The following is a 57,671-nucleotide window of genomic DNA, read 5'->3' as shown; positions in this document are numbered from 1 at the left end:
CAAGATGGTCTCCACCCAGTCTTCCACCCATGTCACACCATACGCTTCGGATTGCTGTCTACCGCGCGCTCGAAGGGTCGCGCCACTGACGCCTTCGGGCCAGCCAAGCAGGTTATGATAAGCCCGACAAAGTGTGCTTCGGCCGTAGCCACCGTCGATTACGGCGACTTGCCGGCAGTAGCGGCCGAGTTGGATGGCCGCTTGCGTGCCAGCAATGCCCCCGCCCACAATGATGCAATCGTATTTCACCTGCTAGGCACCTCCATACGCGCGTGTGTACTCTTACATCGAGATATGCTCCGCGCGCATACTGTGCCCAAGCGTGGGCCCTGTTAGACCTCCTTCATCACATTTCAATTTCAATCCACTGCTTGTGTTTCTTCAAGAGCGCAATGGGACCACCCAGATGCATCAAGTACTTCATCTTCGATCCGTCCTTTAAGACGAGTGCGGCGGTGCCTGTCGCGTGGTGGTGACCAACCTCGGCCACGCCATACGTAGGCCCCAGTGACGCGACCATGCCGTGATCGTGATACACAAATTCGCGCATGGTATCGCTGTGCCAGAGTTGCACGAGGTTTTCCGCAGCATGTTTTCCCATTTGCTCGGCGACTTGACCAGTAGGCGGGAGGACATCGTCGTCACTTGTCGTGAAGTGGGCGCTGTCGCCAATAGCGAAGACGTCTGGATGCCCTTTGACTTGCAAATACGTGTTGACTTCAACGCGGTTGCGGCTATCGACAGGAAGCCCCGATTCGCGCAATAAAGACGGAGCCTCGACGCCACCGGTCCAAATGAACGTGTGTGCGTGCAGGCTCTTGCCGCTTGCCAAAAGAATCTCAGCTTCGTTGGCACCGGTGACGCGTTCGCCCAGGAGCAGTTTGACGCCCCGTTCCTGCAGTTTATGCATGGCCACTTGCCGCAGATCGCGATGCACGTTCGGCAATATTTCGTCATGCCCGTGAACGAGGGTCAATTCGAAGTCATCCGCAGATAGTTGGTGTTGACGCAGCAACTTCGGTGCGAAATCCGCCAATTCGCCCATGAGCTCGACGCCGGTTAAACCGCCGCCGGCGACGACGATCTTGAGGTCTTTTGGTTCTCCTGTGCGCGCGTAGCGTGCAAACGAGTATTCAATGTGTTCGCGGATGGCCTTCGCGGTCGCCAAGGAGTCAAGGACAAAGGCGTGCTGTGCGAGACCGGGGATGCCAAACGTGGCTGTTTGACTGCCCAGGGCAATGACGAGTTTGTCGTACTCGTAGCAGCCGGCTTCTGTCCAAACTGTCTTCGTGCGGATATCGAGTTCTCGCACGGTATCTTTGACCATGACGCTCGTTTTGCGGTGCAGGATATCGCGAAGGTCGATCGCGTACGTTTGGGCGTCATGACGCCCGCCTGCTGCCTCGTGCAACAATGTTTTGAAGTAGTGATAGCTATGTTTGTTGATGAGGGTGAACGGGATATGGTGTTTCTCTAGGTGGATGGCCGCGGCGAGACCGCCGTAACCCGCTCCTAAGATCACGATTTTCGGCTGCAAAGCTCTCGCTCCTCTCTGCCCTCATCATATACGAAAGATGATGTGGTGCGGAGATATCGACGAGATTGAAAACGGGTTGGAAGGTATGCCAAAAAGGCCACACCCCAGTGGGTGTGGCCTGGTTGAGGTACGCCGTTCATCAATATGCGCCAGCGCCATAGGGCACGAGCAGAATGAACAACACGAAGATGATGAGAAACACGACAGCCCAGCGAGTGTAACCTCCAAATACGCCGTACATATCAGCACCCCCTCGTCGTTCGATGGTCCATTGTACGCAGGAGCCTCGATTGCCGGGTGGACGAATGTCCCGGGCAGCGTTGCCACGAGCGGTGTTGAGGGAGAGAACACGAAGCGGCTTACACAACAAAGGCCCGGTGTTCCCGGGCCAAGAACGCATCCAAATCAATATGTATCAGGATCTGGACCGAAGCGGTGATTCTGATTCAACCCGCGAATTTTGTCCATGTCTTCAGGGGTCAATGCAAAGTCAAAAATGTCGGCGTTTTGAACGATGCGATCCCGATGGACAGACTTCGGGATGGTCACGACTTCCTCTTGCAAATCCCAGCGGAGCACGATCTGCGCCGGCGTCTTACCATATTTCTGCGCGAGTTCCTGCAACACCGGTAGATCAAGTTTGCCGCGCATGATTGGGCTCCAGGCTTCCAATTGAATCTGGTGCTCGCGGCAAAATGCGTGCAGCGGCTGTTGGGTCAATAGTGGATGGTATTCGACCTGGTTGACCGTCGGTTTCACGTTGCAGTCGGCAAGAATGTCTTCAAGGTGCCGGATTTGGAAATTGCTGACGCCGATGGCTCGCGCCCGGCCCTGCTCATAAATCGTCTCCAGGGCGCGCCAAGTATCCTTGTACTTTCCGGAGATCGGCCAGTGGATTAAATAAAGATCGACATAGTCCATGCCAAGCCGCTTGAGGCTGGCATCAAACGCGCGCAGGGTCGAGTCGTAACCTTGATCGTCGTTCCAAACCTTTGTGGTGACGAAGATGGAGGCGCGATCGATCCCGGATTCGCGGATGGCCTTGCCGACGCTTTCTTCGTTGGCGTACAAGGTTGCGGTATCGATATGGCGGTATCCGGCTTCCAGTGCGTAGCGAATGGCGTTTTCTACCTCTTCGCCAGCTTGTGCTTTGTACACGCCTAGGCCAAACCAAGGCATCTGTACTCCATTGTTTAACGTCACCGTATCCGCGAGGTGTTTTGCGGTCATGACAGCATCCTCCTTTGTCTGAATCCACCAATGAAGATTATAGACCAAGTTGCGGCAAGGTTTCATGGACTTCATAACATATGCGGCAACTCCAAGTCCAACCGCGAGCGCGGATGTCAACTAGCTGGTTGTGCTTCAGGCTGGACATTTTGCGAAATTCCGTTCATAGTTTAACTGAGTTCTGAATTGTTAGACGACATATGGGGGATGAGCGCATGGCATACGTCTATCTGCTGGATACCACATTGCGCGATGGCACCCAAGGAGAAGGCGTCAGCTTGACAGTGGCAGATAAGCTAAGAATCGCGCAAAAGCTGGACGATCTCGGCGTCGCCTACATCGAAGGCGGTTTTCCTGGTGCAAATCCGAAAGATCAGGACTTCTTCCGGACCGCAAATGACCGCTTGCAATTAAAACACGCCAAATTGACTGCTTTCGGTTCAACCAGACGGCCCTCGATCAAGGCTGAGGACGACGCGGGGCTGCAGACTTTGCTTGCGGCCAATACACCGGCTGTCGCCATCGTCGGCAAGGCTTGGGACTTCCATGTCACGGAAGCCTTGCGCATTGATCTTCTGCAGAACCTAGACATGATTCGCGATACGGTGCGCTATATCAAGCAACATGGGCGCGAGGTCATCTTCGACGCAGAGCACTTTTTTGACGGCTTCAAACATAACCGGGCGTACGCCCTGGCCACATTGCGTGTAGCGGAGGAAGCAGGGGTCGATTGGGTGGCGCTATGCGACACCAACGGCGGTAGTTTACCCGATGAAATTCGCGAGATCGTCGCTGCCGTGGTGAGCGAAGTTCGCGTGCAAGTGGGCATTCATGCGCACAATGACGGAGAACTGGCCGTGGCGAATACACTTGCCGCCGTCCAGGCTGGGGCGCGCATGGTGCACGGGACCATCAATGGGATAGGGGAGCGCTGTGGCAACGCGAATTTGGCTTCCATCATCCCGAACCTCGAGCTGAAGCTTGGCTACTCATGCTTGCCCAGTCGCCAGCATCTGCGTCAATTGACTTCGACCGCGCGTTTTGTGGGTGAGGTGGCGAACCTCGTCTCGCATAGTTATCAGCCGTTTGTTGGGCACAGCGCGTTTGCCCATAAAGGGGGCATACACGCCAGTGCGATTGCCCGGAATTCTGAAACTTACGAACATATACAACCGGAACTTGTAGGGAATGAACGGCGCGTATTGGTTTCCGAATTGTCCGGACTATCGAATGTCCAAAGCCAGGCGGAGGCGTTTGGCATTTCGGTCGCCGGGCGATCCGACGATTTGCGCATTCTGCTTGAGAAAATCAAGGAACTCGAATACCTTGGCTATCAATTTGAGGGGGCCGAGGCGTCGCAGGAACTCTTGTTCAGGCGCACCCTCGGCGAATTGCAACAGCCTTTTGAGGTGTTCTCGGTTCGTGTCGATACGGATGTGCAAAGCGAGGCGCCCGTCACTTCCCAGGCCATTGTAAAGCTTGGCGTCGGGGACAAAATGGTGCATACGGTATGTGAAGGCAATGGCCCGGTCAACGCCTTGGATGCGGTCTTGCGCAAAGCGCTGGCTTCACACAGGCCGGAAATCGCACACATGCATTTGACCGATTACAAGGTGCGCGTGCTTGATGAAAAAGACGCGACGGCGGCAAAAGTACGCGTGCTCATCGAGTCGACGGACGGTCAACGCGTATGGCGCACCATTGGCGTTTCGGAGAACGTTGTGGAGGCGAGTTGGGAGGCCCTTGTCGACAGCATGAACTATTACTTGGCCATCGTTGTACCGCAGCGTGAATGGGTACGCTCAACTTGAATTTACCTGCTCGGGGCGTCACAATCAGGTGGACGAACCGAGGGGAGATGAATGTATGGGGACAATGAGAGCTGTTCAAATTGCTCATCGCGGCGGGCCCTTGCAACTTGTTGAACTGCCGATTCCGGAACCCGGCCCGAACCAGGTCCGCATTCGTGTGGAAGCCTGCGGCGTGTGCCACGGGGAAATGGTCGCCATCGAGGGACATCACCCGCACATGGTGTATCCGCGGGTACCGGGACACGAAGTCATCGGCGTGATCGATAAGCTGGGGGACGGCGTCGCGGATTGGCGGGTAGGCGAGCGCGTCGGCGTGGGCTGGATGGGTGGCCACGGCGAAGTGACGGGCCTGACGCAGGACGGCGGCTATGCGGAATATATGGTGGCGTACATCGATGGTTTGGCACGCGTACCAGACGCGCTTGCGGCAAAGGCAGCGGCGCCGCTCATGTGCGCTGGCAATACGGTGTTTACTGCGCTGCGCAGCAGCATTGCGCGCCCGGGTGATCTCGTCGCCATTGGCGGCATTGGCGGGCTGGGTCACCTGGCCGTCCAGTATGCCAAAAAGGCGGGGTATCGCGTCGCAGCCGTATCGCGGGGGCGTGACAAGGAAGAACTTGCGAAATCGCTCGGAGCCGATGTTTATATCGACGCGAAGGTGGAGGAACCTGGCGTTGTCTTGCGCGAGCTTGGGGGTGCCCGCGTCGCTTTGGCGACGGCGCCAAACCCAGCGTCCATTCGGCAATTGTTTGACGGCCTGGCGCCGGGCGGCGAATTGGTGATTGTCGCCGGATCAGGAGAGCCAATCGGCATCAGCGCCGCAGAAATGCTCGGCGGCAAGCGCACCATGCGAGGTTGGACGGCTGGCCCGGCTGCGGATTCTGAGGCCACCATCCGCTTCAGCCTGCTCACAAATATCCAGCCGATGATCGAAACATTTCCACTCGAACGTGCGCAAGAAGCGTTGGACAAGATGCTCAACGCCGACGTTCGCTTTCGCGCCGTCTTGACGATGGCGTAGGAGATGACGTCATGCGGACGGAAACACCCATCTCCTGGCAGCGGACACTGTGGACGATGGCCGCTGTCCAGGCCATCATGATGATGGCATTTTCCAGCATGGGGCCATTCCTCGCCCTGTTTATCGGCCAACTCGGCGTTAAGAACCAGCACGCGGTCGAGGTATGGGCGGGTGTCGTGGCAAGTTCCAATTTCTTGATGTCGGCTATCATGTCCCCCATCTGGGGCGGCGTCGCGGACAAACACGGCAAGAAGATGATGGTGATGCGGACGACGTTAGCCATCGCGATCGCGACCTGTCTCATGGGATTTTCTCGCAATGTGTATGAACTTCTGATCATTCGTATGCTGCAGGGGGCGTTCAGCGGCTTTTCCGCCTCGGCAAATGCGTTGGTTGCCAGTGTCATCCCAGAGGAGCGGCTTGGCTACGCGCTGGGTTGGTTGTCGACGTTTGCGATGGTGGGAAGCTTGCTCGGGCCACTGCTTGGCGGTGTTCTTGTCGATACATTTCACCACAATTATCGTATTGTCTTCTTTTTAACGGCTCTCTTCGCGTCGACCGCGTTTATTTTGACATGGCTTCTGGTGCGCGAGCCCAGAGTCAACGCGGAACATGCTGCTTCGCCGCGCAAACGGCTCTCTCTCATCGGGCAGTTTAAGCTCCTTGGTGAGATGAAGTCGATACAGGTCATGTTTTTCGTCCTGTTTGTCGCGCAGTTCTCGGTCATGAGCGTCCAGCCCGTGCTACCGCTTTACATTCGCGAGTTGGCCGACAAGTCGACACAGCTTGTCGGCATTCTGGGTACGCTATCCGGGATTTGCTTCGCCGTCACGGGGCTGGCGGACCTCATATTTTCCCCGTTCCTCGGCAAGCGCAGCGACCGGATTGGCTACAAGCGCGTCTTGTCGATCTCGCTGTTGGGTGCAGCCCTCTGCTACGTACCACAGGCTTTGGCACCAAACATCTGGGTCTTTATTCTCGGCCGCTTTGGCCTTGGCATCTTTGTCGGCGGCGTTTTACCGACGGCAAATGCGCTCGTGGGCCGTTTCACGCCGCGCGAGCAGCGGGGGCGAATGTACGGGTTCACGTCGAGTTCGACGTTCCTCGGTAGTTTTGCTGGCCCGCTTGTGGGGGGTGCGGTGTCTGCCGCTTTTGGCATCCGTACGATGCTGTTGGCCGTGATCGGACTCTATCTCATCAATCTCATTTGGGTGAGGTTGCGGGTTCGTGAGTTTTCTGATGAGCAAACTGCAGACGGCGTCTAACTGAGTGGCACGCCGCACTTCGTCGAGCGGCCGGGCAGTTTTTCATAGGCTTGCTGCGATGTGCAAAGGTCTATGGCTGTCCGGCTGCTTTTTGATCACTTCGCAATTGATCATACAGGTTTCACCACTGCAGGCTTCATCAATGTGACTCGCATAGAAATTTCCTATCTACGCAGGCTATGGGTCATCCGCAGTTTGTTTTCCACTCCAAGCTTTGTGCATGGATCCTATTCCACATGGGAGGTAGATACGCTATGCAGGATATGGATGTGAAGTCCATGTCTACGGCTTCGCAGCGGAATGGCGATGTAGAGTCCCGCCGCAAAATGGAGCGCAGCTTTGAAGCCATCAGCCCGTTTGAGTTTCGGCATGAGTTGATCAAACTTGCCCGCGGCCATCAACGCAAGAGCGCCAAAGCGATGCTGGATGCAGGGCGAGGCAACCCGAACTGGGTTGCGGCCGCGCCGCGCGAAGCGTTCTTTGCACTGGGGCAGTTCGCTATGCAGGAGTGTCGGCGCGTTTGGGATGATGGCGATCTCGCCGGCATGCCTCGCAGGCCTGGCATCGGCGAACGGTTTCAGGCGTTCGTCGCGGCGAACCCAGAATTGCCGGGTATCGATGTGTTGGCGGAGTTGGTGAAAGAGGGAGAACGCAAATACGGTTTTGTACGGGACGAATGGTTGCACGAGCTGGTTGACGGCATTGTCGGGGACAATTATCCGACTCCGGATCGGATGCTGACGCGGACGGAGCGCGTTGTGGCAAACTTTTTAGCGCAGAAGATTTGCGGGGGCGGGGTTCATCCCGATGACTTACGGCTATTCGCGGTTGAGGGTGCAACGGCGGCTATGTGCTACATTTTTGACTCGTTGTTGGCCAACGGTCTGCTTGAACGAGGCGCAAAGGTGGCCATCATGGTCCCTATCTTTCCACCTTATGTAGAAATTCCCGAGTTGGATCGTTATGCATTTGATGTGATTGAGATTCGGGCGACGGGACGGGATGCACAAGGGCGACATACGTGGCAGTACCCTCATGAGGAGATTGCAAAATTAGGCGATCCTTCTGTTCAAGCGTTGTTCCTCGTCAATCCCAGCAATCCGCCATCGGTTGCGATCGACCGCGATACTGTGGCACAACTCGTGCGCACAGTGCGCGAGCAGAATCCGAATCTGATGATCATCAGCGACGATGTATATGGCACGTTCGTGGACGGCTATCGATCGCTGATGGCGGAACTCCCCTACAACACGATGCTCGTGTACTCACTTTCCAAGTTTTTTGGTGTCACCGGCTGGAGACTGGGTGCTATCGCTCTTCATCGTGACAACGTATTTGACGCACGTCTGGGGCGGCTGCCGAAATCCGAGCAGGAGAAACTCCGCAAGCGGTATGGCACGGTTTCACGGAATCCGGAAGCGCTGTCGTTCATCGACCGAATGGTGGCTGACAGCCGCCAGGTTGCGCTCAACCACACGGCCGGCTTATCGACGCCGCAACAAGTTCAGATGGCCCTCATGTGCGCGTTCGCCATGACCGGCCGCGGCGAACGTTACAAGCAGTTGACGAAAGAGATTTGTCACCGCCGCATGTGTCTCCTGTACGACGGTCTTGAGTTGCCGCTGCCGCAATTGCCGCACGACGCAGATTACTACACCGAGATCGATATTGAACACTGGTCTGCCAACACGTTTGGCGAAACGTTCACCCAATATATGATGGAGCGCTATGAACCCATCGACATTCTGTTCCGATTGGCCGAGCAATCGGGCATCGTCCTCATGAATGGCGGAGGATTTCACGGGCCAAAGTGGTCCATTCGGATTTCGCTCGCCAACCTCGACGACGAGGCGTACGCCGAGATCGGTCATCATCTAAGGGCCGCGCTGCAAGAGTATGTGGATGCTTGGCGAAAAGGGACACAGGATACGCCGTCCAAACACGAAGGCCAATAGAGCACACGTTTTATAGATCTAACGCTTGAAGTTAGTATAGACTAACTGTAGAATGGGTTTCGGAAAGTTGACTACATGAGTCGAGTTTCTTGGTCAACCGATCATCCTACAGTTAGGAGGACTTCCGTGTGGTTGGGCGTCGTTTTGGTGTCAAGCAAATTGTGCTAGGTTTGCTGGCGGTTGCGGTCATCGCCGTATTGGTGTGGCAGGGATTGTCTGCTGGTGGCAATCCCAATCCCACGAGTCCAAACATTGGGCGTGGTGCGGCGATTGTTGATACAGGTATTCTCGTCTTTCGCGAGGGGCTCGAGACCATTCTCGTTCTGTCCGCCATCACAGCGAGCCTCGTTCGGACCGGCAAGGGCTACTGGAAGCCAATTTCTGGAGGGGCCGGACTGGCGTTTGCAGCAACCCTTGTCACATGGTTTATCGTGGTGGGCATCATCTCTTTGGTTGGTCAGACAGCGCCGGAGCTTTCCATTCAAGCGGGCACAGGCCTGCTTGCCATCGTCGTCTTGCTCATTGTGATGAACTGGTTCTTTCACAGGATTTATTGGACCGGATGGATCAGCATGCATAATAGAAAAAAGAAAGAAATCATTGAACATCTCGAATCGTCTTCCGACGCTGGAACTGTCCAGGTCGCGAAAACCCTGGCCTATCGCGGTCTGGTGATTCTCGGTTTTACGTCGGTATATCGCGAGGGGTTCGAGGTTGTTCTGTTCTTGCAAAACACGCGGATGCAGGTTGGTTCACAAGTCGTCGTCATCGGAGCGACCATTGGTTTGGTGCTGACCATGATGGTTGCTGTGCTTACGTTCTTTGCTCACCGCAAGCTCCCATATAAGCGGATGCTCGTGTTGACGGGTGTGATGCTGGGGGCGGTGCTCTTGGTCATGGTTGGGGAGCAAGTACAAGAAATGCAACAGGCCGGTTGGATGCCATCGACGCCACTCAACTTGCATCTGCCGGCGTGGACGGGGTTATGGTTCTCCTTGTTCAATAATCTGCAGAGTATCGCCGCGCAGTTGATCGCAGCGGTCGTCGTCCTCGGCTCGTATTTCGGTGCACAGTATGTTCGCGTATGGAAACCTCGCCGCGAGGCGGCGAAAAGCATGGCCGTCTAATGGCAACTTTATCGTAAACGCAATGGCGTCTCCCGCCCTTTCCGGCATGTTACAATGGTGCTGTAAGAGAACATGGCACCGCGCAGAGATATGGATAGGAGTGGAAGGCGCATGGGGTATCAGATGGTCTTTTTCGATATCGACGGCACGTTGATCGACGAGCATAAACGGATTCCAGCGGACACGCTGACGGCGGTGAAACGCCTGCAAGAGACTGATGTCACTGTCGCGATTGCAACAGGGAGAGCGCCGGATCAGTTTTTGCACATCGCGAGACAGTTCGGTATCAATTCTTACGTTTGCTGCAATGGAGGATACGCACAGTTCAACGGTAAGCCTGTATTTCGTCGACCTATTGATCCGCAGTTGCTGGCGGCTTTCGAGGACATGGCGGACAAATATCATTACCCGCTTGTATTCGCGGGCAGCGAGGCCTGCTACGCCAATCAAGAGGATCATCCTTATGTTAAGGAAGCGTTCGCCTATCTGGACATCCCAACACTACCCGTATACGATCCAGCTGGATGGCGAGATCATGAGATTTATCAAGTGTACTTGTACTGTGCAGAAGGTGAAGAGCAACCGTTTGTGGAGCAGTTTGCTAACGACTTTCGCTTGATTCGGCCGCATCGCTATTACCTGGATGTGTTTCCGAAGGACGTATCAAAAGCTGGTGGAATTGAAGCCATGCTGCGAGAGCTTGGGATTCCACAGGGAGCCTCCATCGCGTTCGGCGACGGTGAGAACGACGTCGAGATGCTTTCCTTTGCAGGGCTTGGCATTGCGATGGGCAACGCGAGTCCGTCTGTGCAAAAGCATGCAGACTATGTAACGAAACGCGTGGATGAAGGTGGCATTGCGGACGCACTCGCTCGTTTTGGACTCATTGAGCCGGTTGTCATCGTATCGCGTTGAGTTTGTTCGTAAACGACAGAGCCTGCTTGGCTGGCAAGGCTGCCCCCTCATCCAGTGAACTGGGGAGATGGCAGCCTTGTTCGCGTATGGTGACCTATGTCAAATCGTGTACGGCGTCGGCGCAATCGATTCCGCCTTGCGAATCGCGTCTTCAAGAGACATGTCCGTAAAAGCCTGTGCCGGGAAGAAACGGCCACTTTTCCCGTCGTCGACAAAAGCTCCGACGGTAATTCCGGGGATGACACTTTCGACGGAATTCGGGGCGTTTGGCCCGCCGAGGTCCGTTCGGCACCAACCGGGATCGGCCAAGTTGATCAACACATTGGTGCCTTCGAGGCGCGACGCCAAGTCCTTTGTAAACTTGTCGAGGGCAGCCTTGCTCGCCGCGTATGCGGATTGCTCCGGTTCGTTGCGAATACCGCTGGTCGTGTTGATGACGCGGCCGAACCCGCGTTCAATCATCTTTGGCATCAGTCTGTTACAGATCATAACAGGCGCAATGAAATTGATACGAAAACTGGATTCAAAGTCCTCAATTGGCGTTTTCCAATAATCGGTGCGATATGCGATTTGGACAGCCGCATTGTTGAACACGATGTCGACAGGGGTACCGCGTCTCTCGATGTCATCGAGCATACGGGCTACCTCGTCGAGGTTTCCGAGTTCCGCCGCAACGGAGTAGGCTTCAACACCCAGCGATCGTATGTCCTGTTCCAGCTGTTCGGTGTGTGCAAGAGACCGGCTGTGCAGAATCAAGTTGCACCCTTGTTTCGCCATGAAGACAGCCGTTTGGTAGCCGACGCCTCTGCTGGCACCCGTGATCAAAGCCCAACGACCTTGTACATTCACCATCTTTTCAACGCCCCTTGGAATCGGTTTCACGGATGGCCATTGTCCGCATACGAATTCTATCACACTTTTCAGGGAAGACGTCTTACGCTTCACTTTCGTGTGGAGTGTGGATTGAGCTAGGGACTGCAGACCAACGGATGACGGCACCCGCATAGACAAATCCGCTTCCAAACCCAGCCAAGAGCAACGTATGACCTGGCTGTAGCCGTCCATCGTCGATCGCGATTTGGATGGCCAACGGAATGCTTGCGCTCGAGGTGTTGCCATACCACTCGCCGCTGAACAACGTCTTTTCCATCGGCCAACCCATTCGCTCGCACACCGATTCGATCAGGCGCAGGTTGGCACTATGCGGCACAAACCAGTCGAGTTCGGCCGTCGACAGACCAGCATCGGTCAGCAACCGCGGGACTTCGGCTTCTAATGTTTGAACGGCTAACTTAAATACCTCACGGCCGCTTTGAACAATACAGCCGTTACCCGCTACCGGTGTCCCTTGCACGTCCGGGCGCAGACCAGAGCGATATAAGAGGTGCGCTGCGTGGCCGACCGTGTGATTGCCGAAGGCCAGCACGCCTGGTTCGGCGGCGGGTTCGAGGAGACATACACCCGCGCCGTCGCCAAACAGAATACAGGTGGAACGGTCCTCGTAGTCTGTCACTTTCGACAGCGTTTCACCGCCTACCACCAATACTTTACGTGCCATTCCACTGGCGACGAAGGCCGTCGCCACTTGCAGGCCATAGACAAAGCCGGCACAGGCGGCCGCAAGGTCGATTGCACCAGCGCGCTCGATACCAAGACGGGCCTGTAGCTGCGCGGCCACGCTCGGCATCGGGTGATCTGGTGTGATGGTAGCGACTACGATCATGTCGACGTCCGTCAACGACACACCGAAACGGCGAATCATGTCTTCGACGGCGCGGTAGCAAAGGTCACTTGTAAACTCCGATGTGTCAGCGATTCGCCGCTCGCGTATACCGGTGCGTTGGACAATCCACTCGTCCGACGTCTCGACTGTCTCCGAGAGTTCCTTGTTGTTCAAAATGCGCTGCGGTACATATGCACCAAAAGCGGTGATGGCGGCGTGGTACGGTCGTTGGTAGGCAGCGGGCATGCCGTCACGTCCTCTCGAAGTTTGTCGAATCTAGCTATATGTCAGATTAACGGCTGTATGAAGCCAAAAGGCAATGTAGTCCCTCAGGACTCAGTGACTACAATCGCGGTTGCCAAATTTCTCCCTGGCGTTACAATGTAGTGGCCATTCAACCAAAGGCCAGAAGACGAGCCGCCATCCAAGTTCATGGATTGGACCAAACCAAGCGTGTGTGCGATTTGCGCTTCCAGAGACAGATTGGCGGCGTGGATGGTGGCAAATACCAACCGGCCTGCCGCGTCAATTCCGACGAGGGAGCGCATCGTATCCGAATTGATTTCGGCGTTTGTGAAGCCTTCGAGCGCCGGATTCAGTGCGATTTTGCCCCCATCGGTCAGCATGGGGCCAGCAGCGATAGCATTTGGGTAGTGCGTGAAGGGAATCGGCTGCGCAGCGGGCAGTGATTCGACCGTATCACTCAGGGTTGCTGGATCGCCAACATGTATGCGATGAATGACATCGGACATGGCTCCGCTCGAGCCCAGTTCGATCGCGTAGCCAGTGCGTGGGATGGGTGTGATACCCTGATGCATGGCAGACACCCGCCCGTTTTCCACGATTGCAACCATGGCTGACTTGTCCTTCGTGAATGCACCGAAGTACGGGGTGAGGACGTCAATGCGCAATGGATTGTCACTTGGTATATTGATGTACCAAGGCCACAACTGCGAGATTGGGTTCGATGCATCATGAACCATTAGTGACAAGTTCTCCGTAGCGCGTCCCATCCACAAATCCCCGTTGTCTGCAAAGCCCAACAGCGTACCCTTTTCATCGGTCTGGAATTGGCCATTGATCTCCAAGGCTCCGGCTGGGAACTGATTGGACCAAGAATTGAAAAAGGTTCCGTTTATCGCAGCAATGGCATGGTTCGCATTGGCGATGGAGGCAAGGGACGCGGTCGTTCCCAAGCGATTGTTCGCAATGACCGGAAAGGCGTGCACGTGTGGCGCATGTGTATTGATATAGACGGCATTTACCTGTTCGCCTGCAATCGTCAATTGCCGATAGACGATGGGGGATGCAGCGACGTCCTGGTGTATGGGTATGGCGCGGCCAACTCTCTGTAGTCCATGGCTTTCAGGTGTATGATGGATCAACATAGCACTGGCCGCATACGCGGTTGTTGCGGCAAATAAACGGGTGAACATGGTGAACATGTGTACGGCACCGCCAGCTTGGACAAAGTTCTGTCGACTTTTGATACGTTACGAGCACACGAAATTCCTGCTAGATTTGCGGTGGAGGGAATGCTATGGAGAAACGCGGACCGTGGAGCATTCTCCGATCAGAGGTGAAGTATCGTAATCCTTGGATTTCCGTTGTGGAGCATCAGGTCTTGCGTCCAGACGGCAAGCCTGGCATCTATGGCGTCATCGACGCTGGGCATAATGCGGCGACGGTTGCGATTGACAGTGGGTTCAATGCCATCTTGCTCGACGAATTTGTGTTTCCGTTTGGTGTTGTGCAGCCACAAATTCCAAGTGGGCAATTTCGAGACGATGAAGATCCGCAGGTTGCAGCAGCTCGAGAACTGTTGGAAGAGACCGGGATCGCCGCGACATCGTGGGTCAGCCTCGGTACGTTTCAACTGAGTGGCGGGATCTCAACACAGGTAAGCCACCTGTTTCTCGCACAAGAGTTGTCGTTTGGCGAACGGAGGCTGGAAGGTACAGAACAGATAGAGATGCGCAAAGTCCCGGTTGTGGACGCGATTGCGATGTGCCTCGATGGTCGCATTCAGGATTCGGTTTCCTTGGTTGGGCTCTTGCGGGCTGCCGAATGGCTGCGGCAAAGAGGGATATGGCAAGAGCAGGCCTGACGCAGTGAATCTAATTGGCGCATAAGGAGCGTGTGCGATGGATCTGGGACAACAAGTGTATCCAGCAGATATGGCAACTAACGTGGAAATACCTACGACGTCTGTGCCGGCCATGCTCTTCCAGTCCGTTATGCGGCAGCCCAAGCGGACTGCGATTGTCGCCGGCGAGCGGCGAATCTCGTATGGCCAACTCGGTGCCGATATACAGGCTTTTGCGGCGGCGCTGCAGGCTGTGGGCATCGGTATTGGCGATCGCGTTGCCCTCATGTTGCCCAATTGCCCGGAGTACGTGATCGCGTACTATGGGACGCTGGCTGCAGGAGCTGTCGTCGCGCAGATCAACCCGATGTCGGTTGCTAGAGAATTGGAAACGTTGCTACTGGATAGTGGAGCTGTTGTGCTCGTTGGCATGGCAAGTGCCAGGGCAAGGCTGAAAACGTGCCGCGATCGAACCAAGGTCCATACGTTGATCTTGGTCGAGGCGGACGTGGTCGCACCAGTGACAAAATCTGAGTGTGACGAGCAACCAGGTGACACCTATGGCTACGACGCGTTTGTGGCAGGTGGGCGTGCCCTGAACCTGACACCGGTTACGTTCGACCCAAGCACGCACCTCGCGATGCTTCAGTATACGGGTGGAACCACTGGGCAACTAAAAGCAGCGATGTTGACACATCGAAATTTAATCGCCAATGCTGTGCAAACAGCCCATTTCTTTCAAAATGCATTCCGTCCTGGCCAGGATGTTGTTCTTGCGGCCTTGCCCTTGTTTCATGCCTTTGGCATGACCCTGTGCATGAATGTGCCGCTGTTTTTAGGCGATCGTATCGTACTCATGCGAAGGTTTGATCCTGAACTCGCTGTCGACGTGATCGAGCGTGAACAGGTTGACATGTTTCCTGGCGTGCCAACGATGTTGATCGCGATCGCGAATTTGCCTGGCTTACAACCGGAAAGGCTTTCATCGTTACGGCTTTGCATCAGCGGTGGCGCGCCGCTTCCGCTCGAAGTCATGCAAACGTTCGAAGAGGTGTCGGGTTGCCCTGTCCTCGAAGGCTACGGCCTGTCCGAAACGTCTCCCATCACCCACTGCAACCCGCCATTTGCGAAGCGCAAGCCAGGAACGGTGGGTATAGCGCTTCCCTCGACAGCGTATCGCGTGGTCGATCCCGCTGATCACAGGCGGGAATTGCCACCGGGCCAAATGGGAGAATTGATTGTACGCGGCCCGCAGGTCATGCAGGGATATTGGCAAATGCCCATGGAGACGGCGGATGTGCTCAAAGATGGCTGGCTTTGTACTGGAGATATTGCTGTCTCAGACGAGGAGGGATATGTCTCGATCGTCGATCGCAAAAAGGACATCATCATTGCAAGTGGGTATAACGTGTATCCGCGTGAGGTTGAGGACATTCTCTATCAGCATCCGCAAGTGCGAGAAGCGGTCGTCGTCGGCGTCCCAGATGCGTATCGCGGCGAAACGGTCAAGGCCTGTATCGTGTTGAAGCCGGGAGCGCAAGCTAGTGAAGCTGAGATTCGTGAACATTGTCGCCGATATATGGCGGCGTACAAAGTGCCAACGCAAGTCGCCTTTTTCGACGAACTGCCAAAAAGCGCGATTGGCAAGTTGTTGCGGCGCGCATTGCGAACTTGATGGATCTCGGTGTAAGGAGGGCATGGAATGGGAAGCAGCCGTTGGAAGATGGTGATGGCGGCGGGCGTGTGTGTGGTTCTGTTGACCGGATGCACCCATGAACCTGCGATTTCGCCGTCAACGACAAAGCAACATGCCAAACCTACAGACAATCGTTCGAACCAGGCGCCTACTGTCAATCCGACTGTCACGTCAAAGCCGATTCCTGCAGGAGTTGCGAATACACAACAATTGGCATATCAGCTTCGTGACGAACTATTAAAACAGATGTCCGATCCCGCGCAAGGTCAGGTGTGCCTGGACAACGCGTGCTCCGTTGCGGTGACGTCATTTACGGGGCCGTCTTCGCAGGATCCTAAGGAAACGTTGACGATGGCATATTACCAAATGAAAAATGGTTGGTACGTTCTGGTTGCGCCGACGAGGGGAAACGCGTTGGCTGTCGCGCAGCAGATCGCTAAGGCACGGTTCGCGTTTCCCAATCCGTCAGGCGTTCTTGTCGTCAGCGACGGCGAGATGGAGTGGCACTGGCTTACACAAGGGCATGAGTGGACCAAACGGCAGTCGTTTGTGAGCCGTTAGCTGAATTTGTTCGCCAGATCGATAAACATATCGACATCGGTTGCGGCGAGATCGACAGCAGACTGCCAGAAGTCCCGTTCTTTCAGACTGACACCCAGATGTTTCGCCGCGAGATCTTCGACGCTCATCCTTCCCGTGTCGCGCAGCAACGCGACATACTTGTCAGCGAAGGTCGGTCCTTCGCGCAGGGCTTGCGCGTAAATACCACTGCTAAACAAATATCCAAACGTATAGGGGAAGTTGTAGAACGGTGTTCCTGTGATGTAAAAATGAAGCTTCGACGCCCAAAAGTGCGGATGATAACTCGCTAGTGCATCCTGGTAGGCTTCACGTTGCGCGGCCACCATCAGTTCATTGAGGCGATCCGCCTTGACAAAGCCTTTGCGTCGTTCTTCGTAGAATCTCGTCTCAAACAAGAAGCGCGCGTGAATGTTCATCAACATGGCGACGGCACGACCAATCTTTTCGTCGAGCAGCGCCAGTTTTTCTCCATCGGTCTCTGCTTCCCGAATCGCCGCATCCGACACGATGGCCTCCGCAAACGTAGACGCCGTTTCCGCGACATTCATCGCGTAATTGCTCAGTAGCTGTGGCAGGCCGCGCATCACGTGCTGATGGTAGGCGTGTCCAAGCTCGTGTGCAAGGGTCGCGACATTGCCTGGCGTACCGGAGAACGTCACGAAAATACGCGTTTGTTGGCTGACGGGAAAGCTGGTGCAAAATCCACCAGGCCGTTTGCCTGGCCTATCTTCTGATTCGATCCATCGCTTTTCGAAGCAAGCATCCGCAAAGCGAGCCATATCGTCACTAAAGCGACCGAAGTGGCGGACGATAAACGCCCGTGCTTCATCGTAGGACACTTTGTGCGAGGCGGCTTCACCCAGCGGTGCGTCGATATCCTCCCAGCGCAACTTGTCTCGCCGAAGAAGTCTGGCCTTAGCCTGCAAAAAGCGCACCATCGCTTCTTTGTTCTGTTCGATCACGCCCCACATGGCATTCAACGTGCTTTCTGACATGCGGTTGATCGCCAACGGTTCCTTGAGGACCGACGTCCAACCCCGTGCGTTGTAGACAGCGAGTCTGTATCCGGCAAGATGGTTGAGTGCATCTGCACATAGGTCGGCCTCGTCAGCCCATGTCTTCTCCCAGATTGCAAACAGTGTTTCGCGATCGTCCGGCTGTGCGGAAGCGATACGATTGGCCAGCTGTCCCATCGAAACCTGTTCGGGCTGGCCGTCGATCTCGATATCGGCATGCATTCGGCCGACGATGGTATCGTACAACTCGCCCCAAGCGTTGTAACCGTCGACCGACAATTTTGCGATCAGTTTCTCTTCTGGTGCAGGCAACTGCTCTTTGGCACGTTCTATTCGCTCCATCAAGGGGAACTTCAAATTGGAGACGCCAGGTTGGGCGAGGAGCTCGGAGAACGCCGTTTCGTTGAGCGAAGTGAGGAGTTCGTTGAAGGTCGTCAAGGCACTGGCAAACGCGGCGCGCATTTGTTGCAGGCGACCAAGCAACAATTTGGCGTCCGTGTCGCGCACATTCTGCGCGGTTAGGCAGGAGATAAACGCTCCACTTTCACGCGTGCGCGCAGCGATGTCCTGCATGTCTAAGACTAGTTGCGCGAGAGCGGTCGGTGTGGCGCTTCCCTGAACAAGGCCGGCGCACGCATCCGTGAAACGTTGAATCCGCGTGTCCAGATCATCGAGAAACGAGCGAAATGCATGGGACTTACTGCCGCCTGCGAAAATGACGTCCAAATCCCAAGTCTGTTGCGAACTATGGGTCAAGCGTATCGCCTCCTTAGAGACCATTATAGTAAACGCTTCAGAAAATCACCTTTACGTTGGGGCGCGCTCCGTTTGCGAATCCGTTCTTTACATCGTTCCTCAGGTCGGCTAATCTGCAGATGGCACACCGTTGGATGATTTGTGGAGGCTTTGCCATGGAACGCTGTGGCTGGGTGAATGATGATCCGCTTTATCTTCGTTACCATGACGAAGAGTGGGGCGTCCCGGTACACGATGATCGAAAACTGTTCGAATTTCTCGTGCTGGAGAGCGCACAGGCGGGGCTCAGTTGGTATACGATCTTACAAAAGCGGGAAGCGTACCGTCGAGCGTTTGCGAAGTTTGATCCCACCCAGGTGGCGGCGTTTGACGAGGCGAAGATTGCCGAGTTGTTGTCGGAAGGCTCCGGTATTGTGCGTAACCGCGCGAAAATCGAGGCGGCCATCAACAACGCCGGAAGGTTTGCCGATATCCAGGCGCGTTGTGGTTCGTTTGCGAACTATCTATGGTCTTTTGTCGATGGCAAACCAATTGTCAATGCGTTTCGCGACGCGACAGAAGTGCCGGCCCAAACGGCGCTCTCTGAGTTGATCAGCCGTGAATGGAAACGAGAAGGGTTTCGCTTCGTGGGGCCAACCATCATCTACTCGTACATGCAGGCTGTGGGTATGACGATGGATCATGTGGTCTCGTGCTTTCGTTATGCGTCGTTAGCTGGCTCGTCCGTTGTGTGTTAGGCCCTTCAGCGGCGTGGTACAGTTTGTCGCCTTGCCCGACCCGATATCCGTTTTGTACGGCGCTTCTGCTTTGTCGCCGGCGGATCGCCCAGGATTTCGTGAAGCAGGGCTTGCACATGACGGAGTTCCGCAATGAGTTCCGTCTCAGGGACGGCACGGATTCGTTGTTCCAAGCGCGGGCGAATAAGCGGCAAGGCCTGATTGACAATGACGCGATCGAAGCCATGAGCGTTGGCGCGCACCCGTTCCTCCATGAGCCCGATAGCAGCGAGTGTTCGTTCAACCGTCGTTTCTCCTTGAAGTTGTGGCGCTTCATCGCGTTCGTTCACGACTCACCCTCCTGGCGTCTTGATGGTAACACGTTACGTGATCGCGCACGGGGAGGCGACGGCTGCTGTCCTGATTCGAGGACTTCGAGGACGAAAGTCTGGGAAGATTGACCGAGAGATGTGCAGAGTGTTACTATAAAAAAGTAACCTGTAACCATAGGGGGTATTGACATGGCAACGACAAAACTTACGGACGCCAACTTCAATGAGGCGATTCAGAGCGATAAACCGGTTCTCGTCGACTTCTGGGCGACCTGGTGTGGTCCGTGCAAAATGATGGCGCCGGTTCTCGAAGAGTTTTCCGAAGCCCACAGCGACAAGGTGACCGTTGCAAAGCTTGATGTCGACGAAAATCCAGTAACAACTGGCCAGTTTGGCATCATGAGCATTCCAACGCTGATTCTTTTCGTCAACGGACGGCCCGTCAAGCAGTTGGTTGGATATCAACCAAAGGAGCAGCTTGAGGCTCAGCTGTCCGACGTCTTGGCGTAACGGAGAGGCGGAATCTGAGATGTCGGGATCGATGGAACACACGGACGGCCAGAACATCGAACTGGCGACTTTTGCTGGTGGTTGCTTTTGGTGTATGGTCAAGCCGTTTGACACGTGGCCCGGGGTTGTGCGCGTCATCTCCGGTTATACCGGTGGAGATGTGCCAAATCCGACGTACGAGCAGGTTTGCAGCGGTACAACTGGGCATACCGAGGCCGTTCAAATATGGTATGATCCGGCTGTGATGTCGTATGAACAGTTGCTCGACATCTTTTGGCGACAAATCGATCCGACAGATCCCGGTGGGCAGTTTTATGATCGCGGTTCGTCGTACAGAACCGCGATTTTTTATCACACGGAGGCGCAGCGCCAAGCCGCCGAAGTATCGAAGCGCAGACTTGCTGTGAGCGGGCGTTTTCATCGGCCCATCGTCACCGAGATCGCGCCTGCCGGGCCATTTTATGAAGCAGAGGAGTACCATCAGGATTTTTATCAAAAGCGACCGGAACATTACCGTAGATATCGTCAGGCGTCGGGGCGGGATCGGTTTCTTGCCGAGCACTGGGACCCTGTGGAAGATAGGTGAACCAAGCGGACGCTCGTCCGCCATTTTGCCGTCTATCCCTTGCACCGTCTGGCCATATTAAACGTGAGTATGCAGACGGTTGGCGAAGGGGATTTTTAAAGATGGCAACATTTACTGAGATGGGATTGAGTGCCCCAGTAGAAAAAGCACTCGAAATGATGGGATTTGAATCCGCGACCGATATTCAGTCGCAGGCTATTCCAGTCGCGCTGTCTGGGCAGGATGTCATTGGGCAAGCGCAGACAGGCACGGGTAAGACGGTCGCGTTCTCCATCCCGGTGGTCGAAAAGGTCGATACGCAGAGTGGGGCCCTGCAGGCCGTCATTCTGACGCCGACGCGCGAATTGTGCATTCAAGTTGCCGAGGAGATCACCAAGGTTGGCGGTGTGAAAGGCGTGCGTGTGCTCGCCGTGTATGGTGGTCAGGACATCAATCGCCAGATCCGCGGCTTGCGCAATCGGCCGCATGTCATCGTGGCGACGCCGGGGCGTCTGATGGACCATATGAATCGCGGCACATTGAGTTTGCAAAGCATCGCGATCGCGGTGTTGGACGAGGCCGACGAGATGCTCGACATGGGCTTTGTCGAGGATATTGAAACCATTCTTGGGGCTTGTCCGGCGGATCGGCAGACTCTGTTGTTCTCGGCGACGATGAAGCGCGGAGTTGTTCAGTTGGCGCGCAAGTTCATGCGCGATTTCGTCACGGTGACGGTCAAAGCGAGTGAAGTGACGGTACCGACCATCGAGCAGGAATACTACGAGGTTCCTGAGACGCAAAAGCTGGACGTCTTGACGCGCCTGCTCGACATCCACAATCCAGAGCTTGCGATTGTCTTCGGGCGTACGAAGCGGCGCGTGGACGAATTGACCAACGCCCTGCAAATGCGCGGTTATGATGCGGACGGGCTGCATGGCGATCTCAGCCAGAAACAGCGCGACATGGTAATGAATAAATTCCGCGAAGGCAAGCTGGAAGTGCTTGTCGCAACCGACGTGGCCGCACGCGGTTTGGACGTGAGCGGTGTGACGCACGTGTACAACTTCGACATTCCGCAGGACATCGACAGTTACGTGCATCGCATTGGCCGCACGGGCCGCGCTGGCAAAAGTGGGATCGCATCGACGTTTGTCACGCCGCGAGAGATCGACCATCTGCATCAGATCGAACGGATCACGCGCCACAAGATTCGCAGGCGTCCGTTGCCGACGTTCAGTGAAGCGAAAGAAAGCAAACAGCGGCTGGCGATGGAGGAATTGCTCAAGGCAAGTCAAGCGGATCTCAGCGCGTATCGCGGATTTGCCGAAGAATTGCTCAGCCAGCAGGATTCGATGGCCTTGGTCGCAGGTGCCCTGAAGCTGTTGACGAAGACCCGAAAGGAGATCCCCATTCGCTTGACGGCCGAGCAGCCCATTCGCATTCGCAAGCCGCATACTGGTGGGCGGGATCGAAAAGGTCACGGGGATCATTACCGTCGTCCTCGGCAAGGATATGTACGATCCGACTCGCGGCGCTAAACCGCACTAATATGACAGATCAGCGCACGGTCAACCAGACACGCTGATTCTCCCAGGTCGTGCGGACATCGACGTGAAACGCATTCCGTAACACGTCGTCGGTCAGTACGGCCTGTTTTTCTCCACTGGCGGCCACGCGACCTTCGTCGATCACGAGGGCGTGTGAGATAAATGGCAGGATCTCTTCGACGTGGTGTGTGACGTAAATGATGGTTGGGCCGCCGGTACGCTGTGCCCGTTCAAGCGACGAAAGCAAAAGTTCCCGCGCGCGGATATCGAGTCCCGTGCAAGGCTCGTCGAGAATCAGTAGTTTGGGTTTCGCCATGAAGGCGCGGGCGATGAGCAGGCGTTGGCGCTCGCCCTGTGACAGGGTGTGAAATGGCGCGTCCGCCAAGTGCGATAGCGAGACCTGTGCAAGTGCATCAAGTGCGTTCCGCTTATCTTCGTCCGTGGGCGTCTGCCACAGGCCGATGGAACCGTATTTGCCGCTGATGACGACCTCGTATGCTTTGTCGAGGTTGGCGTCGGCCTCGAAGCGACTCGCAATGGCGCTGCTCACCCAGCCGATCTGTTTTCGTACCTCGCGGACATCCACATTTCCATATCGCATTCCTAGTACCGTCACGCTGCCGCGTGTCGGCCATTGATAGCCGCTGATCATTTGTAGCAGCGATGTTTTGCCAGACCCGTTGAGGCCAAGGAGAGCCCAGTGTTCATCCGCGCGAACCCTCCAGTTCACGCGATCCAAAATTGTGCGGTTCCCGCGAACCCAAGTGACGTCTGATACATGTAGGATCTCCAAATAAGCCCACCCCCACATTTTCTCTTCATGCTACCACAGACGGGCTCGCGGGTGGATGAAGTGCGTGATGTTATGGATGGCGACTTGTCCATCTTTTGAGGATATTCGCAAGACTTTCGCGAAAACGCTCATCGTCGGCCGCCGATCGCGCCTTGGGTCCACGCAATCTAGACCGCATGGAACGTGGCATGCGCCGCATCCGCATGTGTATATCGCGGTTGGCGAGCAGCATGTCGATGTTCTGCGCGTCAAACGCGAGTCCAGTTGGCGATACCGCGGCGGCACCGCGCGCCAGTGCAAGTGCAGCAAGACCATAGTCCTGTGTGATGACCACTGTCGGTACCCCTGGATCCAGATGGTTCACGATGGCCATATCGGCAGCTTGCGGATCCGCATCGACGGTGATGTGGTTCGGAACATCGTGGAGATGGTTGATAGAACTTACCGTGGTGACCACCGCGCCATACGTCCTCGCCAGCTCGCGTGCGATCGCGACGGCGGATCGCGGCGTGGCATCGGCGTCAATCCATATCGCTATGTTCATGCTTGACACCCCCCGGAAACGAAAAAATCGCCACAGAGCGTGGCGATCTTTTCGAAGTGGATCTCTGGTTAGGCTTTGCTGGCTTGAATGTCGAGCTCGATTTTGACTTGGTCGCTCACCAGTACTCCGCCTGTCTCCAGTGCTGCATTCCAAGTGAGCCCGAAATCTTTGCGGTTAATGGTGGTTGTTGCGCTGAAACCAGCGACTTCTGCACCCCATGGATTCTTGCCCGTACCTTCATACGTCACATGGAAGGTAACTGGCTTGGTGACGCCCCGAATGGTCAAATCTCCCGTCATATCGTAGGCGTTGCCACTCGTCTTCGTCGTACTCGTCGCGTGGAAGGTGATTTGCGGGTGGTTCTCGACATCAAAGAAATCACCGCTGCGCAGGTGATTGTCGCGGTTCTCGTCGCCAGTGTTGACGCTCGCTGTTTCAATGGAAAAGTCAATTTCCGCATTTGTCAAATCTTCCGGATCAGCGACGACGGTCGCTGAAAACTGTTTGAAGCTGCCACGAACGGTGGTAAACATCATGTGCTTGACGCTAAAGCCGACGTGGCTGTGGCTCGTATCGACGTTCCATGTGGACTTGGCCATAAGTAAATGCCTCCCTGTAACATGAGTTTTTTGCGATAGAGCGGACAATCATCCGCATCTCGTTCATTTCTTATTATTCATCAGTAATATCCGTTTGGTAAGTACGCACCTGTAGGTTCTATAGTATACTTGAAGTAACCATCATGCGAGTAGGTAGGGGTCCGAGTGGAAGAGCGTCTGACGCAATCTGAATGTCTTGTGGCATCCACCCTTCAGGTTATCAGTGGTAAGTGGAAAATGGTCATTCTCTATCATTTGTTTTCCCAACCCCATATCCGGTTTTCTGAATTGATGCGGAAGATTCCAGGCGTCTCGCAGCGCGTTCTCACCAAACAGCTTCGGGAGCTTGAACAGGAAGGCATCGTCGTGCGCACCGTATATCCAGAAGTTCCACCGCGCGTTGAATATGCCATCTCGCCATACGGCCGCTCATTGCGTCCCATACTCGACATGATGCATAGCTGGGGCGAACAGCACTTGAAGCGTACGGGGCGACTTTGAGGCGGAGACGAAGCCTTCATGGTGGACAATCACCCTCACGAATAGTATATCCACGAGAACGATGTACAAACATCCCCGCTACAAGGATTGTCTGTTCAGGTCATATGATGGCAGTTTGCGGTCGAGGGACATTCGAGTTTCTTGTCTGTTGGTGAAAAACGTGGGATGATAGAGGAATGAGTGAACCTGTCGGCTGGATGCTGGTCGATAGGCCTGACTCGATGCACCCAGGCATTATCAAAGGAGGCACGTACGTGGCAGATGCACATGGAGCTAGTGTTGCACTGGTGAATTTGATGGTTGCTCCAGAAGCCGTCGCGGACAAGCGGGCCAGTTTGGCTTCCAAGAAGCAGGTTGTGCTCGATGAAGTGGCAGTTTCTGATGTGTACCAATTGGGTATCGGCGCATTCAGCCCCCTCACTGGTTTTATGTCCGAGCGGGATTATCTGAGCGTCGTCGAGTCGCTGCGACTCGAAAGCGGATCGATTTGGTCGATTCCTGTTGCACTTCCGGTTTCGGAAGAACAGGCGAAGGACATACATTTGGACGACGAAATTGCCCTTGTCCGCCCCGACGGCGTCATCTGTGCGGCGATGCGCGTCGAGCACATGTATCGCCCGAATCTTGAGCACGAGGCGGAAATGGTGTATCGCACGAAGGAGGACGCCCATCCTGGGGTTCGTCGTGTCTACGAGCGGGGGCCTGTCTACCTTGGCGGTTCGGTCCAGGTGTTTGCCGACGAACGGATCGATGAGTTTTCGAATTACTTCTATACCCCGCAGCAAGTTCGTGCCGCCTTTGCAGAACGGGGCTGGAAGACGATTGTCGGATTTCAAACGAGAAATCCCGTTCACCGTGCGCATGAATACATTCAAAAGGTAGCATTGGAAACGGTCGACGGACTTTATCTCAATCCGTTGGTGGGCCCGACGAAATCGGACGACGTCCCGGCTGATGTGCGACTGCGCGCTTATCAGGCAATCCTTGAACACTACTATCCGCAAAACCGCGTGTTTTTCGGCGTTTACAAGGCGGCGATGCGTTACGCCGGGCCGCGCGAGGCCGTGATGCACGCGCTTGTCCGCCGCAACTTTGGTTGCACGCACTTCATCGTAGGGCGCGATCACGCTGGCGTAGGCAACTACTACGGCACGTACGACGCACAGCGCATTTTTGATCAGTTCGACTTTGCGGATCTGGGAATCACGCCATTATTCTTCGAGCATTCCTTCTACTGCAAGCGTTGTGAGGGAATGGCCACACCCAAAACTTGTCCACATGGCGATGAGGACCACGTCATCCTATCCGGTACAAAGGTTCGGCAGATGTTGCGCGAGGGCATCGCACCGCCGCCGGAATTCAGCCGCCCGGAGGTTGTCCAGGTACTTATGGAATACTATTCAAAACAGGCCTGACGGCCAAGGCGCGACCGGCCGGCGCGGCCGGTCCTTTCCCGGACGGAGGAAGTACATGTCTGACAAACAGTTTGTCACGCTTGACGATCACCTTTGTTTTACGATTTACGCGTGTTCGCGCGAGGCGATGAAATTGTACCGGCCGCTGTTGGAGCCGTTTGGACTCACATTCCCGCAGTACCTCGTGTTGGTTGCCTTGTTTGAACTGGGGGAATGCACCGTCAAATCGCTTGGCGAACGACTGTATTTAGACTCCGGGACCTTGACGCCGCTACTCAAACGCATGCAAGAGTCGGGACTGGTGCACAGGCGCCGGGCCGAGGACGACGAGCGGAAGGTGTATGTTTCGCTTACGGAAACCGGACTGGCTCTACGCCAACAGGTTGCGGATGTACCCGAGTGTGTTCTTTCTCGCGTGCAGAATCTGGCGATTGCGGACGTGCAGCGCTTGCTCGGTGACATTCGCGAGTTGCTCGACAAAATTCATGCGGCGACCCAGGTCGACGGTTAAGCGCGCGTTGAGACTGTGGCCGATCACGCCGGAACAAGCGGCCAAATGCGAGCTGTAACAGGTTGTGCGGTGAAGAGTAACGGCTCTGGTGCCAGCGGTGCGAATCCGAAGGGGCCAAACAGCCTGTTTTCGTCAAGGCGCCAGCGCGCCTTTTGCAGTTGCCACGGTTCGTGGGCGAGATCGCCTCGCCACAGTCGTTCATGCCAATGCGTAAAGAAATGAAATCGATTGACCAGCCATGCTTCCAGCGATCCATCGCTTGGTGTAAATCGCTCCGCAGACAGGATGGGCTGGTATATACAGGAAAGGCCACCTGGGTGCAGGTGGCCATTTGTCTGGAACCTGCAGATGGTCTGTTGGTGCGTCGAGGAAAAATAAAACTTGGCATACCGGTATGGTATGTGAAATCCGATCCGCGCAAGCGCTGGCACGAGCACATGTCCGGCGTCCAATCGAAAAAAATAGACGCCTGGCGTTCCACGGTAGGTCACATATGTGCGCAAATTGCATTCAGGGAAGTCACGAAGGCCGGGAAAAGGCGGTATTCCGCGAAGATGCATCTGGGTGACGTGAAAAGGGATGGCGCTGACCCATGCCGTTCCGTCATACGTGTCTAACTCCAAACCACTCGGCAGGAGTGGCTGGATGTGTCTGGCTGCGACGGGCCAATGCGCGAACAACAGGTGTTGCCATGTCTGCTCCATCACCCAGCCGATGTTGTATAGCGCTTTCATACCGATCATGGTTATCCGCTCCCCAAGCCGTAAGGCTGTGTCGTGGTACACGATTAGGGTGTGTCAGCGCCCTGAAAAGGATAAGCCACACCGCCCCAGGATTTCCCGCCATCTCTCGTGACAATCCACCGCAACGAACCGCTTTTCAGGATTTCGACAGCGTATGCCTGGGATGCGGAGAGCGGCTGTATGTTGATGAGCGATGTCACGCGAATCGAGGACACCACGGGTCTCCATGTTTTACCGCCGTCGTCGCTCGTGAGCCATTCGTTCTGATCCGGGGCGATGGCCCAGCCAGTTTGTGGTGTGACAAAATGGAGGATGACACTAGGGTTCCACCGTTCCACGGCTGCGGGAGTCCACGACAGTCCGCCATCGTCACTTCGGTAGATGACGCAGACGGCCTTGTTGGCAACGGTTGCGTCGATGGCCCAGACGCCTATATTGCCAAAAAACTGCGGCAATTCCGTCCAATGCACATCCGCCAGAGCGACTGTACCGTCGGGGGGTGGTAGGGTTGGCAGGTTGCTTGACCACGAGTGGCCTGCATCTGTCGTATAGGCAATGGACGTCGGTGATGACCATCTGTAACCCACGGCAGCACTGGAAAACGAGATCGCTTGCGGCATGTCGGCAAACCAAGGGTTCACCGTGGTCAATGGGCTTGCCCCGCTGATGGTGGTCACCCAGTTTTGCCCGCTATCCACTGTCTCCCAGATGAAAAACCGGCTCGCGCTTTCGCCATACGCATATGCGATGTGGGTGTTGACCATGTCCACCTGCTCGACAATTGCCCCGGGGACGGTCAGGTCTGCCACAGTCCACGTCTTTCCTCCGTCGTTGGTGCTGTACATGGTCGTGAGACCGTTTTGGCGTGTTGCGATGACACCTGTGTCTTTGCTCCAAAATCCACATGCCGTCACGATGGCATCTGAAGCGACGAGCGTAGGCGGTGTTACGTTGCGCCAGCCGATGTCACCATCGTCGCGGTACCACGTGTCCTCGTCCACTGCCCACTGGCCGTTCGTCCAAGGGAGCAAGGCAGGTGTATCAAGCGTCGCTGACCCAGTTCCGGTGTGAGCGGCGGCGAGGTTTGAGGAGGAGATATGAAGGCCAGGAATCGCGGAAGATTGCGGTCGTGGTTTGCTTTGCCTGGATGAAGCTTCCTTGATCACGCCTTCAGGCTGACTTGGTTCCTTTGCGATCAAGTCGGCGTGTATGCTGCTGCCGACCGCTACGATGGCTCCAAGGATGACGACGACACCCAAACGTTGTACAGCCTTCGCGCGTGTGACGAACCGCCGACGCACTTGCCTCACCTTCATCGGTCGTTTCCCCTCCCGTCGATGAGCACGCTACTTTGCGAATGGCTTACCGCTATTCGCAAACGCATCACCCAGTCCGATCATCACGTCTTGAACACATGTTAGCGCTCACACGGCGAAATTCCTGCTTGCAGCTGGAATCGGTATCTTCATCGATTTTTTGCTACCATAAAGATGACGCTTTGTTTGGCGAGGTGAACGAGGAATGCGCAGAGGACGTTTTGCGCCCAGTCCTACGGGTCTCATGCACTTGGGCAATGCGTTTGTGGCTTTGCTCGCCTGGCTGCAGATGCGATCCGCCAACGGGTGTTTTATCCTGCGCATTGAGGACTTGGATCACGGTCGCTCGCGCGCTCATTTTGCTGAACACATTTTATGCGACTTGCGTTGGCTTGGCCTGGACTGGGACGAAGGCCCTGACGTGGGTGGAACCCATGCGCCGTACGTGCAAAGTGAGCGGATCAACCGCTACGAACACGCCATTGCCAAATTGTCCGATCTCGGTCTTACTTACCCTTGCTTCTGCAGTCGAGCGGAAATTGCGGCCATCGCATCTGCGCCGCATGGATGGTTTAGCGATGAACCGCGCTACGACGGGCGTTGCTGGACGCTGTCGGCGAGGGAGCGCGAGCGTCGCGCCCAGCAAAAGTCGCCATCGTTGCGGCTGCGCGTGCCTGTTGACACTACTGTTTCGTTTGTCGATCGCGTCCTTGGACCACAGATCGGGCGGCCGTGTGAGGGCGGGGACTTCGTTGTGCGGCGGGCCGATGGCGTCATCTCGTATCAGTTGGCGGTTGTCGTCGATGACGCGGCTATGGAGGTGACCGACGTACTGCGCGGGCGCGATCTACTCGCGTCAACCTTGCGCCAGGGGTTCCTCTACGAAGTTTTAGACCAACCAGCGCCTACCTATGCACATGTACCGCTCATCATCGATGAGCATGGACGCAGGCTGGCGAAACGAGACGGAGATTTGACACTTCAGGCACTCCGGTCCCTCGGTGTCGCCCCAGAACGGATCGTCGGCCTTTTGGCACATTTGGCTGGCTTACTCGAGGGGCCTGAGCCGTTGCGCCCGCAGGCGTTGATCCCGCGCTTTCAGATGTCCAGACTGCCTGCGTCAGACATTGTCTGGACAGCTGAACACCAAGCCTATCTGCAACCACATTGAGGTGATCACTTGACGACATCGTATCGACAGCTGCGCATGGGTTTGCACGGCTACGGCTTCATCGGGCGTACCCACGTGCTTGCAAGTCAATTGAATCTAGCAAGTTCTCGCCCCTGCCCGCACATCGTATGGGACACGGCTGTCGTGCACAATCTTCAGTCTTCCGCCGCAGCGCTCGCCGCGCAAACGTTTCGCCTGGTGACGGAAGACGTCCAAGCGTTTGCCTGTGAGGAATTGGACGCTGTTTCTATCGCGTCGCCTAACGATGCCCATATGGCGGCCTTATCAGCCGCGCTACAAAATCGCCTTGCCGTGTACTGTGAAAAACCTTTGAGTAGCCATATCGAGGAGTCTTTGCGCATGGCAGAGATGGTCGAGGACGCGCGGGTTGTTCATCAAGCGGCGCTCATGTATCGGTTTCATCCGGCGGTCGTGGATGCTTACGAGTGGCTGCACAGCGGTCGTCTGGGGCGTGTGCTCACGTTTCGCGCCGAATTGCTCCATGGCGGCTATCTAGATCCTGATCGTCCGATGGCTTGGCGTTTGCGCCAAGAGCAAGCGGGCGGGGGAGCTCTTCTCGATCTCGGTGTTCACTTGGCCGATCTTTTGTTGCACCTACTTGGTCCCGCGCGCACGGTGGCGGCTGATGTGCGCACCTTTGTGTCGACTCGGCCAGGTCCCGCGGGAAACGAATCGGTCACCGTTGACGATTGGGCTTTGGCAAGGATCGACATGCAATCGGGCGCTGTCGGCACACTCGAAGTCTCGCGTGTGCACGCGGGACGGGAGCGCGACAGCATTGAGATCGTCTGTGAGGGCGGCGTGCTGTACATCCCGTTGGATCGTGAATCTCACGCCGAGGTTTGGTCGGCAACTGGTGAACGCTTGCCGAGGCTTGCACCGGATCGGCATCCAGCGCTGGCGCCGATACCGTCCAAATTTGCACAGACGGCACACTTGAACGCGCACGCTGTGAGTCTGGCCGTCTTCGCGCTGCGGGTGGCAGGGGAGGACATTGCTTATCCAGCACCGACATTCCACGACGCCTTGGCCGCGCAGCGGCTCCTCCATGTCATCAGGGTGTCGGCAGAACAAGGCGGGGAGCCCTTGGGTGTGGACAATTAGCCGGGTTTCACGGTGCATCAGCTCGTTTCGGCGTGGGTATCCTGACATGGAAATCCGTGTGGTGGACGGGAGAAACAATTCGACGGAGGGATAGACGATGGCAGGAGAGACACATTTGTGGATCGACGGGGATTGGGAGGCGGGAGCGCGTCTGGTGGCGCTGAAAAGTCCGTATAGCCAAGACGTGATCGCGCAGATTGGCTACGCCTCCCCGGCGCAGGCGGAGCGGGCGATTGCGGTTGCGGCGCGGGCGGCCAAGGCGTTCCGGCAGGTTCCCGCTTGGCAGCGTGCTGCCATTTTGCGTAAAGTGGCTGACTTGATTTCGGATCGGAAGGACGAATTGGTCGATACCATCGCGCGCGAGGCGGCAAAACCGATTAAGGCCGCCAAACAAGAGATCGACCGGACCGTGGAGACCTATCGTTTTGCTGCAGAGGCGGCACGCTCCATCCACGGCGAGACTGTACCCATGGACGCGGCGCCGCGCGGTGAGCATCATCTGGGGTTCACGATGTGGCAGCCCCTGGGCGTTGTCGCGGCGATTACGCCGTTCAACTTCCCGATGAATCTTGTCGCCCACAAAGTTGGCCCAGCCATTGCGGCGGGCAACGCCATCGTTCTGAAACCGGCGGAACAAACGCCGCTGTCGGCACTCGTGCTCGGCCACATCTTTGCCGATGCTGGATTGCCTAAGGGTGTGCTCAACATCATTCCTGGTGACGGCAAGGAACTGAGCGAAGTGCTGACGACACACCCGGACGTAGCGTACGTGACGTTTACCGGCAGCCCGTCGGTGGGACGGCAAATCCGCGCACAAGCAGGTTTGCGCAGAGTGACGCTCGAATTGGGGTCCAACTCGCCGCTTATCGTCGACGAAGGGTTCTCGGAGCAGGAGTTAGGGAAAATTGCGAGCGAGATCGTTGGCGGTGCATTTGCTTACAGCGGGCAGGTGTGTATTTCGATTCAACGGGTCTATATCCACGACGCGGTCTTCGATGATTTGGTCGACCGAATTGTCGCAGGCGCGAAAGCATTGCGGTTTGGCGATCCGACCGATGAGGCGACCGACGTGTCGGCTTTGATCAACGAACAGGCGGGCACACGATTGGCTGCTTGGCTCGACGAAGCACAGGCAGCTGGCGCTCGGGTACTTTGTGGTGGCGAGATCGACGGCAATCGCATGCAGCCCACGGTCGTCACGGGCGTGCCTGCCGACGCGAAACTCGTTACGGAAGAGGCGTTTGGGCCCATCGTCGTCGTCGAGCGAATTTCCAGCTGGGATGTCGGGGTGGAGCTCGCCAACCGCTCGAAGTTTGGGCTGAACGCGGGGGTTTTCACAAAGCGGATCGATCGCGCCTTGGCGGCGGTGGAAACCCTACAGGCGGGGGCGGTTTTGGTCAACCAGGTGCCAACCTATCGACTGGACCATATGCCATACGGCGGTATCAAGGAAAGCGGCGTCGGCCGTGAAGGGGTCGTGTACGCGATGTACGATATGATGGAGCGCAAACTCGCGGCCTTTCGCACAAACCATCTGTAAGCGAAGCGTGGAGACCAGGGACATGTCCCTGGTCTCCAGCGTTTATTCGACTTGATGTGGGCGGGCACGCAAGTAGTAAATGGGCAAACCCATGCTGCGAAACTTCGCCTCGTATTCGGTCTGCACATACTTGCCGGACAAGGTTCCGTCGGTGTCACTCGATGCAAATCCGCGCTCGCACTCGGCGATGTCCCAACCGTTGGCCGCAAGCGAAGCAAGCGACCAATCAAAGAGATCGAGGTTGTCCGTTTTTTGCTCAAGCCAGCCGTCCGCACACAGCCATTTGGCGTATAGCGCAAGCTTGCTCGCATGGGTCAAACGGCGATCGTAGTGTCGACGGCGCGGCCACGGATCGGAAAAGTTCAGATAGATGCGCGCGACGCGCGGTTCGTGCCAAAGCTCTCCGATCCGCCCAATGTCGCCAACGATGAACGTCGTGTTGGAAAGCCCGTGCCGCGCCGCACCTGCAGCCGCTTTGGCGGCGACGGCGAGCATTTTGTCGACACCGACAAATTCCGTATCCGGGTGGAGCTTCGCCATCGTCTGCAAAAAGCCGCCTTTTCCACAGCCAATCTCGAGGCAAAAAGGTTTCCGCTGTTCCGCATACCACGCTCCCAAATCATCTTTGCGGGCGTCAAGCAGTTTTTCCCCGCCCTGTTCCAGCCATTTTTCCAATCGATGTGATCCTCGATAGCGCATAATACCCCTCATTTCCTGCGTCATCGTATCTGGTTGGCAATGCTCTTGCAAGTATGGGTACAATGTGAACAACAAATCGGTTGGGGGCTTTGTCATGGCCAAAGACGCGTTACTGATTGTCGACATGTCAAACGATTTTGTGCACGACGAAGGCAGTCTCACCGCCGGGCAAGCGGCACAGAACATTGTTCCGTACATCGTACAGCTCGCAGACCGCATGCTTGTGGACGGACAAATCGTTGCCGTTTGCATGGATGAGCACCAGGAAGGGGATCCGCATTTTCGCGACTGGCCGCCGCACAACGTCAAAGGCACATGGGGGCAGCAATTGTATGGCGATCTCGGCGCCTGGTATGCCCGTGTGCGCGATCGCGATACCGTGATGTACGTACCCAAGGCCAGCTATAACGCCTTTTCCGGCACAGATCTCGCCGCCCGCCTGCGTGCACTGGGCGTCGAGCGGGTGCACATCGTCGGTGTCTGCACAGACATCTGTGACTTCCTGACAGCGGCCGGGGCGTACGACGCAGGGTTTGCAACGGTCGTGCACCGCGCTGGTTGTGCGACGTTTACAGATCAAGGCGAGCAGTTCTTGGAGCACATGCGGCGCTGCTTTCACACGGAGGTTGTGTAAATGCACGGAAGGCGATCACGTCGCTTGCCAATGCATGCCACCGTCCTCTGAGCGTAGCAACGTCGCATGAAGTTTGGAGTCTAACGCGAGCAGATACCATGTCGTTGGATCGGCGATGTCCAGGGTGATTTCGGTTGCGCTGCCTAGGTTGTTGGGCAGCGAGCTGCCAACCGTGTACCAGCTTTGACCGTCGTCCAAACTGCGAAGAATCATTTCTTGGCCGTTGCGCGATTCGAGCAGTACGAGGCCGTCCGGTGCGATGGCGGACAACGCTTGCACTTGACCCACGTTCAATTCATCTACAGTCCAATTTTTTCCATATGTCGAAGTGCAGACGTACAGTTGATTTCCGTTTGCCGTCTGCATCGTGATCGCCACCATCAACGACTGATTCGAATTCGCCTTGATGAATTCGACAACCGGCGCTGTGACAGGCTGGGATGAAAGGCTGAAGGCCTTCATATGCCAGTGGGTCCCACCGTCCATGGTTTCGGCGAGATTGACCGTTTTGGTCAATTCGTCAACGCCTGCGTACAAGCCTGTCTTGCCGTTGGGGGCGAAATCCATGCGCGCGGAAAAGCCGTTGTGTGGAAGCTCGTCCTGCGAACTGTTCACCATACGCCAAACCTGTCCACCATTGGCTGTCGCAAACAGGTATTTCGCGGCGGCACTGCCGCTGGCATCATCTTCAAATAGTAACCAGCCTGTTTTGGATCCTTGCCACTCGCCAAACGCGATTTGGGTCGCGCCATCGGGAAGGGAGAAGGTCGACGGGATCCAGGTCGCTCCACCGTCGCGCGTAGTCAGGATGTGAGCTTCCCCGGTGTCGATCCACACGAAGGACCATGCGCGATCCGATGCGATCATCGGATAGATATAATCGGCGCCGCCAGGGCCGTTCCCGAGAACATCGTCAGTCGGCAAGGGGGGGAGTTGTTGACGAGTCCATGTGTGCGCGCCGTCAGCCGTCGTGTACCAGACAAATCGATTTCCCTGGTACCCCCATGCCACGCCAGCGCGACCGTCAAACATATGGATGTGTGCATCCACGGCATGTACAGCGTCCGTAAACGTCGCGGGGGTCGCCGCCGTTTTTGCCGCAATCTGTTGTAACGCCGTCCCCGCCGCTGGCGTACCATGTCCATGCGCGGCATGGGAAGCCTTTGCCGATCCTGGGGACGGCGCTCCGCACCCGGCGGTCAGCACCGAGCAACAGACAATGGATGCGAGGAAAACAACGCGCACATGCATGTCTCAACCGCCTCCCTGTTTCTTAAAGTATACCAAACCAATTCCAAAATCCGCTTCCAAACGCGCATACGCAATCCTATAATGAGAATAGATTGTGGTGCGAGAATCTACAAATTCAAGTGAAAGCGGACGGAAGTGGGAGTTCCATATGACGATCCTAGGGCCCATTGCCATCGCGTCTGTCGCGATGTTGACGTTGCCTGCACCGATTCATGTATCCCTACAGGCGTCACATGCTGCGACGGCTGTACACACAATGGCTCACAGCCAGACAGCAAACCGTTCAGCGGGAAGCCTCGTGGCTCTTGGCGATTCCATTACGTTTGGATTTAACCTTGGAGATAACCGCGCGCCTTCGAAGCTCGCGTTTCCTTATCTGATCGGCGCCAAGGAGCACGACAGTGTCATGGACCTGGGCGTTCCGGGGTGGACCAGCTCGAATCTGCTGCATGCGTTGCAATCGGATCCAAGCATGCGCAGCGACGTCGCAAAGGCGACCATTGTGACCATTGACATTGGCAGCAATGATCTCCTGCAACCGGCCCTGGCATTACTGCCTGCTGGTGCAACCAATTGGAACGATATTGCGCTTACCGCAGATCAGTCTGCACAATTGGCCACCCGTCTGAGCACGGGTGTAGAAAACATTGCGACGAATGTGGCATCCATTTTGCACGACGTCCACGCATTGAATCCGAAGGCGACTGTCGTCGTCTACGACTTGTACAATCCACTTCCGGCGTCGGATCGGTCCTTGTACATGGCGGCCCAAGCCGCTGTCGGCGCGGCCAATGTACAGATTGCCAAGGACGCCGTCGCGTATGGCGATGCCATTGCGGATGCCTTCGATGCGTTTGCAGGACATAGCAATTATATCTTGAAGAACGACGTGCACCCGACGGCAGCGGGGCAAGCCGCGTTGGCCAAGCAGGGGGAGACGGCCATCTCGATGTCGGCCGCGTTTCGGTCCGTCGCTGCGCCTAACGGTTGGAACTCGCTGACGCAGTGGCTTGGGCAACAACTGGTGAACGGACTATCTTGAACGCGAAGTATAGAACGGGTGCCGTAACGCGATTCTGGTGTCAATGCGGCCGCCGCGGAGAGGAGTCTTATGAACAGCGAATTACAGCGCATACCTGATACCGCGGTGCAACCGCCCACGACAGCGTGGGGGCGGTTCAAGATGGCCTCGATTTTGGGCGTGCTGACGGCCATCGCACCGCTGTCGATCGACATGTATTTGCCTGCACTGCCGACGATGGCACGCGATTTGCATGCGGCGACGGCGACGGCGCAACTCAGCTTGACCGCTTGTCTGGTCGGGCTCGCCATTGGGCAGTTGTTCGCTGGCCCAGTGAGCGATGCCAGCGGCCGCAAACGTCCGCTCTTGGTAGGTCTTGTCTTGTATCTGTTGGCTTCTTTCGCGTGTGGAAGGATGCCTTCGGTCTGGGGGCTCGTCGCACTCAGATTTGTGCAGGGCCTGTGTGGATCTGCTGGCATCGTGATCGCCCGTGCGATGGTGCGAGACATGTACAGCGGCGTCGAGTTGACCCGTTTCTTTTCTCTTTTGATGTTGATCAACGGTGTGGCTCCCGTGCTGGCGCCGGTCATCGGCGGTCAATTGTTGCGCTTTACGTCGTGGCGCGGGGTATTTTTGATTCTTTGCGGCATTGGCGTTGCCTTAACCGCCCTTGTGGCACTCTATCTGCCGGAGACACTGCCTGCGAGCCATCGCACGCGGGGGGGAATCAAGGGCATCACGTCGTCGTTTGGGCGTTTGCTTCGCGATCCGATCTTTATGGCATACGCCTTTTCGCAAGGACTCGTATCCGCTGGCATGTTTGGCTACATCTCGGGATCGCCCTTTGTGTTGCAGGACATCTATGGTTTGTCGCCACAGTGGTTCAGCGTCTGTTTCGCCATCAATGGCATCGGCATCGTGATGGCTTCCCAGGTGAGCGGATGGCTTGCAAAACGCGTGGATGGTCCGCGATTGTTCCAGTCCGGCGCGTGCATCGCGGCGCTCGGAGGCGTCGCCTTGCTCTTGAGCCTACTCTTTGGTGCTGGACTGGCAGGTATCTTGCCGTCGCTTTTTCTCCTTGTGTCGAGTGTCGGTATCGTCAGCACGTTGGGGGCATCGCTTGCGATGCAGAATCATGGCCGCGCCGCTGGCAGTGCCGCCGGTTTGATCGGTGTTTCGCAATTGCTACTCGGCGCCCTGGCGTCTCCGCTGGTAGGCTTGGGCGGGGCACATACAGGGTTGCCCATGGGCATTGTCATTGCGATCGCGGACGTCGGTTCGCTCGTATGGTATGCGGCGTGGTCAGTGCGCCTTACAAGCAGCAGGGGCAAGGGGGTAGCGTGAATGAACGAGGCCGATGCATTTCCTCGCGCGGCGGTCGATCCGTTCGAGGAGGAGGCACTGCGGCTTCAGCGCGTGTTGCAGACAATGGAGCAGGCTTTGGCGGGTGGGCCAAAGCCGCCTTTGCGCGACGAGGATGAGGAAGATCAAGACGAAGCGTTGACGGCGGACGAAGTGGCGGATGTCGCTGTCGCCGGGTTGGCGCGCGAGCGTCGGCGAGCACTCGCAAGCGCAATGCGCGAGCCATATTTCGGGCGCATCGACTTCTCTCCAGAAGGGACAGGTGTCGAGCGGTTGTATATCGGCAAACGCGGGATCGACGATCCGGTTTCTGGCGATCGCATGGTCCTGGATTGGCGCGCGCCTGCAGCCAGTCTGTTTTATTCGTTTGCCGGACAGGGAGGTGAAGCGCGCTACGTTTCGCCCGAGGGCGAGGTGCGAGGGAAGGTGTCGCTCAAACGCAATATTGTCGTCCGGGATGGCGAGTTGCAACGCGTGGTCGACAGCTATGTTGAGGGACAGCAGCAAACGGCGGCGACGGACGAGTTTCTCCTCTACCGCCTCGGAGATGCCAAGGACAGCCGGCTGCGCGACATCGTCGCGACAATCCAGGCGGAGCAAAACGAAATCATTCGCGCAGACAGAAATTTGCCGATTGTCATCCAGGGTGTCGCGGGCAGCGGCAAGACGACCGTCGCCCTGCACAGACTCGCCTATCTGCTTTACCAGCACGCAGAGCGGCTTCGCGCAGAGCGCATGGTCATCTTCGCGCCATCGGCGATGTTCGTCGACTATATTTCCGAAGTTCTCCCCGAACTTGGAGTGGGCGGCGTGCAGCAGACGACTTTTTCCGCGTTTGCCCTGCGTGTGCTCGATCACGCCGTGCTCTTGGTCGATCCCGGTGAGCGCCTGCGACAGCGGTTCGCACTTCGCCAACCCACCGAATATACGGCCGCGATGCGGGAGGTCGAGTGTAAGGGCAAGCTCGAAACGCTGCGCAGTTTGCAGGTCTTTCTCACCGAAAGTGAACGGTCGATGCCCCCTGCGGGGGGAGCGCTTGCGCCGTTCGGGCGGTCGCTCGAACATGCGACCGTCGTTCGCTGGTTCTTTGAAGAATACGCCTCTTACCCCGTGTTAGTACGCAGGCAGCGGGTGCTAGCGCGCGTTCGTCGGCATTTCGAGATGGAGGCCAAAGCTGTCGGTCAGACGGATAGGTCATCGAAACGAAAATTGGCTGCGGCCATTCGTCAATATGAAGAGCGGTGGCCAAGCATGGATCCCCTGAGCCTGTACCGTCAGTTTCTTGAGTGGCATCCTGACTTGACGACGTCTTCGTTGCGACAGCCTGCTAAACGCGGTGCACGTCTCCACGTGCAGCCGGAAGATCTGCCGCTTCTACTCGCGATTCATCAGTGGCTATACGGCGTTGACCCGCGCGATCGGTTCGATCACGTCGTGATTGACGAAGCACAGGATTTCTCACCTGTACACTTAGAGGTTTTGCGTGCTTACTGCCCAAGTAACTCGTTCACCATTCTTGGCGATCTTTCGCAGAGCATACACAGCGAGGCGGGAATTCGCGATTGGCGTGAGTTCATCGACCAGTTTCCGGGCGGGTGCCGGTATGTGGAATTGTCCGTGTCTTATCGGTCGACTTTCGAGATTATTGAATTTGCCAATCGAATTTTGCGGCCTTTTGCACCATCGGTCGAAGCAAAGCCGATTTTCCGCAGTGGAGACAAGGTGATGGTGGAGGAGGTGGCGTGGCGCGATCGGTTTGAGGCTGCACTTCATCACATGTTGGCGATGCGTGAGTTGTCGTCGACGGTAGCCGTGCTTACTCGAACAGAAGAAGATGCACATGTCTACCACAACGCCTGCTTGGAAGCGGGGCTCGACGCGCACTTGTTGACGGCCGATCGCACGGATTACGAGGGCGGTATGAGCATTGTTCCGATTTATCTTGCGAAAGGGTTGGAGTTTGACAGTGTGATTGTCGTCGATGCCGATGCTCATCATTACCATTTGAGCGAGCGAGATGCAAAGCTATTGTACGTTGGTTGCACGAGAGCTTTACACCGACTTTGCATCCTTCACGCAGATCCAATTACGCGTTTGATCGAGTGGACGAAAGCCTAAGAGTGTTCGTCCACTTTTCCTTTAGGTGGACAAAATTGTTTAGTTTCGCAAACAATAATCAAGAAAGACAATATTGATGTACAATACGTCTCCCTGTGTCGCATGTTATTCTTTATAATGATTTTGAGAAACCGTTTTCATTCCTCGTGGGGCGCGAGGGGAGGGGTACCGTGAGCTTGAGCGTACAGAAAAATATCATGGGGCAACCTGTGTTTCATGCGTTTGTTGAACAAGGTCCGGCTTGGCCAATGACCTCATGGGATGTCCTGCAACAGAAGCCAATTGAGGTCAACTTTATGGAAGTGGGCAAACTCTTAGAACGGGTTCACGAGCGCAAGGAACTGTTGCTGTGTACCATACGGAGTTCACAGGTCGTTCCCATCTATCCATTTTTAACACAAATGCAAGCGGGAGGCTTCGAATGCGTTCATGTGCTAACCTGTGATGCCAACACATATATCATCACGTTCGCCGCATTTTCGCCCGAGCGTGCAATGGGATCATTCGAGGCTGGCATTGCCCGCCTCGCATCAGAAAGATCGCTTGTTGGAGTCAGTCGGACATTTGTCGACACCGATGTCCGCCGCTGGTGGACCGCAGTGCTTGAAGCAACGTCCGCCTGCCATCTGAACATCTATCAGGACGATGCATTTTCACGATTGGATCGCGAGCTCGTTGCCATTTCCGACGAAGATCGGATGCGCTATTTGAGCCGTATCATCACGGCCTTGGACGATCGTGGTTACGAAGGAGCTTCCACCGTGATCGATCAGGTATTCAATCAAATTGTGGAGCGCAGTTATCGGATTGAGGATGTCGCTGAATTGTCGGCGCAAGTATTGCTGGCGGCAATTGGACTCAAGGCCGGTAGCGGCCGTGACCGTCTGATGCAATTGCCGCTGTCAACGCGGCAGTGGCTTCAATACGTGGGCAAACAGTGCCCCAAGTGGTGGGACTGGCGAGAACGGCTGAAGCAGTGCCTCATGGTCATCATGGGGCGTGAAGAGGCCGTCACATCGGCCCATAGCGCGCAAATTGGGCAGGTCATCCAGGTGATTGAATCGAATTATGATTCGGATCTCGATGTCGCGTCTTTGGCAGCACGCGTCTTCCTGAGCCCAAGCTATCTGAGCAAGCGGTTCAAGAGTGAGACGGGTATGACAATTCGCGAATTTATTGTTCAGACTCGTTTGAATAAGGCAAAAGATATGCTGTTGCATGATTTTCATCTCAAGGCTTACGAAGTCGGCGCTCACGTCGGGTATCCAGACCCCACATATTTCAATAAGCTGTTCAAGCGTCAGGTGGGGCTGACACCTAAAGCGTTCCGGGATCGCGCAGTACGCCAATCGCTAGGTATCCACGATCCGGACTAATCGCGCAGCATGTATGGCCGCGGCCTGTTAGGTAGGAAAGTGCTACCCGACAGGCCTTTTTCGCGTAATGAAATGGTCATTGACGCTTATGTTGGTATGTCTATGTTAGGATAACAAATGAATGAATCCCCTTGATGCTTCACCAAGGTAATGGTCCATCCACAAGTTGAGTCGTAATGTTTCCCCTAGGTTTTTCATCGAATTGTCCGTTCTGACGGGCGAGGCCGGCACTGTTTGATGTAAACGGACTTTTGCAAGACCTACCCATATCATGCTAACAAATATATTTACGAAAGTTAACCAGTATTATATTTCGGTTGGGTGGTCGTTTTGTTGTTTTCAACTTGTGTTGTATTTGTTATTCTATCGTTAGGTCCTTGGTGTTTTGTCATTGACGTTATACCGAAGGAATGGAATCTGCTTGATAAGATGAGAAGGGGGATTCAACTTGAAAAAATGGGTTGCAGTGGTCTCTATTACGGGTGTAAGCGCTTTGGCTTTGGCGGGGTGTGGAACACAATCCGTTTCCAAACCAGACACTAACGCAAACCAAACTGGTGCAGCTTCGCAAACGGCCAAAACCATTACGGTGTTGACGAATCGCACAGATATGCAGGCTAACGGCATGCTTCAGAAGTATTCAGAGGAGTTCGCGAAAACACATCCGGGGATTACGGTGAAATGGCAGACGTTTGTCGATAACAGTACGGTTCAAGCGCAGATGAACGGAGGTACCTATCCAGACGTGATGTTGATCTTACCCAACATCACTCCAAATGAATTACCACAGTTTTTTGTCCCCCTCGATAATTTGGGGTTGGATAACAAAATCTACTTTAAGGATTTTCAATCCTATAATGGACATGTTTACGGCATTCCAACGTTTGGTGATGTGAATGGCATTGTCTATAACAAGACGGCGTTTAAAAAAGCAGGTATTACTTCCGTACCGACCACGTTAAACGAATTCTACGCGGATTGTGCAAAACTGAAGAAGGCGGGCATCATTCCTATTGCACTCAACTATACGGCGAAATGGCCGCTTGCCAATTGGACGGATACACTGCCTGACGTGATCGCGGGCAATCCCAATTACCTCAACACCATCGTCAACAACAAAGCTCCGTTTTCATCGAGCGCGCCGATGGGGCAGGCGCTGAACATCGTCCATACCATTGTGAAAAACGGATGGGCAGAGCCTGATTGGAAGAATACAAACTGGGCGAACTCCAAGACGATGGAAGCGCAAGGCAAAGTTGCGATGATGTACCTTGGGCAATGGGCTATCCCGCAAATCGTCTCGGCTGGGACGAGTAGCTCTAATGTGGGCTTTTTCCCGTTCCCGGCGACGAATCATGGCAAGCCGATCGCGATTATGACGCCGGATTGGGAGTTGGCAGTCAACAAGCACAGCAAAAACATTCCGGCTGCTGAGGCATTTGTTAAGTGGATGGTTCTTGAATCTGGGTATCCAAACTATGCTGGTGGTCTGCCACCTGTGAAAGGTATGAAATCGAACGTACCGCAAATCCAGCAGTTGTATTCGCAGGCCAAGGTTGTTCAAGGTGTGCCAAGCACGACTGCACTTACACAGTTGGAAAACAACTCACAGATCGATATCAATGGTGGCGGTGCCGTGCAAACGGTCTTGAATGCGCAAGATTTCGCGACGGCGTTGCAACAGTTTAACCAGCAATGGGCTAACGCAGCTTCGCTGTCAGGACAATGATGAGATCGTTCACGGGCTGCACCCAATCCCCCCAACTCTTGGGGGGATTGGATTCTGGATGGATCTGGGGAGAGTGAATCGCTGTGAACTTCCACGTCAGCTACAAGGCCCAACGCAGATTGCTGATTATTGGCTTCTTGATCATCCCATTAGTCCTACTGGTGACCTTTTCACTATATCCGGCCATTAAGTTGATTCTGTATAGTTTCACGTCTTGGAATGGACTCTCAACCTCGTATCCCTGGGTTGGACTGCATAATTACATGGAAATTTTCAAGAATCCGGCGTTGTTTGGCGTGTTCCTTCACAACCTCAGTTACTTTGTCGGCGGACTGGTGCAAAACGTAATTGCTTTAGGGTTGGCGTTGCTCCTGAGTAAAAAGGTAAAGGTTCGCAACGGATTTCGTTCTGTACTCTTCATTCCATACATGTTGAACGCCGTTGCAGTTGTATATATATTCCAATTTATGTACCAGGATAATGGTGCACTCAATACGATTCTACGTGCGGTTGGCCTTGGCGGATTGGCTGCCGACTGGATTGGAAATAACCATGTTATCAACTGGGCGTTGGCATTTGTCTCTTTATGGGAGTACTTTCCGTTCAATATGGTCATTTATTTGGCCGCTATTCAATCCATCCCCGAAGATATGTATGAGGCTGCCCTGCTGGACGGCGCCTCGGGCTGGCAGACGCTGTGGTATGTGACACTGCCCAACCTGAGAGCCATCATTCAGGTTAACTTGCTGTTGACCGTCTCGGGAGCGCTCGAAGCGTTTAATATCCCATTTATCATGACAAACTCAGCTCCGGCTGCAGCAACGTTTTTAACCCAGACAATGAATGTTGCGTTCGTGTTTAACAACTACGGTCTAGCATCCGCAATGGCAATTGTGTTGTTGGTCATTGTTGTATTGGTCATCAGCATTCAACGCAAAATCGTCGGTGGAGGTGATGATGTCGTATGACAGGCAAAATGACGAAGTTCACGGGAAGTATTGCGAAATATATGGTTCTAACCATAGGCGTTGTGGTCGTCATCTTTCCTTTGTATATTGCTGTCGTCAATTCGCTGAAAAGCAATGCCGACATGAATCGTCTTAGTCCGTTACAGCTGCCGCTACATCCTGACTGGCAAAATTACGTCACGGCGTGGACCGGCGGTGCACTCGGTTCGGCATTCGTCAATACGTTTATCATCATTGTTCTAGCGGTAATCGGCAACATTTTTTTTGGGACGATGGTGGCTTATGTTTTGGGCAGATTCAACTTCCCGCTCAAAAAAGTCATTATGGGTGCTTATCTCGTCGCCATGTTTATTCCTACCATGACGGTACAGGTGGCGATTTTCGGGATCATTAAAAACATCGGGTTGTTTGACACGCGGTATGCGATGGTTCTTCTATATTTAGGTACGAATGTCGTTCAGATTTACATCTACATGCAATTTATCAAACGGATACCTATATCGCTCGATGAAAGCGCAATGCTGGACGGCGCATCCTATTTTCGTATCTATCGCTCTATTATTTTTCCGTTACTAGCTCCAGCTAGCGCAACGGTCGCCATTTTGCAGACGATCGCTATCTACAATGATCTTTATTCGCCATATCTCTATATGCCATCTACCAATCTTGGAGTGGTCTCGACAGCGCTCTTGCGTTTCCAGGGTCCGTATTCGGCGCAGTGGAACCTGATTATGGCTGCATCGGTCATTATCGCAATTCCCTTATTGCTGATTTACCTCTTTTTGCAGCGTTATATCTTTGCTGGCATTGTAAACGGAGCGGTTCGCGAATAGAATGCACAGCAATTGAATGGGGGAGTCAAATTGGATTTTATACGTGGTATCACTTGGGGTTGGGTCGGCGTCCGAGGAACGTGGACGACGGACGAGGCGAAACTGTCGATGAACAAATTGAAGGAGACAGGGGCAAATTGGATAACAATTGCTTTCCAAGCATTACAGGACACGCCACAGAGTGTGGTGGTGAACTATTGGGATGAGCCGGTTGTAACGGACGAAGAAGTTGCGTTTGCAGTTGAGTTGGCCCACCGCTTAGGGTTAAAAGTTTGTCTCAAGCCGGTTGTGAACTGCCGAAATGGTACATGGAGAGCGCATATCAACTTTTTTGATCGCGATGTGCCCGGTGAGCCGACATGGGCACAATGGTTCCAAAGCTACGGCACTTTTATTTTGCACTACGCGAGAATGGCTGAACGCCTAGGCTGTGAAATGTTCTGTGTGGGCTGTGAAATGGTGCAGGCTGATAAACGAGAGTTGGAATGGCGCTCTTTAATCGCTCAGGTGCGAGAGGTGTATCGCGGAACGGTGACATACAACTGTGACAAATATCAGGAGGAACACGTCCGTTGGTGGGACGCGGTCGATGTCGTTTCGTCGAGTGGGTACTATCCTGTATCGTCCTTCGCTGAGCGCGTACAGGAATTACGCACGTTTGCCACGCAGGTGAATAAGCCATTCTTTTTTATGGAAGTGGGATGCATGAACGTCGATGGCGCAGCTGAGCGACCGAATGACTGGTCGCACCAGGGTTCTTTGTCCATGCAAGAACAAGTGAAGTTTTATGAGACACTGTTTTCGCTCTTACATGATGAGCCGTGGTTCTACGGTTATATGTTATGGGACTGGCCGGCAACACTATACGCCGACGATGAGGCGAAGCATAACCGAAATTATTGGTTTTATCGGAAACCAGCTGAAGACGTGATTCGACGCTACTATGCAAAACCACAGGTTCGCAACGGTAGCCCGATATGACCAGCTCAACGTTTTACGTAAGATCGATTCGCGATTGCAGGCGTTTTCTAAAGGAGAGGATTACCGTACAAAAAAGCCCCCGTTTTCATGTTACCGATGAAGATGGGGGCTCTCTTTTGCATTCACTCGGCGATTCGTGAATTACTTTGAATCAAAGTCAGGCGCTGCTTCACGCTTTCTGCGGATCGCAACCCGTCTTCCGGCGTGTTTTTCACATAATCGAGCAATTGCTTCACTGTAGTCGTAGCCACGTGCATGCGTGTATCGGATGATGCGTAATAGATGAAAACCGTTCCGTCTTCTTTCATCACCCAACCGTTGCAAAATGCGACATTGGATACGTCGCCAACGCGCTCAGAGCCTACGGGAGCGAGAAAATAGCCCCCTGGTCGCGCGATCACGCGTTTCGGATCATGAAGGTCAGTGAGGAATAGATAAAGAACATAGCGCAACCCGGCAGCAGTATTGCGAACGCCATGTGCTAAATGCAGCCATCCTTCGGATGTGCGAATGGGTGCGGGACCAAGCCCATTCTTCGCTTCCTTTATGGTGTGATAGATGCGATCATCGACGATGTGTTCTACGTGAACCACTGCGCCTTCCATGGTGTCTGCCAGACCAAAGCCGATACCACCGCCGCTACCCGCCTCGATAAACCCGTCCTGTGGGCGTGTATAGAACGCATATTTCCCATCGACGAACGTCGGATGCAATACGACATTGCGCTGCTGCGGTGAGGGTGTGACAAGGTCGGGGAGGCGTTCCCACGTACGCAAGTCCTTCGTACGCACAATTCCGCACTGCGCGATGGCTGACGATTGATCGCTGGCGGGTGCCGACGGGTCGCGGCGCTCCGTGCAAAACAATCCATAGATATATCCATCTTCATGTTGTACAAGGCGCATGTCGTAGACGTTGGTATCCGGTAGGTCTGTTTCTGGGATGACAATCGGTTCATCCCAAAAGCGAAACCGGTCGATACCGCTTTCACTTTCTGCAATGCCAAAAAACGATTTCCGATCCACGCCTTCGACCCGCGCGACGAGAAGAATGTGTTCGTTCCAAAGAATGGCTCCCGCGTTGAAGACCGCGTTTACCGCCAATCGTTCCATAAAAAATGGATTGGTTTCAGGGTTCATATCAAAGCGCCACGCGATTGGCACGTGATCGGCGGTTAACACTGGGTCTCGATAACGGGTAAACCACCCGTGCGTTTGCTCGATGGGTTCGTTGCGGCGCGATACAAGCGCCATGTAATGTTGCTCAATCCAAGCGCGGCGTTCACTATATGAATCCGACATCGCTTACTCTCCTTCCGGCGCGAGTCGTTGCCACAGTTCCAGACACGCTCGCGTGTTGTGATACGGACATTTCCACGGTTCTACTTTCCATTTTGTCTTGTCTGGGTTTCCCGAGCGATCCACCAGCCAATACCATTCACCATACTGACGGTCGGACATGTGTTGTTCAATAAAATCCCAGACCCGTTCACTCTGCTTGAAATACTCTGGATTGCCCGTAATTTGATAGGCGTTCACCAGTCCAACTGCAGCTTCTGCCTGTGGCCACCAGTGTTTATCATCATCGATCACGCGTCCCGCATGCCCTTCATTGAACAAACCACCGTCCGCATCCAAGCCTTCGGCAAGGGTGGCATCCACCATTTGTACCGCCAGTTGTCGTGTTGCCTGTATGCATGCACCGTCTCCCAAGGCTTCGGCCGCTTCGCATAGCAGCCAGGAACCTTCGATATCATGGCCATACGAGATGACGTCGGAAAGTGGTCGCCAATCAGCATCAAAGAACAATTGGAAATGGGAGGTCTGCGGATTGACAATGCGCGTAGCAACGACTTGGAGCAAATCACGCAGACGATCCCGCAACTCGGGATTGGGCCATACCTGATATAAACGCGTGTACGCTTCCAGCAGGTGGAGATGTGTATTCATCGACTTCGGCGCAGCGAGATCGGAGATGCCCAATTGATCCTGCATCGGTCTCCAGTCCACTGAGAACGACTCGAAGTATCCGCCATGCACGGAGTCGCGAGCGTAGCGTTCTATGCATTCGTAAATCAGTTGCGCATACAAAAGTGCTTCTTGCTTGCCTGTCGCTGCGTAGTATTCTGCGCATGCGTACATGGCGAACGACTGCGCATAGATGTGTTTGCGCGTCTGAACCGGTTGCTGGTTTGCATCCACCATCCAAAATACGCCCAAGTGGGTTTGATCCCAGAATGCAGATTTGAACATATTCCACATGCTGTCTATGATATGCCGGTTTTCTGCACTAGCTTCAAAACCGGTATGGATAGCACGAGAAAAGGTCCACAGAATGCGGGTAGCAAGAATGACTCCCAGATCAGCGTTCGGATCGGGAATACAATCGGTGGTCACCCTGCCGTAAAAGGTTCCGTCGTTTCGTAGCGCATGTTTTCGCCACCAAGTGAGAATCGATCTTCCTTCGTTTGCCACTCGTTGCCGTAAATTCATCGTGTTCAGAATCATCTCACCACCTATAGTTAGCATAACAAACACTATACTAAGCTAACTATGTGTACTGTAGCAACTGTGGATTCCATGCGTGGCTATGACATTGATGATGGCGATCTCTCTAGACGAATGCGCGTGAATCAGTTAGGCTAACAAAAAGGTGATATAGGAGTAGAGGGCGTGGGTCAAATGGCAAAAAAGGTAACGATGCAGCAAATTGCCGAGCAAGCTGGTGTGTCGAAGTATGCGGTTTCCAAAGCTCTTTCGGGACAGTCGGGCGTCAGTGACGAGACGCGCGAACGAATTGTGAAAATTGCAACCCAATTAGGCTATTTTCTCCAGGAGAATAGAGGTAACCATTGGAAGTCAGGCGTTGCCAAAGAGAAAGGTAAAGCGAATACGATTGTTGTGCTGTTGCCCAATGTGCGCATGCAAAACCGAGCATCGTCGTTTTGGGGAAGAATCGTCGATGGGATTTCAACGGCTGTAACCGACAGGGGATATGGAACCATACTCGTCACGGAACACTCGCCGGAAAACTTTCTGCAGGTGTTGAATCCTTCCGGCGTTCTCGGCGTGATCGGCGTGGGACTGGTGGCTACGTCACTGCTTCTAGAAATTCGCAAACTGGGATTGCCCTTCGTCCTTATCGATCACGAGGACGAGTCGGTACCGTCCGACACGGTATTTGTGGATAACTTTGATGTTTCTCGTCAATTGACACACTTTTTGCTTGGCCAAGGTCATCGCCATCTGCAGTTTGTCGGAGATCCTTGCTTTGCGCAAAGCTTTCGACATCGTTGGCTAGGTTTTCGGACGGCGCTCGAGGAGCACGGTATCCCGTTGCGCCAGTCCAACGAATTGGTGGGCAGTTTGGGTGTAACGAGAGATGAACACATGGCTTGTTTAACACGGGTCGTCAGTCAACTGATACGTGGGGGCGAAATGCCCACGGCATTCGTTTGTGCCAACGACTCACTTGCCATCAGTGTCGTGACGATGCTCCGGCAATTTGATGTCGATGTACCTGCTGACGTTTCTGTGACGGGCTTTGACGACATCGATGACGCGTCGGAGATGAAGCCCGCTTTGACCACGGTCTACGTGGATAAAAAGCAGATGGGGGCGCGGGCGGTCGATTTGCTGTTACAGCGGATCGACCATCCGGATGCCCCGCGGGAAAAGTTACATATTTGCGGCGACATTGTTTTGCGAGACTCGACTGCGGCGCCGCCGCTGCGCTGGGATCAGACGGATCGCGAGGCTTAACGGCCGCGAGGGATGCGCCAACTCATGATCAAGACGACGATGCCGAGGCAGGCCAGGACGACGCCAAGAATGTGCAACTGCCCTGTCGTGAGGTGAGTACCGAACAGTAACCCCAGTACGACGGTTGAGATGATCGTTCCCATGTATCGGGCCATTTGAAATAAACCTGAAGCTGTGCTGATGACTTCGCGCGGACTGGCGCGAAACAAAGCTGTTTGCAGCCCAACGTTGTTAAAACCGTTCGAGAGTCCGAGCACAGACAGGACGACGGCCAGCCACCACACGGGTGATTGGCTATGTAAGGTCAGGTAGAGAATGCTGCCGACGGTCATGAAAACGGCTGCCAGGACAAGCGGCGGGCGCGATCCGCTTTTGGCCACCCAACGCCCTGTGATGGGCGATGTGATGAGGCTGAACCCTGCCACGCAGAGCATGAGCAGTCCTGTTTCCTGCGTATCGAACTGTCGCACCTCTTGGAGGTATGTCGGCATACCGAAGAACACCGAGTAAAAGATGATGTTGACCGTCGCGAACTGGATGAGCACCCACGTTAGGGCGGCGTTTTGTCGGAAGAAACGGAGGCTTAGAAACGGTTGCTCCGTCTTGCTCTCACGCCAGCCGAAGAGGGCAAAGGCGACGACGCCAAGGGCAAGCCCCCACCACGAGGGTCTGGCAGTGAGTGACAGCAGAAAGACGATGGCGCCGATGATGCCGAGAATAAAGAAAAAGATTCCCAGCAGGTCGAGTTCATACAGAATCGCGCGCAACCGCTGCCCGAGCGGCGCTGTTTGGCTTGTAGCGCGGCCTCGAGGTAACACCCAGATGGCCAGTAGAAAGCTTGCAACGATGAACGGGAAGTTGACCCAAAAAACCCCTTCCCAATCGGCGTAATGCATGATAATGCCACCAATGGAAGGGCCAAATGCGGCTGCACCTGATGAGAACACGGCGAGAAGCGCGAGCGCCTGCGACTGTCGTTCGGTGATCACATTGCGCACGATGCCCATGCCTGCGGGATAAACGGCACCGCTCCCCAAGGACTGGATTAAGCGCAAAACGATCAGCCACGCGAAGCTAGGGGCGAAAGGCGCCAGTGAACACGAGAGTGCGACGAGCAATAAACCGACGAGAAACAAGGGTTTGCGCCCAAGGAGGTCTGCCAGTTTACCCATGATGGGTTGGGCGACGGCGCTGGCGAGATAGTAGGACGAAATGAGCCAGGACGCGGTGGTAAAATGGACGTGAAATACGTGCTGAAATTTCGTCATCGCAACCGAGATCATCGATGAATTCAGCGGATTGAGTAACACGCCAAGCGCAATGGTCATGAGAAATAAAGCGCGTTTGCGGCCGTTCAGTTGCGCGGCGTCAAGGTTATTTGGCACACTAGACATTCCGGTTCCTCCTTACACTGGCATTATGATACGCCTTGCGAAGGAGTGTTTCCAAGCGACAGGAGGGCTGCATGTGCGCGTTGTGATCGTCCAAACGGAAGACGAATTGAAGGTATGCCTGGATATTCGGCGCCGGGTGTTCGTCGAAGAGCAACAGGTGCCTATCGAGGAAGAAATAGATGACCAAGATGCTGTCGGCGTCGGCCATCATGTCTATATAGAAGACGAGAATGGGAGACCCGTCGCCACGGCTCGATACAAGCCTTATGGCGACGTGCATGGCGGAACGGCCAAAATTCAGCGAGTCGCAGTGTTGAGGTCATACCGGAAGGGTGGCTATGGCCGGGCTGTGATGGCGGCCATCGAGGCGTTGGCGCTGGCGGATGGATTCAACCGCGCCGTCCTCGATGCACAGTGCCATGCAGAAGGGTTTTACCACAAACTTGGCTACTGCACGGTCAGTGATGAGCCATTTTACGATGCGGGAATCTTGCACGTCCGCATGGAAAAAGCGCTCAGGCAAGCGCCAGTCGCGAGATGATGGCTGCGTGTTGAGGGAACTGTGCGACGAGTTCGTGCCGTCTGCATAACTCAAAGTCGCGGAAATCGAAACCTGGCGTGACCATGCAGCTGACGAGCGAGTAGCCGAAAACACGTTCGTTGGATTCGTGTGGCGCAGGGGACGAACCGAAGATGACCCCTTTCGGGACGAGCAGTTGTGGTCGTTCACCGCGGTGCATACGCACGCCGAGCGCATGTGCTTGGTAGGTGCCTGAGGCATCGATGGTGTGGACGACGAGCGGATCGCCCGCGTGAAAATACCAGAGTTCGTCCGACTTGAGTCGATGGAAGTGGGACACGTCTTGCGTACGCAATAAAAAATAGATCGATGTGGCGCTTCGACGCGGCGAACCGTAGCGCGCCAACGTCGACTCGTCCTCCATCCATACGGGAGAATGGTAGGTTTCGCGATAAAAGCCTCCTTCCGGGTGAGGTTCGAGTTGCAGGGCTTTAATCCAGTCGGATGCGTGCACGAGACGGCCTCCTCGTTGAATGTGATCACATTTGCAATGGGATAGTCGAATTTGGCACGATAGAGTAGGCACTCCTGTTGATTATGGCACATTCGCGAGGCGGAATGTCATGCCAATGAGCGATTTGTCATGGAGTATCGCGATCGCGCCGGTGTCATTGGCGGCGTTCAACGATTTGGGAGGGCCCCAAACATTCGATCCCAATCGGCAGGCGAGCTAGGCTGTTGTTGTTTTTGTCTTGGCAAAGATGGTGGCGAATTGTTTGAATCTCCGACGTTGTGGTCGGCAGGAAAGCAGGGAAACGAATTGCAGCCAATCGATGTACAGTCGGTTCAAGCAGCACTGGAGAGATTTGTCGGAGACGATGTGTATGTGCACCTGGAGACGACCAATGGCGCATATGCCGCGCACCGGTTCGGTCAACCCATGGCCGTTTGTGCCTATATTCGCAATGGATTGGTGAAGTTTGAACGAGCGCAAATCGCGGGCAGCCGTCCGTATCGGGTTGGCTTAAAAATGGCGTCAGGGTGGATTTACGCCGAAGGGTTAACCGATTATGAAGTGGACGGCGAGGGGCGATTGATGCTCGCTGGACACGATGCTGAAGGGCGGCTCGCCGTCGCGTTGCAATTGTCGAGAACGCCTTGGCCAATGGGCGTGCTGGACGAGTGGGAGGAGGAGTGATCGTGGCGAACATAGAAAAGACGCGCCATCTGCTGCTCGTGTTTCCGCACCCTGACGACGAGTCGTTTGGCAAGGCGGGCACGGTGATCCTATTTACGAAGGCGGGCACCCCTGCAACGCTCATCTGCGGCACCCTTGGCGAAATGGGACGCAACATGGGCAATCCGATTTTTGCAAACCGCGAGACGTTGCCAAGCATCCGCCGCCGTGAATTGGAGGATGCGTGCCAGGCTCTTGGTGTGGACGATCTGCGTTTGCTTGGTTTGCGGGATAAAACGGTTGAATTTGAGGACCCGGAACGGGTGGCGGATCGGATTGAAGCCGTCATTCGAGAGGTAAAGCCGACGATTTTGATGACCTATTATCCCAAGTATGGTGTGCATCCCGATCACGACGCGATGTCGCATGCCGCGGTGATCGCCGTGAAGCGCTTGCCGAAAGAGGAGAGGCCAGTGATTTGGGGTTCGGCTGTCGTCAACGACGCGGAATCGATTCTTGGCGAGCCCGATTTCGTGCTCGATGTTTCATCCGTCCTCGAACAGAAGATGGCTGCCATGCGGGCTCACAAATCGCAGTATCAAGGCATGTTTTCCCGCATGGAGGAAGCGTTGGCGCAAGGTGGGGCTCTCCGTGATGAGGTTGTGCAGCAACTGACGCGGGAGCGCTTTTGGATTTACCGAATCCAAGACTGATTCATTTGGTGAGGGACGACTGTGATACGCGTGTTGTTTATCTGTTTAGGGAACATTTGCCGTTCGCCGATGGCGGAAGCGGTCTTTCGGAACATGGTCCAGGAAGCTGGTCTCACGGGCGAAATTGACATCGATTCGGCCGGGATCGGCAACTGGCATGCTGGTGATCCGCCGCACATTGGCACGCGCCGCGTTTTGGAGAAAAACGGGATTGACTGGACAGGACTGGTCAGCCGTCAGGTGACGTCTGACGATTTGCAACAGGCGGATTATGTCGTGGCGATGGACAACGATAACATGCAGGCGCTGGAACGGCTTGGGGCATCTCGCTCGAATCGCGTCTTTCGCTTGTTGGATCTCGTCCCTGATGAACCGCTCGATGAAGTTCCTGATCCATACTACGACGGCCGATTCGACGAAGTGTACAGATTGGTGCAACTCGGTTGCAAGGCACTTTTGCGGCGCATACAAGGTGAACTTGCAGCGCGCGAAGCAAATAAATAGATATTTGTGTCGGACAGGTTGAGGGCTTCCCACATACCTTTCAAGTGTGGATGATACAAGCACACAAGGAGGTATGTGGGATGCATGTTTTTAAACACATCCACTTTGCCGATACAAATCGCTCGGGGCAAGCTTTGGCGAATGGTGGTCAAGGCTATTTTCCAGCGGACATTCGGCGTCTGTACAACATCCCAAACGACCTGACTGGGGCCGGCCAGACGATTGGTATTGTCGAGTTTTCGAGCGGTTACAGCCTTCAGGATGCGACTCTGTTCTGGAAGATGCATGGCATCACGCCGCCGCAGGTTGCCTTTGTTTCGATCGATGGGACTCGCAATGACGGAGGTATGCGTGAGGATGACGAGGAAGCCTCACTTGACTTGCAGTGGGCTGGGGCGATTGCACCAGGGGCACAGTTTGTCATCTACGAGGCGAACGCGGGAGAGACCTATGCCGAGTTTGAAGCCGCGATGCTGCATGCGTTGAATTACATTTTGAACGATAACCAGTATCGTCCAAGCGTCCTGTCGATCTCCTACGGTGACGGCGAGGATTCGTTCGATGCCGGGGCGCTGCAGTCGATGGCTGACATCATTCAGAAGTTGGATGAGCGCGGCGTGACGGTCTGTATTGCGTCTGGCGACCAAGGTGCCTATGGCTTGCACAACCCCTACGGACCGTATTCGCGCCATGCAGATGCGCCAGCGACGAGTCCTCATGCGGTTGCCGTGGGTGGCACGCATTTGTATGCACATGGCGGAGAGTGCGCGTGGACGTATCTGGGTCCTCAACATGGCGGTGCCAGCGGTGGTGGGTTTTCAGATATATTTCCCAAGCCATCTTGGCAGACGGCGGTTCCCGGCCATGCACGAGGTGTGCCCGATCTTGCATTGAATGCTGACCCTGACAGCGGGTATCAAATGGTGTTTCAAGGACAGCCCACAATTGTCGGTGGAACATCCGTGGCCTGCCCGGTGTTTGCGGCGATGATTGCGCTTGCCAACGAACGGCGGGCGAGTCTGGGGCGGAAACCGCTGTCGTCACTACCGCAAGTTCTATACAGCTACAGTAGTCAATTGGGGTTCCGTGACATTGTGGTGGGGGACAACACGTATAACGGTGTCATTGGCTACGAGGCCAAACCTGGCTGGGATGCAGTGACGGGGTTCGGATCGGTCGATGCCACCACGTTCATCGAAACGCTGGCGAACGACATACCTTAACGCCGCATGGCCGCATGGATCTGCGTGCACCAATACGTGAATCGCGTCATATAGATGGGCGAACGTCACTCTGTGAAGGCGGGGAAGCGGATGGATCAAGCCAAGTTGAAGTGGTTGCCCCATCGCGTTCATACCGTATTTCTCGAAGATGTGACCCCAGACGATCCTGTCGTCGGCCGCAAATATACTTGCATACGCTCCTTGCGCACCGGACGCATGTATGTGAGCATTGGCAAACAGTTTCACGACGCTGAGTTGTCGCGCCGTTACGGGCGATGGGTTCGCGAGTCGATTGTAGCCGAGTGGAATTCGCCGTCTGAGTTGCAGGTCCACGTTCACATCAGCGGCGCGGGAGTTCACGGGCGAGCTGGCATGCGCAATCGCAGGTTTCTGCGCGACTTACCCTTCGCCTTGGCGGCCATGCGGTATGCCGACGGATACCTTGTCAAGATTCATCCAGAACTCGACGATGCGCAAGTCGTGATATGTTTTCATAGCGATGTGAGTAAATACGATCGAACTGAAACCTGGGGACACTGGCGAGATTACGCGATCGCACCCAATTGGCGACACCGAGCGAGCCGTTAACGAAGAGTCGAAGATGAAGCCCCGCACAACTGTGCTGGGGTTTTTTTATGAATTCACATGATAAAAAATCTAACATACAAGAAAAAATTCTGTTGAATATGTTATGTAATTTTACATATAAGATTGACGTCAACCTGACCTTGCATGTATCATGATTCACAACGATACCGTTTCTTCCAGATGCAGGGGATGAAATGGGGGTCGATCGAGATGGAACCTCCGTTCGAAACGGTGATTTTCACGCAGGCTGATGAGGCTAAAAACCTCCTGATGATGCGTGAATTAAAGGACGCTGTTGAAAATCAGCAAATTCGTATCGTCGATATCCGGCGCTACCGGGATCAATTGATTGTCACGTTTCGCCGGCTCTCGTCCTGAGACGGACGGGGGCCGAAGGTGGTCACACCACCAGTCGTCGTATCAGCTGTCCACGCCACTCCTTTTGAGGGCGGATCGAATCTGATCCGCCTCATTTTCTTGTGCTCCCGGTATGGCGGTAGCGAGGCGATGAGGGCCACCTCGGGGTTGGCGGTTACTCACCGCTCGCCCGTCAAGTGGCTGCCACGTCCGGTCGGAACGGGCGCGGCGGTTCCATGGCGTCGAGGATAGCGCCAAGGGGAGGCAAACGTGAAGCAATCATAGAAAGGCCCTGCCAGTGAGGGCAGGGCACTGCATCGAAGGGGGAACGCGATTTGGTTTGGCGCAACCATCTTCCGTATGAGGATGGTTACACCATACAAGTTGAGATTCACCGTTGCGGCCGGGATCCTGGCGGGGATTGCAAGAGTCCCCGGCGTTTTGCTCCGTTGTGCGCCATGCGCATCAATTCCTGCACGCGCTCGTCGCGGGCGACGTCAAACGCGAGCGTCCCCAATTTGATGAACGTGCCAAGTTTCATCCGCGACACCTCCTGGCAGACTAGCCTTCATGTCAAGCATATGGCTTCGTTCGACAGCATGTTCGATTCAGAGGCTCCACGACAGCCTATTTTCCGGCCCGTCAACGTAGTTTGTCGGCCAATGCGTTCGCGGTATAATAGCGGCGGAAGGGGAGAGCGACGATGGAGCAGATCACGTCGAACGATCGTTATCGCGAAGTGACGCAAAATGGGCGAGTGATGGTAGAATTCTACGCTAACTGGTGCCCGGATTGCCGCCGCATCGAGCCGTATTTTGATGAATGGGAAGCCAAATACAAAGATTCGTTCTCCATGGTACGTGTCAATCGCGACGAGTTGCCCGAATTGGGAGAAGAACTCGGAATCCTCGGGATCCCGACGTTCATTGCTTATGAAAACGGTCAAGAGGTCACGCGCCTCTTTAGCCGTGACGCAAAATCGAAGGAACAAGTCGAAGCGTTCCTTGACCAAGCGTACCAAGGGTGATGGAACCTGCAGGGCCGCCGGCGTTTGTGAGCGCTGCGGCCCGTTTTGTTCCCCACAGAGGAGGACGAGTACCGCATGACATCACTTCATCATTTCTTTCATCCGAAGGTCGTGGCAGTGGTCGGCGCGTCACGAGGCGCGGATCGACTCGGCCATGTCATTTTTCGTCATATCTTGAACAGCGATTTCCGGGGCACCGTGTACCCGGTGAACCCCTCGGCGCAATCGGTCGCCGCTGTCAGAGCGTATCCAAGTTTGCGCGACGTACCAGAGCAGGTCGATCTCGCCGTCATTGTGGTGCCGGCGAGCCAGATTTTGTCCGTCGCGGACGACGTGATCGCAGCAGGGATCAAACATGTGATGATTGTATCGTCCGGATTCTCGGACATGGATCCACCGGGACTGGAACTGGAGCGCGAATTGCTTGAAAAGTTGCGCAATGCGGGCTGCCGCTTGATTGGGCCGAACAGCCTTGGCCTGATCCAGATGGATGAAGAGACGCGGCTCAACGCGAGTTTTGCGCCACAGGTGCCGGAGTACGGCAGGGTCGCGATCGCATCTCACTCCGGCGCGCTGGGTATCACGATTCTCGACTATGCCGCGTACATCGGTGTCGGCGTATCGAGCTTTGTCAGCCTAGGCAACCGAGCCGATGTCTCCGGCAACGATCTCCTTCAGTATTGGGGCGCCGATCCGTCCATCGACATGATTCTGCTCTACCTCGAGTCGTTTGGAAACCCGCGTAATTTTTCGCGCCTTGCGCGCAGAATTACGAGACAGAAGCCAA

At 55.1% G+C, this 57,671-nt stretch carries 58 protein-coding genes (2 of these 58 only partly in view); 38 read left to right on the top strand and 20 right to left on the bottom strand.

The genetic code is table 11. The features are described 5' to 3' along the window. From C7445_RS06065 to C7445_RS06055, 3 genes are all read right to left on the bottom strand, one after another. A protein-coding gene (locus tag C7445_RS06065) for an NAD(P)/FAD-dependent oxidoreductase (protein WP_134159147.1) crosses the window boundary here: on the bottom strand, positions 1–249 show its 5' end (the start). The gene continues 714 nt to the left of window position 1, outside the view; only the first 249 of its 963 coding nucleotides appear in the window; the start codon lies at positions 247–249; the stop codon falls past the left edge of the window. 97 nt (positions 250–346) lie between these two features. Beyond that, the gene (locus C7445_RS06060) at positions 347–1,537 is read right to left on the bottom strand and encodes an NAD(P)/FAD-dependent oxidoreductase (protein ID WP_134159146.1); all 1,191 of its coding nucleotides are present in this window, start codon (positions 1,535–1,537) and stop codon (positions 347–349) included. 405 nt (positions 1,538–1,942) lie between these two features. Next, the gene (locus C7445_RS06055) at positions 1,943–2,767 is read right to left on the bottom strand and encodes an aldo/keto reductase (RefSeq protein WP_134159145.1); all 825 of its coding nucleotides are present in this window, start codon (positions 2,765–2,767) and stop codon (positions 1,943–1,945) included. 215 nt (positions 2,768–2,982) lie between these two features. Between C7445_RS06055 and cimA the strand changes: the two genes are divergently transcribed. The 6 genes from cimA (at position 2,983) to C7445_RS06025 (ending at position 10,861) form a co-directional block, all read left to right on the top strand. Next, entirely contained in the window at positions 2,983–4,578 is a 1,596-nt protein-coding gene (gene cimA / locus C7445_RS06050) for a citramalate synthase (protein WP_166669019.1), read from the top strand. 55 nt (positions 4,579–4,633) lie between these two features. Continuing rightward, on the top strand, positions 4,634–5,599 hold the full coding sequence (locus tag C7445_RS06045) for a zinc-binding dehydrogenase (RefSeq protein ID WP_166669018.1): 966 nt from the start codon (positions 4,634–4,636) through the stop codon (positions 5,597–5,599). Between the two features lie 11 nt (positions 5,600–5,610). After that, entirely contained in the window at positions 5,611–6,864 is a 1,254-nt protein-coding gene (locus C7445_RS06040; protein WP_134159143.1) for an MFS transporter, read from the top strand. 254 nt (positions 6,865–7,118) lie between these two features. Beyond that, entirely contained in the window at positions 7,119–8,819 is a 1,701-nt protein-coding gene (gene aspD / locus C7445_RS06035; protein ID WP_341770534.1) for an aspartate 4-decarboxylase, read from the top strand. A 128-nt stretch (positions 8,820–8,947) separates the two neighbouring features. Next, positions 8,948–9,946, top strand: a complete 999-nt coding sequence (locus C7445_RS06030; protein ID WP_134159142.1) for an FTR1 family iron permease — start codon at positions 8,948–8,950, stop codon at positions 9,944–9,946. A 111-nt stretch (positions 9,947–10,057) separates the two neighbouring features. Then, positions 10,058–10,861 (top strand): Cof-type HAD-IIB family hydrolase, encoded by an 804-nt coding sequence (locus C7445_RS06025; RefSeq protein WP_134159141.1) that lies wholly within the window; start codon positions 10,058–10,060, stop codon positions 10,859–10,861. Positions 10,862–10,960: 99 nt separating this feature from the next. Here C7445_RS06025 and C7445_RS06020 read toward each other — a convergent pair whose 3' ends face one another. The 3 genes from C7445_RS06020 to C7445_RS06010 form a co-directional block, all read right to left on the bottom strand. Continuing rightward, a complete protein-coding gene (locus C7445_RS06020; protein WP_134159140.1) occupies positions 10,961–11,713 on the bottom strand; it encodes an SDR family NAD(P)-dependent oxidoreductase in 753 nt (250 codons plus the stop codon). A gap of 82 nt (positions 11,714–11,795) precedes the next feature. After that, entirely contained in the window at positions 11,796–12,830 is a 1,035-nt protein-coding gene (locus C7445_RS06015; protein WP_134159139.1) for a ketoacyl-ACP synthase III, read from the bottom strand. A gap of 83 nt (positions 12,831–12,913) precedes the next feature. Further along, on the bottom strand, positions 12,914–14,029 hold the full coding sequence (locus C7445_RS06010; protein ID WP_243834990.1) for a phosphodiester glycosidase family protein: 1,116 nt from the start codon (positions 14,027–14,029) through the stop codon (positions 12,914–12,916). Between the two features lie 95 nt (positions 14,030–14,124). On the opposite strand from C7445_RS06010, the gene C7445_RS06005 reads away from it, so the two are divergent. From C7445_RS06005 to C7445_RS05995, 3 genes are read left to right on the top strand one after another with little or no spacing between them, the layout of a single operon-like run. Continuing rightward, positions 14,125–14,691: an NUDIX domain-containing protein gene (locus C7445_RS06005; RefSeq protein WP_134159138.1), complete on the top strand. Its 567-nt coding sequence runs from the start codon at positions 14,125–14,127 to the stop codon at positions 14,689–14,691. A 37-nt stretch (positions 14,692–14,728) separates the two neighbouring features. Beyond that, entirely contained in the window at positions 14,729–16,345 is a 1,617-nt protein-coding gene (locus tag C7445_RS06000; RefSeq protein WP_134159137.1) for a long-chain-fatty-acid--CoA ligase, read from the top strand. A 27-nt stretch (positions 16,346–16,372) separates the two neighbouring features. After that, a complete protein-coding gene (locus tag C7445_RS05995) occupies positions 16,373–16,927 on the top strand; it encodes a hypothetical protein (RefSeq protein WP_134159136.1) in 555 nt (184 codons plus the stop codon). Here C7445_RS05995 and C7445_RS05990 read toward each other — a convergent pair. Further along, positions 16,924–18,720, bottom strand: a complete 1,797-nt coding sequence (locus tag C7445_RS05990; RefSeq protein WP_243834989.1) for a M3 family oligoendopeptidase — start codon at positions 18,718–18,720, stop codon at positions 16,924–16,926. The two genes, C7445_RS05995 and C7445_RS05990, sit on opposite strands and share 4 nt — an antisense overlap. Positions 18,721–18,875: 155 nt before the next feature. On the opposite strand from C7445_RS05990, the gene C7445_RS05985 reads away from it, so the two are divergent. Beyond that, positions 18,876–19,457 carry a DNA-3-methyladenine glycosylase I gene (locus C7445_RS05985; protein ID WP_166669017.1) on the top strand — a complete coding sequence of 194 codons (582 nt, stop codon included), beginning with the start codon at positions 18,876–18,878 and terminating at the stop codon, positions 19,455–19,457. A 5-nt stretch (positions 19,458–19,462) separates the two neighbouring features. On the opposite strand, the gene C7445_RS05980 is transcribed toward C7445_RS05985, so the two are convergent. Next, positions 19,463–19,786: a hypothetical protein gene (locus tag C7445_RS05980; protein ID WP_134159134.1), complete on the bottom strand. Its 324-nt coding sequence runs from the start codon at positions 19,784–19,786 to the stop codon at positions 19,463–19,465. Positions 19,787–19,957: 171 nt separating this feature from the next. Here C7445_RS05980 and trxA point away from each other — a divergent pair, with 171 nt between their 5' ends. The 3 genes from trxA to cshA all read left to right on the top strand — a co-directional run bounded on the left by trxA (position 19,958) and on the right by cshA (position 22,381). Next, positions 19,958–20,278, top strand: coding sequence for a thioredoxin (trxA, locus tag C7445_RS05975; protein WP_134159133.1), 321 nt, complete (start codon positions 19,958–19,960; stop codon positions 20,276–20,278). A 19-nt stretch (positions 20,279–20,297) separates the two neighbouring features. Further along, positions 20,298–20,864: a peptide-methionine (S)-S-oxide reductase MsrA gene (msrA, locus tag C7445_RS05970; protein ID WP_208320846.1), complete on the top strand. Its 567-nt coding sequence runs from the start codon at positions 20,298–20,300 to the stop codon at positions 20,862–20,864. Between the two features lie 101 nt (positions 20,865–20,965). Beyond that, complete coding sequence (cshA, locus tag C7445_RS05965) at positions 20,966–22,381, top strand: degradosome RNA helicase CshA (RefSeq protein WP_134159132.1); 1,416 nt, start codon at positions 20,966–20,968, stop codon at positions 22,379–22,381. 19 nt (positions 22,382–22,400) lie between these two features. On the opposite strand, the gene C7445_RS05960 is transcribed toward cshA, so the two are convergent. The 3 genes from C7445_RS05960 to C7445_RS05950 form a co-directional block, all read right to left on the bottom strand. Continuing rightward, positions 22,401–23,183, bottom strand: a complete 783-nt coding sequence (locus tag C7445_RS05960) for an ABC transporter ATP-binding protein (RefSeq protein ID WP_243834988.1) — start codon at positions 23,181–23,183, stop codon at positions 22,401–22,403. A gap of 70 nt (positions 23,184–23,253) precedes the next feature. Continuing rightward, positions 23,254–23,727 carry a DUF188 domain-containing protein gene (locus C7445_RS05955; protein ID WP_134159131.1) on the bottom strand — a complete coding sequence of 158 codons (474 nt, stop codon included), beginning with the start codon at positions 23,725–23,727 and terminating at the stop codon, positions 23,254–23,256. A gap of 68 nt (positions 23,728–23,795) precedes the next feature. Further along, positions 23,796–24,326, bottom strand: a complete 531-nt coding sequence (locus C7445_RS05950) for a YceI family protein (protein ID WP_134159130.1) — start codon at positions 24,324–24,326, stop codon at positions 23,796–23,798. A gap of 165 nt (positions 24,327–24,491) precedes the next feature. Here C7445_RS05950 and C7445_RS05945 point away from each other — a divergent pair, with 165 nt between their 5' ends. The 3 genes from C7445_RS05945 to C7445_RS05935 all read left to right on the top strand — a co-directional run bounded on the left by C7445_RS05945 (position 24,492) and on the right by C7445_RS05935 (position 26,753). Beyond that, positions 24,492–24,827, top strand: a complete 336-nt coding sequence (locus C7445_RS05945) for a winged helix-turn-helix transcriptional regulator (protein ID WP_134159129.1) — start codon at positions 24,492–24,494, stop codon at positions 24,825–24,827. 254 nt (positions 24,828–25,081) lie between these two features. Beyond that, positions 25,082–26,242: a sulfate adenylyltransferase gene (gene sat, locus C7445_RS05940; protein WP_166669023.1), complete on the top strand. Its 1,161-nt coding sequence runs from the start codon at positions 25,082–25,084 to the stop codon at positions 26,240–26,242. Positions 26,243–26,297: 55 nt separating this feature from the next. Further along, positions 26,298–26,753 (top strand): MarR family winged helix-turn-helix transcriptional regulator, encoded by a 456-nt coding sequence (locus C7445_RS05935; RefSeq protein ID WP_134159128.1) that lies wholly within the window; start codon positions 26,298–26,300, stop codon positions 26,751–26,753. A gap of 23 nt (positions 26,754–26,776) precedes the next feature. Here C7445_RS05935 and C7445_RS05930 read toward each other — a convergent pair whose 3' ends face one another. Continuing rightward, positions 26,777–27,496, bottom strand: coding sequence for a YqjF family protein (locus C7445_RS05930; RefSeq protein WP_134159127.1), 720 nt, complete (start codon positions 27,494–27,496; stop codon positions 26,777–26,779). 44 nt (positions 27,497–27,540) lie between these two features. Continuing rightward, positions 27,541–28,812, bottom strand: coding sequence for a beta propeller repeat protein (locus C7445_RS05925; RefSeq protein WP_134159126.1), 1,272 nt, complete (start codon positions 28,810–28,812; stop codon positions 27,541–27,543). Between the two features lie 205 nt (positions 28,813–29,017). On the opposite strand from C7445_RS05925, the gene gluQRS reads away from it, so the two are divergent. From gluQRS to C7445_RS05910, 3 genes are all read left to right on the top strand, one after another. Continuing rightward, the gene (gene gluQRS / locus C7445_RS05920) at positions 29,018–29,983 is read left to right on the top strand and encodes a tRNA glutamyl-Q(34) synthetase GluQRS (protein ID WP_134159125.1); all 966 of its coding nucleotides are present in this window, start codon (positions 29,018–29,020) and stop codon (positions 29,981–29,983) included. A 9-nt stretch (positions 29,984–29,992) separates the two neighbouring features. After that, positions 29,993–31,108, top strand: coding sequence for a Gfo/Idh/MocA family protein (locus tag C7445_RS05915; protein ID WP_134159124.1), 1,116 nt, complete (start codon positions 29,993–29,995; stop codon positions 31,106–31,108). A gap of 97 nt (positions 31,109–31,205) precedes the next feature. After that, a complete protein-coding gene (locus C7445_RS05910; protein WP_134159123.1) occupies positions 31,206–32,648 on the top strand; it encodes an aldehyde dehydrogenase family protein in 1,443 nt (480 codons plus the stop codon). A gap of 42 nt (positions 32,649–32,690) precedes the next feature. Here the strand turns inward: C7445_RS05910 and trmB are convergent, their stop codons facing one another. After that, positions 32,691–33,347, bottom strand: coding sequence for a tRNA (guanosine(46)-N7)-methyltransferase TrmB (trmB, locus tag C7445_RS05905; RefSeq protein ID WP_134159122.1), 657 nt, complete (start codon positions 33,345–33,347; stop codon positions 32,691–32,693). Positions 33,348–33,441: 94 nt separating this feature from the next. On the opposite strand from trmB, the gene C7445_RS05900 reads away from it, so the two are divergent. Next, positions 33,442–33,981 (top strand): cysteine hydrolase family protein, encoded by a 540-nt coding sequence (locus tag C7445_RS05900; RefSeq protein WP_134159121.1) that lies wholly within the window; start codon positions 33,442–33,444, stop codon positions 33,979–33,981. A 15-nt stretch (positions 33,982–33,996) separates the two neighbouring features. Here C7445_RS05900 and C7445_RS05895 read toward each other — a convergent pair whose 3' ends face one another. Beyond that, complete coding sequence (locus C7445_RS05895; protein ID WP_134159120.1) at positions 33,997–35,232, bottom strand: beta propeller repeat protein; 1,236 nt, start codon at positions 35,230–35,232, stop codon at positions 33,997–33,999. A gap of 148 nt (positions 35,233–35,380) precedes the next feature. Between C7445_RS05895 and C7445_RS05890 the strand changes: the two genes are divergently transcribed. The 8 genes from C7445_RS05890 to C7445_RS05855 all read left to right on the top strand — a co-directional run bounded on the left by C7445_RS05890 (position 35,381) and on the right by C7445_RS05855 (position 45,620). After that, a complete protein-coding gene (locus C7445_RS05890; RefSeq protein WP_243834987.1) occupies positions 35,381–36,274 on the top strand; it encodes an SGNH/GDSL hydrolase family protein in 894 nt (297 codons plus the stop codon). Between the two features lie 69 nt (positions 36,275–36,343). Further along, positions 36,344–37,597 (top strand): multidrug effflux MFS transporter, encoded by a 1,254-nt coding sequence (locus C7445_RS05885; RefSeq protein WP_134159119.1) that lies wholly within the window; start codon positions 36,344–36,346, stop codon positions 37,595–37,597. Then, positions 37,598–39,733 carry a HelD family protein gene (locus tag C7445_RS05880; RefSeq protein WP_134159118.1) on the top strand — a complete coding sequence of 712 codons (2,136 nt, stop codon included), beginning with the start codon at positions 37,598–37,600 and terminating at the stop codon, positions 39,731–39,733. Positions 39,734–39,903: 170 nt separating this feature from the next. Continuing rightward, positions 39,904–41,109, top strand: coding sequence for a helix-turn-helix transcriptional regulator (locus C7445_RS05875; RefSeq protein ID WP_243834986.1), 1,206 nt, complete (start codon positions 39,904–39,906; stop codon positions 41,107–41,109). A 448-nt stretch (positions 41,110–41,557) separates the two neighbouring features. Further along, a complete protein-coding gene (locus tag C7445_RS05870; protein WP_134159117.1) occupies positions 41,558–42,838 on the top strand; it encodes an ABC transporter substrate-binding protein in 1,281 nt (426 codons plus the stop codon). Positions 42,839–42,921: 83 nt separating this feature from the next. Then, a complete protein-coding gene (locus C7445_RS05865; RefSeq protein WP_134159116.1) occupies positions 42,922–43,806 on the top strand; it encodes a carbohydrate ABC transporter permease in 885 nt (294 codons plus the stop codon). Continuing rightward, positions 43,803–44,639, top strand: coding sequence for a carbohydrate ABC transporter permease (locus C7445_RS05860; protein ID WP_134159115.1), 837 nt, complete (start codon positions 43,803–43,805; stop codon positions 44,637–44,639). The genes C7445_RS05865 and C7445_RS05860 overlap by 4 nt, the downstream gene beginning before the upstream one ends. 30 nt (positions 44,640–44,669) lie before the next feature. Continuing rightward, positions 44,670–45,620, top strand: a complete 951-nt coding sequence (locus C7445_RS05855; protein WP_243834985.1) for a glycoside hydrolase family 113 — start codon at positions 44,670–44,672, stop codon at positions 45,618–45,620. 122 nt (positions 45,621–45,742) lie between these two features. On the opposite strand, the gene C7445_RS05850 is transcribed toward C7445_RS05855, so the two are convergent. Together C7445_RS05850 and C7445_RS05845 are read right to left on the bottom strand one after the other, a co-directional pair. Then, positions 45,743–46,921: a glycoside hydrolase family 130 protein gene (locus C7445_RS05850; protein ID WP_134159113.1), complete on the bottom strand. Its 1,179-nt coding sequence runs from the start codon at positions 46,919–46,921 to the stop codon at positions 45,743–45,745. Between the two features lie 3 nt (positions 46,922–46,924). After that, positions 46,925–48,112: an AGE family epimerase/isomerase gene (locus tag C7445_RS05845; protein WP_243834984.1), complete on the bottom strand. Its 1,188-nt coding sequence runs from the start codon at positions 48,110–48,112 to the stop codon at positions 46,925–46,927. Between the two features lie 189 nt (positions 48,113–48,301). On the opposite strand from C7445_RS05845, the gene C7445_RS05840 reads away from it, so the two are divergent. Continuing rightward, a complete protein-coding gene (locus C7445_RS05840; RefSeq protein ID WP_134159111.1) occupies positions 48,302–49,381 on the top strand; it encodes a LacI family DNA-binding transcriptional regulator in 1,080 nt (359 codons plus the stop codon). On the opposite strand, the gene C7445_RS05835 is transcribed toward C7445_RS05840, so the two are convergent. Then, on the bottom strand, positions 49,378–50,775 hold the full coding sequence (locus C7445_RS05835; protein WP_134159110.1) for an MFS transporter: 1,398 nt from the start codon (positions 50,773–50,775) through the stop codon (positions 49,378–49,380). The two genes, C7445_RS05840 and C7445_RS05835, sit on opposite strands and share 4 nt — an antisense overlap. 73 nt (positions 50,776–50,848) lie before the next feature. Between C7445_RS05835 and C7445_RS05830 the strand changes: the two genes are divergently transcribed. Continuing rightward, positions 50,849–51,316 (top strand): GNAT family N-acetyltransferase, encoded by a 468-nt coding sequence (locus C7445_RS05830; protein WP_341770533.1) that lies wholly within the window; start codon positions 50,849–50,851, stop codon positions 51,314–51,316. Here the strand turns inward: C7445_RS05830 and C7445_RS05825 are convergent. Beyond that, positions 51,291–51,809, bottom strand: a complete 519-nt coding sequence (locus tag C7445_RS05825) for a cupin domain-containing protein (RefSeq protein WP_134159109.1) — start codon at positions 51,807–51,809, stop codon at positions 51,291–51,293. The two genes, C7445_RS05830 and C7445_RS05825, sit on opposite strands and share 26 nt — an antisense overlap. A gap of 306 nt (positions 51,810–52,115) precedes the next feature. Between C7445_RS05825 and C7445_RS05820 the strand changes: the two genes are divergently transcribed. The 6 genes from C7445_RS05820 (at position 52,116) to C7445_RS14545 (ending at position 55,878) form a co-directional block, all read left to right on the top strand. Then, positions 52,116–52,493: a YojF family protein gene (locus C7445_RS05820; protein WP_134159210.1), complete on the top strand. Its 378-nt coding sequence runs from the start codon at positions 52,116–52,118 to the stop codon at positions 52,491–52,493. Positions 52,494–52,495: 2 nt separating this feature from the next. Beyond that, a complete protein-coding gene (bshB2, locus tag C7445_RS05815) occupies positions 52,496–53,185 on the top strand; it encodes a bacillithiol biosynthesis deacetylase BshB2 (RefSeq protein ID WP_134159108.1) in 690 nt (229 codons plus the stop codon). Positions 53,186–53,206: 21 nt separating this feature from the next. Continuing rightward, positions 53,207–53,689 (top strand): low molecular weight protein-tyrosine-phosphatase, encoded by a 483-nt coding sequence (locus tag C7445_RS05810; protein WP_134159107.1) that lies wholly within the window; start codon positions 53,207–53,209, stop codon positions 53,687–53,689. An 80-nt stretch (positions 53,690–53,769) separates the two neighbouring features. After that, positions 53,770–54,912, top strand: a complete 1,143-nt coding sequence (locus C7445_RS05805; RefSeq protein ID WP_166669015.1) for a S53 family peptidase — start codon at positions 53,770–53,772, stop codon at positions 54,910–54,912. 90 nt (positions 54,913–55,002) lie between these two features. Continuing rightward, positions 55,003–55,500: a staygreen family protein gene (locus C7445_RS05800; RefSeq protein ID WP_208320845.1), complete on the top strand. Its 498-nt coding sequence runs from the start codon at positions 55,003–55,005 to the stop codon at positions 55,498–55,500. Between the two features lie 210 nt (positions 55,501–55,710). Beyond that, positions 55,711–55,878 (top strand): hypothetical protein, encoded by a 168-nt coding sequence (locus C7445_RS14545; RefSeq protein ID WP_208320844.1) that lies wholly within the window; start codon positions 55,711–55,713, stop codon positions 55,876–55,878. A gap of 370 nt (positions 55,879–56,248) precedes the next feature. Here C7445_RS14545 and C7445_RS14540 read toward each other — a convergent pair whose 3' ends face one another. Then, positions 56,249–56,398, bottom strand: a complete 150-nt coding sequence (locus C7445_RS14540) for a hypothetical protein (RefSeq protein WP_166669014.1) — start codon at positions 56,396–56,398, stop codon at positions 56,249–56,251. 162 nt (positions 56,399–56,560) lie between these two features. Between C7445_RS14540 and C7445_RS05795 the strand changes: the two genes are divergently transcribed. Together C7445_RS05795 and C7445_RS05790 are read left to right on the top strand one after the other, a co-directional pair. Beyond that, positions 56,561–56,884 (top strand): thioredoxin family protein, encoded by a 324-nt coding sequence (locus C7445_RS05795; protein WP_134159104.1) that lies wholly within the window; start codon positions 56,561–56,563, stop codon positions 56,882–56,884. A 75-nt stretch (positions 56,885–56,959) separates the two neighbouring features. After that, positions 56,960–57,671 carry the beginning of a CoA-binding protein gene (locus C7445_RS05790; RefSeq protein WP_134159103.1) on the top strand. Its footprint extends 1,190 nt past the window's final position, so only the first 712 of its 1,902 coding nucleotides appear in the window; it begins with the start codon at positions 56,960–56,962; the stop codon falls past the right edge of the window.

The sequence above is a fragment of the Alicyclobacillus sacchari genome, from assembly GCF_004366795.1.
GTDB lineage: Bacteria > Bacillota > Bacilli > Alicyclobacillales > Alicyclobacillaceae > Alicyclobacillus > Alicyclobacillus sacchari.
The sequence above is the reverse complement of the archived record's forward strand: the minus strand, read 5'-3'. Positions and strand labels throughout refer to the sequence as shown.

Bases quoted from the DNA above. Each gene is read 5' to 3' on its own strand.
- C7445_RS05925 (WP_134159126.1), bottom strand. From the start codon at position 28,812: ATGAAGGTGAGGCAAGTGCGTCGGCGGTTCGTCACACGCGCGAAGGCT.
- C7445_RS06010 (WP_243834990.1), bottom strand. From the start codon at position 14,029: ATGTTCACCATGTTCACCCGTTTATTTGCCGCAACAACCGCGTATGCG.
- trmB (WP_134159122.1), bottom strand. From the start codon at position 33,347: ATGCGCTATCGAGGATCACATCGATTGGAAAAATGGCTGGAACAGGGC.
- C7445_RS05885 (WP_134159119.1), top strand. From the start codon at position 36,344: ATGAACAGCGAATTACAGCGCATACCTGATACCGCGGTGCAACCGCCC.
- C7445_RS05850 (WP_134159113.1), bottom strand. From the start codon at position 46,921: ATGTCGGATTCATATAGTGAACGCCGCGCTTGGATTGAGCAACATTAC.
- aspD (WP_341770534.1), top strand. From the start codon at position 7,119: ATGCAGGATATGGATGTGAAGTCCATGTCTACGGCTTCGCAGCGGAAT.
- C7445_RS06055 (WP_134159145.1), bottom strand. From the start codon at position 2,767: ATGACCGCAAAACACCTCGCGGATACGGTGACGTTAAACAATGGAGTA.
- C7445_RS06020 (WP_134159140.1), bottom strand. From the start codon at position 11,713: ATGGTGAATGTACAAGGTCGTTGGGCTTTGATCACGGGTGCCAGCAGA.
- C7445_RS05895 (WP_134159120.1), bottom strand. From the start codon at position 35,232: ATGCATGTGCGCGTTGTTTTCCTCGCATCCATTGTCTGTTGCTCGGTG.
- cshA (WP_134159132.1), top strand. From the start codon at position 20,966: ATGGCAACATTTACTGAGATGGGATTGAGTGCCCCAGTAGAAAAAGCA.
- C7445_RS14545 (WP_208320844.1), top strand. From the start codon at position 55,711: ATGGAACCTCCGTTCGAAACGGTGATTTTCACGCAGGCTGATGAGGCT.
- C7445_RS14540 (WP_166669014.1), bottom strand. From the start codon at position 56,398: ATGAAACTTGGCACGTTCATCAAATTGGGGACGCTCGCGTTTGACGTC.
- C7445_RS05955 (WP_134159131.1), bottom strand. From the start codon at position 23,727: ATGAACATAGCGATATGGATTGACGCCGATGCCACGCCGCGATCCGCC.
- C7445_RS05985 (WP_166669017.1), top strand. From the start codon at position 18,876: ATGGAACGCTGTGGCTGGGTGAATGATGATCCGCTTTATCTTCGTTAC.
- C7445_RS06005 (WP_134159138.1), top strand. From the start codon at position 14,125: ATGGAGAAACGCGGACCGTGGAGCATTCTCCGATCAGAGGTGAAGTAT.
- C7445_RS06000 (WP_134159137.1), top strand. From the start codon at position 14,729: ATGGATCTGGGACAACAAGTGTATCCAGCAGATATGGCAACTAACGTG.
- C7445_RS05930 (WP_134159127.1), bottom strand. From the start codon at position 27,496: ATGATCGGTATGAAAGCGCTATACAACATCGGCTGGGTGATGGAGCAG.
- C7445_RS06045 (WP_166669018.1), top strand. From the start codon at position 4,634: ATGGGGACAATGAGAGCTGTTCAAATTGCTCATCGCGGCGGGCCCTTG.
- C7445_RS06015 (WP_134159139.1), bottom strand. From the start codon at position 12,830: ATGCCCGCTGCCTACCAACGACCGTACCACGCCGCCATCACCGCTTTT.
- C7445_RS06025 (WP_134159141.1), top strand. From the start codon at position 10,058: ATGGGGTATCAGATGGTCTTTTTCGATATCGACGGCACGTTGATCGAC.
- C7445_RS05800 (WP_208320845.1), top strand. From the start codon at position 55,003: ATGGATCAAGCCAAGTTGAAGTGGTTGCCCCATCGCGTTCATACCGTA.
- C7445_RS05950 (WP_134159130.1), bottom strand. From the start codon at position 24,326: ATGGCCAAGTCCACATGGAACGTCGATACGAGCCACAGCCACGTCGGC.
- C7445_RS05805 (WP_166669015.1), top strand. From the start codon at position 53,770: ATGCATGTTTTTAAACACATCCACTTTGCCGATACAAATCGCTCGGGG.
- C7445_RS06040 (WP_134159143.1), top strand. From the start codon at position 5,611: ATGCGGACGGAAACACCCATCTCCTGGCAGCGGACACTGTGGACGATG.
- C7445_RS05880 (WP_134159118.1), top strand. From the start codon at position 37,598: ATGAACGAGGCCGATGCATTTCCTCGCGCGGCGGTCGATCCGTTCGAG.
- C7445_RS05860 (WP_134159115.1), top strand. From the start codon at position 43,803: ATGACAGGCAAAATGACGAAGTTCACGGGAAGTATTGCGAAATATATG.
- trxA (WP_134159133.1), top strand. From the start codon at position 19,958: ATGGCAACGACAAAACTTACGGACGCCAACTTCAATGAGGCGATTCAG.
- C7445_RS05795 (WP_134159104.1), top strand. From the start codon at position 56,561: ATGGAGCAGATCACGTCGAACGATCGTTATCGCGAAGTGACGCAAAAT.
- C7445_RS05845 (WP_243834984.1), bottom strand. From the start codon at position 48,112: ATGAATTTACGGCAACGAGTGGCAAACGAAGGAAGATCGATTCTCACT.
- gluQRS (WP_134159125.1), top strand. From the start codon at position 29,018: ATGCGCAGAGGACGTTTTGCGCCCAGTCCTACGGGTCTCATGCACTTG.
- C7445_RS05910 (WP_134159123.1), top strand. From the start codon at position 31,206: ATGGCAGGAGAGACACATTTGTGGATCGACGGGGATTGGGAGGCGGGA.
- C7445_RS05835 (WP_134159110.1), bottom strand. From the start codon at position 50,775: ATGTCTAGTGTGCCAAATAACCTTGACGCCGCGCAACTGAACGGCCGC.
- cimA (WP_166669019.1), top strand. From the start codon at position 2,983: ATGGCATACGTCTATCTGCTGGATACCACATTGCGCGATGGCACCCAA.
- msrA (WP_208320846.1), top strand. From the start codon at position 20,298: ATGTCGGGATCGATGGAACACACGGACGGCCAGAACATCGAACTGGCG.
- C7445_RS05900 (WP_134159121.1), top strand. From the start codon at position 33,442: ATGGCCAAAGACGCGTTACTGATTGTCGACATGTCAAACGATTTTGTG.
- C7445_RS05840 (WP_134159111.1), top strand. From the start codon at position 48,302: ATGGCAAAAAAGGTAACGATGCAGCAAATTGCCGAGCAAGCTGGTGTG.
- C7445_RS05935 (WP_134159128.1), top strand. From the start codon at position 26,298: ATGTCTGACAAACAGTTTGTCACGCTTGACGATCACCTTTGTTTTACG.
- C7445_RS05995 (WP_134159136.1), top strand. From the start codon at position 16,373: ATGGGAAGCAGCCGTTGGAAGATGGTGATGGCGGCGGGCGTGTGTGTG.
- C7445_RS05890 (WP_243834987.1), top strand. From the start codon at position 35,381: ATGACGATCCTAGGGCCCATTGCCATCGCGTCTGTCGCGATGTTGACG.